The following is a 57,671-nucleotide window of genomic DNA, read 5'->3' on the forward strand; positions in this document are numbered from 1 at the left end:
TCGAGTTTGTTAAACGCATTTCTCGGAGAAAACCGCGCCATAGTCAGCCCGATTTCCGGCACAACCCGCGACGCGATCGACACCTTAGTAGAACGCAACGATAAAACCTACCGCCTGATCGACACAGCCGGAATTCGCAAAAAGAAAAACGTCGAATACGGCGCAGAATTTTTCGGGATCAACCGCGCTTTCAAAGCCATCCGCCGGGCAAACGTAATACTGTTAGTAATTGACGCAATTGACGGCGTTACAGATCAAGACCAAAAATTAGCCGATCGCATCAGCCAAGAAGGTCGCGCCTGCATCATAGTCGTCAACAAATGGGATGCTGTAGAAAAAGACTCCGACACCATCTACGAGTACGAAAGAGAAGTAAGAACCCGACTTTATTTCCTCGACTGGGCCGAAATGATTTTTGTTAGCGCCATGACTGGGCAGCGAGTTGAAAAAATCATTGAATTAGTAGACAAAGCATCCGACGAACACAAGCGCCGCGTCACTACCGCCGTGATTAACGAAGTCATAGAAGAAGCCACAACCTGGCACTCAGCCCCAGTTACCCGCCAAGGAAAACAAGGCAAAATCTATTACGGTACTCAAGTGCGATCGCAGCCACCGACAATCGCCCTATTTGTCAATGATCCCAAACGCTTCACCGAAAATTACCGCCGCTACATGGAAAGCCAATTCCGCAAACATCTAGGCTTTACCGGTACACCAATGCGGCTACTTTGGAGAGGCAAAAAAGTTCGTGCCACAGAAATGAGCACCACAAACAGAGCACTGCGCGTCAAGTAATTTTCGATTTTAGATTCAATAAAAAACGCAATTTAACGACCAAAGCAAATTGCGTTTTTTTCTATTCTCTTCCTTCTCTTTTTTCTAGGCGTTTTTCGCGTCTTCGCGGTTCAATAAATTAGTATTATTAATAATCGACAATCTAAAATCTAAAATCTAAAATCCTAAGATGGACTTACTTCGATCGCTCCCCATAGGACTTTACCTAGAACAACCAGTAACCTGGCTTCACAGGCTAGACTCCCGCGTAAAATTAGCTTGGTTGATGACATTTCTGATTGCACCAATACTCGCCAATCCCATCTGGCGGTTGATGCTAGTAGGAATGTTAATCTTACTGACACTAACAGCAGCAATTCCCTTGCGCGTGTGGAAACAGCAAATGGGAATGCTGCTGCTATTCTGCCTATTAGTATTTTGCCTCAGCGCGATCGCCCCCGACGGACTCCCCGCAGAACACCAGCCCCGCATCCCCGCCGACGAATTAACCTTTTCCCAACAGCAGGCCACCCTTCCAGCCCCTCAAAAGCCCAAACCCTGGTACCAATCTTTTAACTTAGGCTCAAACTCCCCAATCCCCAATAATCCCAAAGCCCAAAGCCCAAATCAACTCCCCCAACCCACAAACTACCGTTACGTTGTATTCAAACAAGGCCCGATTAAAATCACCCGCAAATCCCTAGATTTAGCTATCAACGTCAGCACCCTATTTTTCACAGTAATTTACAGCACCAACCTCTACCTTCTCACCACAGCCAGCGAAGAAATTACCGCCGCGATTGAAAACTTAATGCAGCCTCTGCGCCGCTTGAACTGGCCTGTTACCGAAATAGCCTTAACATTAACTTTATCTTTGCGGTTCATTCCCCTAGTATTGGAAGAAATACAAAATTTAGTACGATCGGTCAGAACCCGAGCGATAAACTGGAAAAAACTCGGATTTCGCAGCGCAGCTCAAGTGTGGTTGATGATAGCGGAGCGGCTGTTAGAAAACTTGCTCCTGCGAGCTGAACAAATTGCCAGCGCCATGAAAGTTCGCGGCTTCACCAGTCCCGATCGACACCGTGTAGAATGGCACCAATTGCAATTGAAAATCCGAGATTGGATCGCCCTCGGATGCTTGATCGTCCTCTGGAGCGCCCGCTTCGTTTGGGGTTGGGACAGTTGACAGTTGACAGTTGACAGTTGACAGCTTGCCCGCTCGCAAAGGAGAAGGGTTGACAGTTGACAGTTGCATAGTACCGAAATCAAACCATTTATGCTTGACGGGTATCGGCCACCTATCCAAGCAAAACTGATACCAGTTTCCAACAAAAATGCAACTGTAGGTGGACTCCAAACCCATATCCAGTCAGTCATCCCCAAATCTAAAATCTAAAATCTAAAATCTAAAATCTAAAATCTAAAATCGTATGAGATGCTCCCACGCCTCAGTCCTGCTAAAGTAATGGAGATAAATATTTAGAGAACCAAGACCTTGAACATCTATCTTGGGACAGATATCGTATATGTTCCGCGCATTCAAGCCGCATTAGACCGGTTTGGCGATCGCTTCCTCGAAAAAGTTTACACGCCCGCCGAACAAAGGGATTGCGGGCAACTAAATTCTCAACAAAGCAGTATTAAAGGTAAAATGAATCGAGTTTCCTGCAACCAGCTAGCGGGGCGCTGGGCAGCAAAAGAAGCCGTTGTCAAAGCTCTAGGCACGGGATGGCGGGGAATACGGTATGCAGATGTGGAGATTCGGCGCTCCGAAAACGGTGCTCCTAACGTGCAACTGCACGGAACCGCAGCAGCACAAGCCTCTGTTTGGGGAAATTGCCAGTGGCAATTGAGCCTCAGCCACGACGGAGACTATTGCACGGCTACGGCGATCGCCCTTTGTAGCCCCCCGTCAAACAACGCCGTCGGGCGATCGAGTGAAACTAAAATCTAAAATCTAAATCTTTAATCTAAAATTGATCGATTGTGAGCGTGAATGACTACCGAAACTTACCTGAATCATCCAAACTTTGGCCTCCTCTTCAGGGTATCCCAGGTTGAAGACAGCCAAGAATTATTTACCACCCTATACGCCCAGCGCCTGTTTTTTTTAGTGACAAACGGCCCAGGCGGGCTGAGATTTGAACCAATCAGTCGCTCCGACGCTCGCCTCATGGTCGAAATTCGCCTGCGAACCCTGCGTCGCAGCGGTCAATATCAGGAGTACGACCAATTGCAGACCATTCACCAGCGCACATTTCAATAACGAAAATCAGTAATTTGGTAATTGGTAACTGTCTTAATTTTCCTTCCCTCCCGTCAAGAGCGTTGAGCACCCATGACTATAGCCTCTCGAATTAACAGCATTCGCCAACACTTGCCGGACTCAGTGCGGTTAATTGCCGTTACCAAACAGGTACCGACTGATGCTATCCGCGAAGCATACGACGCCGGTATCCGGGATTTTGGCGAGAGTAAGGTTCAAGAGGCTGCCGAAAAACAAAGCCAACTGCAAGATTTACCGGATATCAACTGGCACTTGATCGGCCACTTGCAAGCCAACAAAGCCGCCAAGGCCCTAGAGCATTTCCAGTGGATTCACTCTCTCGACAATTTAAAACTCGCTCAGCGACTTTCGCGCTTGGCGGGGGAAATGTCCTGCTCCCCCCAAGTCTGCCTGCAAGTCAAAATGTTGCCCGACCCGGACAAATACGGCTGGAGCGTTCCAGAACTGCTGGCCGACCTTCCACAACTCAGCAAATGTCAGCATATCAAAATTCAAGGTTTGATGACAATTCCTCCGCTGGGATTAGATGACTCCCAAATCCTAGAATTATTTAACAGCACTCACGAACTTGCACAGAAAATCCAGCAGCAAAATTTGCCCTGCATTCAAATGCAGCAGCTATCGATGGGGATGTCGGGGGATTATCATTTGGCAATTCAAGCAGGTGCTACTATGGTACGGCTAGGACAAACCTTATTTGGCTCTAGGAGGGGATAAATAATTGAAATCTTCTAATAAAGACAATTTAGGTTAAATATAGAGTAGTCAGCCGCCCGCGACTAACGCGCAACGCGAGTATAGTCGGGGCAGCCAAGTCGTGAAGGAGCGTGAATCATGAATATTTTTTCTAAACTGCGAGATTTTGTAGGCATCAACAATGAGCCTGAGTACGATGACGTTTACGACGAAACGGAAGGGGAGCGCTATCAGAACTTCTACCAAGCGCCTGAACCGAACCCCGCTGCCGTCGCAGCAGCAGAAGAAGAACGTCGTCAAAATCGTAGAATGCGGGAGCGGTCAGTAGTAGGATCGACAGGTATGGATGTCGTTGCACCAACCGGCGGAGTAGGGTCAGTAATGAATAACGTGATAGGAATGCCTGGAGCTATGAACGGGATTTCGGAAGTAGTAGTAATGGAGCCGCGCACTTTTGAAGAGATGCCGGCAGCAATTCGAGCCCTTAAGGAACGGAAGTCTGTGGTTTTGAACCTCACGGTGATGGACCCAGACCAAGCGCAAAGAGCTGTGGACTTTGTGGCGGGCGGTACTTATGCCCTTGACGGTCATCAAGAGCGAATTGGTGAAAGTATTTTCTTGTTTACGCCTAGCTGCGTGCAGGTGAGAACTCAGTCTGGTGTGGTTCATGAAGTTCCTCCTGCTCAAGGACGCCCTCGTCCTGCTGCTCCTGCACCAACAGTCTGGCCGGCAGAACAAGCTCCAATCGCTCAGTAGTCAGTAGTTAGTAGTCAGTTGACAGTGGTGAGTAGTCAGTAGTCAGTAGTCAGTAGTTAGTAGTCAGTAGTCAATAGTTAACAACTAATAACTGTGGAATAAACACTGCGGATTAATAACATTAGCTAACAACTAAGTAACCAATGACAACTGACAACTGACAACTCAAAAGTGACAACTCAAAAGTGACAAGTGACAACTGACTAATGACTAACATAAAATTTGGTACGATCGGCGGCGGGGTAATGGGAGAGGCTCTCTTATCCCGCTTAATTGCACAAAAAGTTTATTTGCCTTCTGAAATATTGGTGAGCGACCCACAACTTCAACGTCGCCAATTTTTGACGGAAACCTACGGGATTGGAACAACAGCCAGCAATCTAGAAGTTGCTGCCGCTACAGAAGTGCTGTTTTTGGCGATTAAACCGCAAGTTTTTGATACGGTAGCTTTGGAGTTAGCGGTGGCGGCCGATCGCAAACAGGGAAATAATGGAGAAACGGCTAATTCCCACCCAGAAGCGCTGGTAGTGTCGATTTTGGCAGGAGTGCCACTCAGCAAGCTCGAACCAGCTTTTCCCGGCCGGGGAGTGCTGCGGGTGATGCCGAATACTCCAGCCACGGTAGGAGCGGGAATGAGCGCGATCGCCCCGGGAAAACTTGTTCAACCGGCTGATTTAGAATTGGTAAAGCGCATCTTTCAGGCCGTAGGAGAAGTGGTAGAAGTACCTGAGAGTATGCTGGATGCGGTGACAGGGCTTTCCGGTTCCGGGCCTGGTTATGTAGCAGTTTTAATTGAAGCATTGACAGATGGCGGAGTTTGTGCTGGGCTGCCACGGGCGATCGCCTCTCAATTAGCTTTGCAAACAGTATTCGGTACGGCAAAGCTATTGCAAGAAACGGGAATGCACCCAGCAGAATTGAAAGATCGAGTTACGAGTCCCGGCGGCACAACTATTGCGGGAATTGCTAAATTAGAGAGTAACGGCTTTCGTTCTGCACTAATCGAAGCAGTGAAAGCAGCTTGTTTGCGTTCTCAAGAATTGGGCAAATAAGTCAGGAATAACGCACAGAAACAATCATAAACGAGTTCAATCGCACTTTAAACCTGCCGCTTTTGCCGTCCGATATTTGACGGGAACAAAAGCTACACCAAACTGTTCTTTTCGACATTTGACAATATGCACTAACTCCGGTTGAAAATTTTGGCGATCGCCATTCGCATCAAACTCAATAGTTCCGGTTGCTCCTGTGGCGCTAAAATTCGGACTCGCAATAGTTTTCTGCATCCCTTCGCGACTGGGTTGCGGTTGGTTTTCTATTGCTTTAATTAGCGTCCGAGTTGCATCGTAGGTTAAAGCTGTGCGGTGGTTGACATTTCCTCCCCAAAGCTTTCGAGCATTATCGGCAAATGTGCGGTTGGGAGCAGCTAAGGGATGCCAAGAGGATGATGTCACCAGTTTCTCAAAAGACTGTAACTGGGAAGCGGTTTCTAAGGTTTTCTGGCTATAGATTCCCCCGGTTCCCACTACCCAATTGCGATCGCCATTGGCTTTAATAAGTGCCATCGCATTTTTTACTGCATCCGGGACATGACTCGTAGTTAAGACGATCGCGGTTTTCTCACTGCGTTCGACTTCTTGTAATGCTAGTTCAACATTGAAATTTTTCTTACACAAATCGAATTCAGTGATGCTGAAAATATTTCCTCCTGCTTGTCTAAACTGTTTTCTGAATTCTTCCCACAATGAAGAAGTAGCTTGAATCTCAGGACAGTAGAAACCCACCGCTTTTTTCTGACCTGCGTTTTCACTCAGATACTTTTTGAAAGCTTCAGCAGTAATTTGATTTCTAGGCACAGTGCGAAAGAAAAACTTCCGAGGTTTTTCTGTTAATTGTTCAGTTGTACTCCCAGGCGAAATTAAGACCAAGTGATTTTTGTCATAAATATCGACTGTATGCACAGTCATCTTGCTAGTATAGTGACCGACGACACCCAAAATCTCGGTTTGCTTCACGAGTGAAGAGGCCCTAGCTTGTGCCTCTGCTTTCAGATTGGCATCGTCAGCGATAATGACTCTAATACCCTTGCCATTAATGTCTTTACCTGGTAAAAAATCTTGACCTGGAAAGTCGTTATTGCGCTCGGAATTAAAAAGTCCTAGATTGACTTCTGTTTGGGCGTGGGCAATGCCGCGCAGCATTTCTTTAGCCAAATCAGAATTGACAGTACCTCCTTCGGTGTTGCTGATGGGAACGGCAACTGCAATGGTGTAATAATCAGCTTTTTTTGCCTTCAAAAGGGCATTATTTAGGTAAATTAAAGTTTCTGGATCTTTGCGTTCTTCTTCGTTCCACGATTGTTTAAATAAATTAAATGCTGATTGATAGTTGGTCGTAAAAAACTCATTAATTCCCCGTTGTTTTAAGCGAGGACTCGATGTTTTTATCAGGATTTCCTCGCCACAACTCACAGCATCTCCCTGGATTAAAGGACAAGTTTGAGGTGTAAAAATTTTGTGTATTAAAAATGCTGCTAGCCCGAGGCATCCTGCGATCGCGATCGGCAAGCAGACTCTCAATGTATCTTGCCATTGGTGTTTAGGCTTAGGCAGCAGAGGTTGTTGTGAAGGGGGGGCAGGTGAGTGCAACGCTGTTAGCGAGATCAAATCCTGCAACACTTCAGCAACAGATTGGTAGCGATCGTTAAAGTGGTAGCGCACCATCTTATTTAAAACTTTTTTCAGCTTGTCGCTAATTTGTACCATCGGGCGATCGTCAGTTGAGTAGTGCCAGACGAGTTCCCCAGTTTTTTTATCATGAAAAAAGTCTTCAATATCTAACCCTGCGATCGCTTGAATGCCGATGATTCCCGCAGCATAGATATCGCTGTTAAATCTTGGTTGATTTTTCCACTGTTCGGCTGGCATATAACCGTCTGTACCGATGACGCGAGTTTGAGTTATTTGACCGTTCTCGATCGCCAAAGTGCCGATCGCTTTTACTGCCCCAAAGTCAATTAACACAATTTTGCCGTCAAGGTGGCGCCGGATTAAGTTTGACGGTTTCAGATCGCGGTGAATAATACCTTGAGAGTGGACGCAATCTAAAACTGACAAAATATCTTGCAATAAATCAATAACTTCTGACTCCTGAAACTGCCTGAGAGATGCGAGTTCTTTGTTGAGCGGATTTCCTTCGATGTATTCTTGAATTAAGTAAAATTTTCCCTGTTCTTGAAAGCGATCGATTAACTTGGGAATCTGCGGACACTTATCGAGATACTTCAGGGTTTTAGCTTCTTTTTCAAATTGGTGCTGTGCTTCCTCCAACAGCCGCTCATCGTTAGATTCAGGAGGAGGAATTTCCTTGACGACGCACAGGGGATTTTCGGGGCTGCCCAAAGCGTCGTTAGCCGTATAGGTTTTAGCAAACCCTCCCTCACCTAATTTAGCGATAATTCCGTAGCGATCGCGCAGAATATCCCCTGGATTCAGACACATAAGTTTTTTACAATCTCTCGATTCGCTGCACTCGTTGATGTTGATTTTACCATCGGGCGGGGACGGGTTTATATAGCTTACTCACCAGTATGTAATGCCACCGTATAGCGACGGTTCATGTACTTCCCAGAGGGCGGCTAACGCAAGAAAATTGAATCAACGAGTTCAATCGCAATTTAAACCTGCCTCTGCCGCTGTCGGATACTTGACGGGAACAAAAGCGAGGCCGAACGGCTCTTTTGGACACTCTACAATATGTACTAAATCGCTGGGAGGATTTTTGCGATCGCCATTTGTCGGCGAGTTAAACTGAATGGTTCCTGTGGCTCCCCAAGCGCTAAAATCAGGAGATGAAAGCGTTCTTTGCATTCCTTCACGACTGGGTTCCTCCTGCATTTCCAATGCTTTTATGAGTGCGCGCGCTGCATCGTAACCTGAAGCTATACGAGTATTTCCCTCTTCTCCCCACAGCGATCGAGCTTGTTGGGGAAATTCTGGGTTGGGACTGTTTAAGGGATGCCAGCCAACAGAAAAGATGAGTTTTTTAAACAACTTTTGCGGTTGCCCCGATGCCAGTTCTAACATTTGCGGACACATCAGCATCCATGCGCCGACAATCCAATTGCGAGATCCGTTAAGTTTTATTATCTCAAATGCGCTGTCTAGCGTTCTGCTATGATGGGGATCTGGAACTAGCACGATCGCAGTTTCTCCCTTTCTCTGGATTTCCTCGATCGCTCTTGCGGTGTTGAAGTCTTTTTTAAATAAATCGAAATCTTGAATTCTGACTATTGTTCCCCCTAGGCGTCGAAAATAGTTTTTATAACCTTTCACAAAAGATGCGCCGAATGGGCTTCGCGGATTGTATAAAATTGCTACTTGTGTTTGATTTTGTTCTCGGAGGTACTTCGCTAAATCTTTAGCGATTAAACTGCTCGTATATTGAGTGCGAAAGAAAAATTTCCTAGGTTCATGTGTCAGCTCTCCCGTGGCTGCACCCGGAGACATCAAAACGAGATTATTGTTGTTGTAAATATCTACAGCGTGCATCGTCATCTCGCTACTAGCGTGACCGATAACTGCTAAAATATCCGGTCGATCGACCACCGAAATGGCTCTTTGTTTGGCCTCCTCTTCATCGTTCGCATCGTCAGCAATAATTACTTTAAGTTTTTTGCCGTTAATGCCTTTACTCGGTAAAAAACCTCGATCGGGAAAGTCCGGAGCGTTAGAATTGGACACTCTCAAATTAACTTCTGTTTGCGCTTGAGCCACTCCGCGCAGATATTCTTTCGCCTGCTCGCCAAGCTGAGAAAAACTGTCGGGGTTTCTCCGACAAACGGAAAGGACGACAGCAATTGTGTAATAAGGAGCGTTGCTGACTTCCAGAAAAGCATTGTTCAGGTAAATTAAAGTTTCTGGGTCTTTGCCGTCTTCGTTGTGCCATGATTCTTTGAAGGTATTAAAAGCTTGCTCTGAATTTGAAGCTGCAAATTCTTTAACTCCTTTTTGCTTGAGCCAAGGTTGAGAACTTGTAAATAGAATTTTTTCTCCGGCACTTAAACCATCTCGGAGGTTTGGGGGGGAAGGTGTTTTGCTGTCACGGGCGATCGAATATTCCACTCCCACCTGCGTCGCAGTCTCAATCGGCGGTGAGGGCGATACCACCACTGATCGCAAATGCTGTAACACTTCAGCAGCCGATTGATAGCGATCGTTAAAGTGGTAGCGCACCATCTTGTTTAAAATTTTTTCCAGTTTGCTGTTAATTTTTATCATCGGGCGATCGTGGGTGGAGTAGTGCCAGACGAGTTCCCCAGTTTTTTTATGATTTAAAAAGTCTTGAATATCTAAACCTGCGATCGCTTGAATGCCGATGATTCCCACAGCATAGATATCGCTGTTAAATCTGGGCTGATTTGTCAACTGTTCGGCCGGCATATAACCGTCTGTACCGATGACGCGAGTTTGAGTTATTTGACCGCCCTGAATCGCCAAAGTGCCGATCGCTTTTACTGCCCCAAAGTCAACTAACACAATTTTGCCATCAAGCTTGCGTCGGATTAAGTTTGACGGTTTAATATCGCGGTGAATAATCCCTCGCTCGTGGACAAAAGCTAAAACGGACAAAATATCCTGCAATAAATCGATAACTTCTGACTCGTTAAACTGCTTACCTGAAATTAGTTCTTGGTTGAGCGGATTTCCTGCGATGTATTCTTGAATTAAGTAAAATTTTCCCTTTTCCAGAAAGCGATCGATTAACTTGGGAATCTGCGGACACTTATCGAGATACTTCAGGGTTTTAGCTTCTTTTTCAAATTGCTGTTGTGCTTCCTCCAACAGCCGCCCATCGTTCGATTCAGGAGGCGGAATTTCCTTGACGACGCACAGGGGATTTTCATGGCTGCCCAAAGCGTCGTTAGCCGTATACGTTCTGGCAAATCCTCCCTGCCCTAATTGACCGATAATTTGGTAGCGATCGCGCAGAATATCCCCTGCATTCAGACACATAAATTGTTCCCTTCCCTCGACTCGCTGCACCCGTTGGTGTCGATCGTACCACAAATATGATTTTTATGAACTCAAAGTTATGACTTTTATGAACTCAAAGTTATGAATATATGAATTGATTTTGAGAGTGGATTATTTAATAATCTTGGCATCTGAGATTTTAGGGAGAAAATATTTTATGGCTTTACAAAGAGACCCCGCAGGAGTGCCTCGCTTAGTTGGCGACAATACATCGGAATCAGTTGATTTATTCATCGATAATTCCCGATTCGGAGGTGTAACTAATTTCCCTTCAGGAGTAGGGATGCTCGGAGGTGACGATACAGTGGTCGGCTCAACAGCTAATGATTTGATCTTTGGCAATGAGGGCGAAGATATTATCACAGGGGATTTTGGTAACGACTCTTTATTGGGGGGAAAAGGGAAAGACCTAATAGGTGGAGAGGACGGAAATGACTCTCTAAACGGAGGTCAAGATGGAGATATGCTTTTGGGTTTGGGTGGAAATGATATTTTATTGGGCGGTAAAGGCAATGATTTTTTAGTAAGCGGTAACGGAAATGACACTCTAGTGGGAGGTGTGGGTCGAGACTTCTTAGCAGGTTTTGATGATAATAATTCTCTCAAACTCGGGGGCAGCAACTTGTACGTCCTCCAAGCAGAACCCGGAGTTACAGATGTCAATAATACCGATCTCATTGTAAGTTTCAGACCTGCTTTCGATAAAATTGGATTAGCAGACGGTTTGACGGTTAACGATGTAGTTTTGGAAAGCTTGACAAATGCGCCCATTACAATACAAGCGGAAGTGCCGCAAGCTCTGGGTTCTTTTCTTCCGCCCGATCTATTAGGCTCCACATCTATCGTGACTTCAGGAACTCTCATCAAAGTCAAGAATTCCGGAGATTTAATAGGTTTTGTTGAGAGTGTAACGCCCGCTCAACTGCAAAACAGTATTATCTCTGCTCAGGGATTCTAAGCTGTAGAATGCGCTGCCATGCCTCCTGCAAAAGCTTAAATCGAAGATTGGACATAGAAATAGTAATCTGCAACCAGCGGTACAACAATACTAATTATCACTCGCTAGCTGCTGTTTCCAATTTCTCTCCAATCCTCGGTTCAGTACCGTTCAAAAGCCGCTGAATATTGCTCCGGTGCCGCACAATTACAAACACACCGCCAGCAAGGCCAAACAATACATAAGCTAGGGGCTGATGTAAAGCAAACATCAATCCCGCAACGCTAATTGCCCCGATAATCGAACTTAAAGAAACAATTCGCGACACTGCAAACACGATTCCAAAAATTCCGAAAGTTCCCAAACCTACTGGCCAGTACAAACCAAGCAAAACTCCCAAACTCGTAGCCACAGATTTACCGCCGGTAAACCCCAGCCAGATTGATTTGCTGTGGCCCAAAACAGCAGAGAAACCCGCCAAAGTTGCCATCCAAGGGATGACAGTTGCAGTATTTTCTAAACCTGCGGCGGTTGCTAGCTGGCTGGTAAAAGTGAGAGAGTAAATGTAGCGGATTAGGACGATCGCACTTACCCCCTTCAACACGTCAACCAGCAACACCCCCAACCCAGGCCACTTACCCAAAGTCCTCAGTACGTTAGTCGCACCAGTCGAACCCGAACCAACCTCTCGAATATCAATTCCTAGCATCCATTTCCCCAAGGCGTAACCAGTAGGAATCGATCCCAGCAGATAAGCTGCTATTAGCAATGTGCCATTTAAAATTATCCAGCTAGCCATTTTTTAATTTGAGATTTCGTGTACTTTTAAATTTTGCAACCTTTCCCCTAGCATAATTAGCAATTAGCAATTACTAATTAGCAATTACCAATTACCAATTACCAATTACCCATCAAAAATCCTTAGCAGCCATCAAAGTTTGCGGATCGGCAGCAAAGGCCAGCCATAGCGGAAATTGCAGGATTGACAAACTAATTAAATCCTCAGTTTCATCAATGACAATTAGCGGCAATTTGCCATCTTTCACCAGTCGATCGGCTTTTTGAGCCAAAGCTTCCGCAGACTCAAACATAATAATCCCCCGTTCTGGGCCAAAATCGCTGCGAGTAATGCCCAAACAGTCCTGCAAACCCCGGCGCCACTCTCCCAAACGTTCGGGACTGTTAGCGAGCACCAAAGTCCGCACCCGTCCACCGTACACGCTTCTGAGTACAGAAATAATTGTCGAAGTAATCAAGATATTTTGCAAGCGCGAGCCCATAGTCCGCAAAGCACCCCTTCCTCCTTGGGTGAAAAACCAGTTAGAAACTCGTTCCGCGTGGATGGGTTCAAAAGTGCGGCGAAGTTGCCAAGGCGGGCCGTAGTAGTCGGGGACAGTGCGATATTGGTCGAGGGTGCGGCGAATTTGTTTGGCTTGTTCTTGAAATCCCTGTTCGGCAAATTTGGGATTTACCGATGCTGAGGATTGAGACTCATCAGCAGGAATTTGCTTGGGTGTCTCTTGCACTGGTGGCGTCAAATCTAAGAGTTCGGCGGTAGCGGCCAAATCCTGCAAACTGCCTACTAAATAGTCTTTGAAACCCTGGACTCGAATTGCTAAATCTTGGGAAACGCCGGCAAAAGTGGTTCGCATTTCCTTTTGAATTCGATCGCGCCGGCGTTCGAGTTTTTCTACTTCGATTTGTAGCGCTTGTTTGCGCTGATCTAATTGAATCAAGCCGTCTTGTACCAAACGCCCGATCGATGATTGAGCCTCGCCCAACGCTTCTATAGCATTGGCTTTGTCGGCTTCCAAGGCTGCAATTTTTTCTGTCAAAGCTTGTTCTTGCTGCTGCAATTCTTTGACTCTCTGTGCCAACTGTTCGGTAACATTTTCTGGGATGTCCGTTACCGTTTCTGGGGTTGCTGTTGGCTGGGAGTCTGTGGGAAGCTCGATTTGAGCGATCGGACTTTCTGATTCGCCATCGTCGGTGTTGGGCGCAATTTGGGAGATTGCGCCTGCTTCGTCCACGAATTGGGCGATTTCGGCATCTTCCTCGCTCAGCGGTGGGTCTGTTTCTGGCGGGAGTTGGGCTGGCAGCTCATTTTCGTCGATCCACAAATCTCGTGTTTGAGATAGAAGTTGGTACTCCGTCTCATTCACGGGTAAATCGACTTCGCCGTCACCGCTTGGGGCGGCTGGTTGTGGTTGCGGTTCTTGGGTTGGAGATTCGTCTGAATTCATGGGAAATTTTGTTCGGCGTGGGGCACGGAAAAGTTAAAAATTTAAAATTAACAACTTTTTTAGTCTTGACGGGGACAGCGCTGTTCTAAGCAGGCCTGTAGCATTTTACGATCGAACAGAACCGGCAGAAAGTGAATGCTGTTAATTTCTTTGAAATAGAACAAAATCGGCACAGCGGGCCAAAATATCCGCCAATTTTGCCATTCTCGGTAAGGAAAGCGGCGGATTAAGTTGGACGATCGATAAATGTCCAAATCGGTTGGGGTGAATTGCAGCCGGAGGGTGGCGGTTTGGTACATCAGAAACAAGCCGAACAGCGAAAGTGGCAAACTCACCCACTTTTGCACGAACAGCAGCGGTAGGGCCGCCAGTACCAGGACTAAGGGAATCGCATAACTCGGAGCGAGTTCGATCGTACTTGTCGGCGCAGTCGAAGAGGCAGTGGTATTCACGGGTTTAAATCAAGGGTAGTAAACGAATGTTGCCGATTATTCATATTTTATCTGTTTCCTAGCTTACAAGCCTTTGAGTACGCTAGAGCCCGTCCCCTGAAACATCAGCCAAGTCATGAAAAAGTTCACAATAAAAATAGCCAGTAAAGCCGTCACCACCGCCGTAGTAGTCGATTGACCAACGCCTTTTGCCCCGCCTGTGGTGGTCAAACCCCAGCTAGTGCCGATTACAGCAATCAAGCCACCGAATACAAAAGCCTTAATTGCCGCGCTGCAAATATCCCACAGACTCAGGAAATTGCGGACTGATTCTAAAAACACACTTTGAGAGATGCCGTACATCGTCGTAGCAATCAGCAGTCCGCCGAGGATGCCGGTGACGAGACACATGATGGTTAAAATTGGCAGCATCAAGCAGCAAGCCAGGACGCGGGGAATTACTAAATAGTCGATCGGGTCTGTTCTGAGCATCAGCAGGGCATCTATTTGTTCTGTTACCTGCATCGTGCCGATTTCCGCTGCAAAAGCCGAACCTACCCGTCCCGTCACGATGACGGCTGTTAAGACGGGGCCGAGCTCGCGAGTCAAAGACAAAGCCAAAACGCCACCGACGACATTGCCGGCCCCGAGGTTAATAAATTCCCTCGCTACCTGAATAGTAAATACCATGCCGACAAAACCCGCAGTCAGCAAAGCAATCAGCAGAGATTCCGGGCCGACTGCTGCCATTTGGTCGATCGTGTTGCGACGGTGAATTTTGCCCTTCAGCAAGTGCAGCATGACTTGGCCGCCCAATAAAATTGCTGCCAGCAACCGCTGACTCCACAAACTGAGGCTCGATGGTGTAGTGGTGCTCAAGGGGATTTCGAGTGTAGAACAACTGCAAAAAATGAAATCTATCTACAAATCTTAAACAAGTTTTTTCTATAACATTTAAGATTTCTGACAGAACCGGCCACTGAGGGCGATCGCTGCCTATCGTAGAAAAGGACAAGTTTTGTTTGCTTGCACCTTTCGGCAGTTTAGCTGAATTTACTGACTCTTATGAGCATTTTTCCCAATTTTCTTCGCTCTGTACTGTTGACCAGCCTGTTGAGCTTTGTCGCTCCCGTATTGTTAATCGGCGCGGGATTGACTAGCTTTTCGCTGATCGGCTTCGTGCCTGCTCTCCAAGGAGTTGGTCGTTCTGGAGAAGACATGATTTTGCAGTTCTTAGCTACTTTCGGCAGCGGCTGTCCCCTCCAGGGTTTTTTCGTCATCGGTCTAACTTTTGGTTTGGTGGGTGCTTTGTTTGATACCTACGCTTCTTATCAGCATTCGCGGTGGAGTTAATTTTGTTTCGTTATATGTCGAATTTAAGATTTTAGGTTGGGAATTCTAAATTAAATCTAAAATCTCAAATTGTTGGGTTCCGATCCGATCGAATACCGCCACCTGCAATGACTTCCCCCACAAAGGGATAGTTGCTAGCAGACAGGAGTGGTGGAGAGCAGAAAATTTTAGACCAAAGTTAAAATTTCCCGAGTCATGTGTGGAGTCAATCTCAAATCTCAACTCTCCAACCTCAAATCGGCTGACTTCGCCCAAAAACGGATACTTGAAATTTTAGACTCTTGGTCAAACTTCCAGATTCATCTGTGGAGTCAATCTCAAATCTCAACTCTCCAACCGACTCCCTCAACATTATTGCTCGCAAATGTTCGGTAATGCGATCGGCCTTTTTGCGGAAAACCGAATCCCCCAGTTTCTGGAGCTGGAATATATTAAATACAGGTTGAGTCAAGTGTTTCTCAACCCTAAAAACTTCAGATAGTCGAGGTATTAGTTATGGCACTTATTCGTTGGGAACCTTTGCGGGAAATGGACTCCTTGCAACGAGAAATGAATCGGTTGTTTGATAGCTTGACACCGGCAACCGATCGCGCATCTAACGGTGTTGCTTTTGTACCCCCCGCCGAACTCGATGAAACTCCCGAAGCCATCCACCTTAAATTAGAAGTTCCGGGCATGGAAGCTAAGGATTTGGACGTACAAGTAACCGCAGAAGCTGTTGCTATCAGTGGCGAACGCCGCCTGGAAACTAAGAGTGAAGATAAAGGCATGACTCGCTCTGAGTTCCGCTACGGTTCGTTCCGCCGGGTGATTCCCCTACCCGCACGGGTTCAAAATGACAGCGTAGAAGCTGAGTACAAAAATGGAGTTTTGCACCTGAATTTGCCCAAAGCGGAAGCAGAAAAGAACCGCGTGGTGAAAGTGCAAATCGGCGGCTAATAATTGTTTCCTACTTTAGTTAGTTTTAGTTAATTAGTAGGGGGCGCAAGGCACCCCCTATTTCTTTTGGGAATTGATAATTGGTTATTGGGAATTGAAAATTGGGTCTAAAAGCCTTGGGCATTGCGAGTTTGAGTAATGATTCTTCCTTTTTCTTCCTTCCTCCTTCCTTCTTCTTTCTTCCATCCATCCATCCGTTACATCCTCAGAAAGCGAATCCGTTGCCGAACTTTCTTCATCCCCTTATCCAACCGTGCTAAACTCCAATAAGCAATGGTTGGTAAGGAGACTTGCGTGCCGAGTCAGGGAGTTGGAGGAAATGGAATTGCATCTGAGTTTGGAGACTTAACTGGGATGACTCGCCAAGAAGTCGATGACTTTTTGCGCGGACTGGGTGCTAAGGTAAAAAGTTCTTCAGGAAATTATGTTGAATACAAATTTTCTGACAGGTCAAAAGTCATAATCCGCACTAATAGTGAAGTTGTTCGCCTGCCAGCACCGCGATATGGCTCAGATGGTAGAAGAATAAACTGGGGTTTGCGTCTTGACAAAGATGGTAGCGTACTCCAAACACGCGATGAATTTGGCAATCAGATTCCGGATACGCACATTCCTGGAGAAAAAGTGAGTAATTAATATGCCTGATGACTACAACTTGCTTAATTTAGGTGGACTTACATCCCTCGTGAAAAATGTAAATGTGTCTTTGTGGGGGAATGAAGTATTACTGGAATGTATCTACGATCCTACAGGCGATCGATTGCCTTACTCTTTAGTTTTTCAAGACTGCCGAGAAATTATTTGGGAGGTTCATGATGAAGAGGAAGTAAAAGAACCATTAGCTGATTTGATTGGTTTTCATTTGGGTGAAAAGGCGCACCGGAAAGCAGCTTTGATTCATACCGATATTTTTGAAATTTCAATTTTGTACGGCAGTTTTAGCATTCACAAGGGAGACAACCTAAATGCTGAAGTAGCAGATTTAGAAACAGAGGTTGTGGTATCACAATCGCCAGCACTCTTGTAGCAATTTAAAAGTACCGCACGGTTAAAGGGCCAAGCGGTTAGTAATATTATGTCTGGTAAAATAACTATTACATTCCTGGACGAACTCCGACTCCTCGAAACTGGGTTTCGATTTCGCTCAACCAGCAGTTTTTTTACCTAATGTGCGGGTTTTAACGAAGTATTTTCGTAAAAAACCCGGTTTCTGGGCTCCCATGCGTAAGTCCTATATTATTAGGTTTGTAGTGAGGACTGAAGTCCTCAGCAAAAATCTGAGGATCGAAGTCCTCACTAGAAAATCATTACCAATTTTTCAAAAAAGACAGTAGGTATTGTTGCCAGCCTCAGTTTAGGATACTTAAGAGAACATTTTTTGCAAATGAGGTAAAACACAATGCCTGATATTGTTGACATTGCCGTAGGTGCGGGTTCGTTTCAAACCCTGGTAACGGCGGTGCAAGTAGCTAATTTAGTAGATGCGCTCAAAAGTCCGGGCCCTTTCACTGTCTTTGCACCCACTGACGATGCTTTTGCGAAATTGCCGCCGGGAACTATCACAACCCTAGTACAGAACGTTCCCCAACTGACCAGGATTTTGATGTTTCACGTCGTATCGGGGAAGTTTATGAAGGCTGATTTGGCAAAAGTCGGTTTTGTTACTTCCTTAGAAGGTTCGCCGATTAAAATTGATTGTTCTGACGGTTTTGAGGTGAAAAATGCTACAGTTGTCGCTGCGGATATCGAAGCAGACAATGGCGTCATCCACGTCATTGATAACGTGATTTTAATGGGATAATTTCGCCGTCTAATCTCCCTGCGGGAGCCAAGCAGGTGCTTTGCGGTGCCGCTTTGCTCCCGATCGCACGCTTTTTTTTTATCGGTTGAAGGTAATTTCAATATAAAAAAGTTGTTTTTTCGGCGGAGGTATTTTAAGATGATTGTTTGAAAAAGTTTAAAAATCAATAATTATAATATAAGCAAACCAGTTTGGTGAGCACTATGCAAATCCTAGCCGCCAGCCTCAAAGCAAAAGTCCGCCAGCGTACCTTGGAACTGCAAGTTCTCAACGAACTTACTGCAAAAGTTCAAGCCGCTCTCAGTGTTGAGGAAATTTGGTCTGCGTGTCTGGCACATCTCGATCGCCTCATTCCCACACAGGCGATCGCCCTTTTGACGCTACCGGACGATCAAATATATCTGGAACACTTACAGCCGTTAAGTGCTAGCACCAAAGCCGAAATGGAAGGGCGCTTGCAAGCTGCTCGCGCTGAATGGCTTGCTGGCAATCGGGACTGGGCGCACAGCATCACTCAGCCACCAATTGCTCAGTTTCAGTCGGTCTTGATGGCACCAGCCAACCTGGATGAAAGTGAAGAATTGTTGGGAGTATTTTTCATTGGTGCAGAGCAAGCAACTGCTTTTAATTTGGAACACCTTTGTTTGCTCCACACTGTAGCTCAAATTTGTGCAAAACAGTTAGTAACTTTAGCACGTCAAACGACCAGTGCCAAGGATAGATTTCAAAATAATTTTGCTCTGGATTCGGAAAGTCAAGAACTATTGTTGCGGGCTGTAATGGACGAGGCTCCGGACAGAGTGTTTGCGAAAGATAGAAACTTTAGATACATTTTTTTCAATCAAAGTTTTGCTGAATATTTGGGGAAAAGTGTTGAGGAAATTATCGGTAAAGATGATATTGAATTAGGGTTTCCAGCCGAATTAGTATTTGGCGATCGCAACCGCCAAATTAGGGGCATCCGCGAGGAAGATCGAGCTGTGCTGGCTGGGGAGAGGGTTCGCAATCCCTACCAGGCGATCGTCTTTGAAGGTGGCAAACAGCACGTCTTTGATACGCAAAAAGTGCCACTGTGCGATGCAGAGGGTAATATATTTGGGGTTTTAGGTTTTTCTAGAGAGATTGGTCAATTGCAGGCCACAGATGAAGCTAGGAATCAAAGCCAAGCCAAACTGCAAAAAATTACTGCTAGCGTACCCGGTACGGTATATCAAATTGACTTGCATCCAGACGGCTCGATGGCTTTCTCGTTTGTGAGCGCGGGCTGCCGAGAATTGTATGAAATAGAACCAGAGGCTGCTCAGCAGGATTTTAATGTAATTGTTGACATGATTCATCCCGAAGATCGAGATGATTTTCTCAACTCAGTGACGCTTTCTGCTGAAAATTTGCAGCCTTGGCGGTGGGAAGGAAGAATTGTCACTCCGTCAGGAAAACTTAAATGGGTGCAAGGAGCTTCCCAGCCCGAATTTCAAGCATCGGGGGAGATTGTTTACTACGGCTTGTTCACGGATATTAGCGGCCGGAAACAAGCTGAACGGAAGCTGCAACTTTATCAACAAATCTTTTTGAAATCCAACGATGCGATCGCGATCCTAGACCCCGAAGGCTATTACTTAGAAACAAATCAAGCTCACACGGCTTTGCTGGGTCACAGCGCGTCAAAATTGTGGGGAAAAACGCCTGCCACTCACATGGGTGAACAGGCATTTATGTCTGTGCTGCAAAGCTTGGCAGAAACAGGGAGTTACCGAGGCGAAATGACCTGTATTAAGGCTATGCAAGCAGGAACAGTTGAGGTGGAGGTTTCGGCTTTTGCGGTTTTAAATGATGCTGGGGATGTAGTTTGCTACGTAAATGTCAAAAGAGACATAACCGAACGCAAGCGAGCGGAGGAAAAACTAAAGCTTTACCGAGAAATATTTTTAAACTCCAATGATGCGATCGTCATTATCGATGCTGACGGGTTTTTCCTCGAACAAAATCTTGCTCACCAAACGCTTTTAGAATACACAGACGCGGAATTAGAAGCAGAAGCTTCGCCGCTGCTTGCGGGGGAGCGCTTTTCGGCAATTGCCCAAAGTTTAGCGAAAACAGGAACTTTTCGGGGCGAAATTACTAACTGCACTAAAAAAGGCCAGACGCTGGCGATCGACGTTGCAGCATACTCTGTGATTAACAACGCCGACGATGTAATTTGTCATGTCTGCGTCAAGCGCGACATTACCGAACGCAAAAAAGGAGAAGAAGAACGGCAAAAATTTGTGTCGCTGATTGAAAACAGCAGCGATTTTATTGGTATGGCTACCCTGAAAGGCCAAACACTGTTTGTCAACGAAGCCGGACGAAAACTGGTGGGTGTAGAGAATCTTTCGGCAGTGCTTTATACGGAGATATGGGATTATATTGGGCCTTATTTTCAACAGAAATTCAGTCAAGAGATTTTACCAACAATTATCAGTCATGGTCAGTGGCAAGGCGAAGGTCAAATGCAGCACTTGGGCAACGGACAACCCATAGATGTTGTGATGAATGCTTTTCTGGTCAAGCACCCTCAAACCACCGAACCGCTGTGCTTTGCTGCGGTAATTCGCGATGTCACCGAACGCAAGCAAGCTGAGAGAATGCTGCGCGAACAAGCAGAACAAGAACGGCTGGTTTCGGCGATCGCCCAGCGAGTCCGCCAGTCTCTCAACCTGACTCAAACTCTGAGCACTGCTGTACACGAAGTGCGACAGTTGCTGGCAACTGATCGCACGGTAATTTATCGTTTTGAGTCCGAGGAAACAGCGCTGGTTGTTGTGGAATCTGTAGGGGATGATTGGATGCCCCTGCTGGGCAGAAAAGTTCAAAGAACATCCTTTGGGGAAAGTTATGTATGGCTGTACAGTGCAGAAACAATTCAAGCAATGGCAGATATTTATACGGCCAATTTGAGCGAGGAACACCGAGATTTACTTGCTAGTTTACAGGTAAGGGCTAATTTAGTTGTACCAATTTTTATAGGCGATGAAAGTCAGGGGTTGGCAGCAGAATATTCGCCGGAAACTCGAATTGAACTGCCGGGAAGGAGTTTGGAAACGAGTCAAAATCGGTTGTGGGGATTGCTGATTGCCCATCAGTGTAGCGCTCCGCGTGTTTGGACTGATTCTGAGATGGATTTGCTGGGAAGGTTGAGCGTACAATTGGCGATCGCCATTCAGCAATCTACTCTTTTTGAACAAGCGCAGCAGGCCCGAGAAGCAGCCCTAGAAGCGTCTCGAATGAAGTCGCTATTTTTAGCAAATATGAGTCACGAAATCCGTACTCCGATGAATGGAGTCATGGGGATGACTGAGTTGCTGCTGAAAACGAATCTTACTTCCGAACAGCTTGACTTTGTACAGACGCTGAAACTCAGCGGTCAAAATTTACTCTCCATCATTAATGATATTTTGGATCTCTCCAAACTGGAAGCAGGAGAAATGCGCTTAGAAATACTAGAATTTAACCTGAGTATCTGTATGAATGAAGTGCTGGATTTGTTGGCCACTCCCGCACAAGAAAAAGGTATAGAAGTGGTGGCGCTGATTGACAGCGACGTGCCGGTGCAAATTAAAGGTGATGCAGCGCGGTTGCGGCAAATACTCACTAATTTGATCAACAATGCTATTAAGTTTACAGAAGCAGGAGAAGTTGTAATTGAGGTAGCTAATGCTAGTAATTCGGGGTTATTAGCCGCCAGCGAAAATCAGAAAATTTTAGACAATATCGAACCGTTAAAAACAGAAAACAATGACTCTCTGCTCCTGCTGTTTAAAGTCACAGATACAGGGATTGGGATTGCTCCCGAAGACAAAAAAAAGCTGTTTCAATCTTTTACTCAAGTTGATGCCTCTACGACAAGAAAATATGGTGGCACAGGTTTGGGGCTGGCTATTTCCAAGGAGTTGGTGGAGTTAATGGGTGGGCAAATTGGTGTGGAAAGTACCCCTGGCCAAGGCTCGACTTTTTGGTTTACTGTGCCGACAGTTAATGAAAATTTAACTGCTGTCGGGACAGCGTGCGAAGTGAATTTTGAAACGGTGCTGGCCGGGCGAAAAATGTTAGTTGCCAGCGACAAGCCGACAGTGCGAAAAGTGCTAGTGAGAATGGCTGTTTTGTGGGGAATGGAGGTTGAGGAGGTTGAGAACGGTTGGATGACGATCGCATCTATGTACAAAGCTGTCAGCCTTAATTCCCCTTACGATATCGTTTTGGTTGATATTCAGTTGCCGGAAATGGTGGCGGGGAGTCTCGAACGCTTGAGGATTTCTGAGCCTGCAATGCAGCAGACAAAGTGGGTGGTGCTGACTTCAATGACTCAGCTTGCAGAGGCGAAACGCTTGGTAGATAGCGGTTTTAGCGGGTATCTAACTAAACCTGTGAAAGCTCACCGACTATTTGATTGCTTGGCGAATGCGATCGCCCCGATGACGCTGATTGATGAGCCACTGCCAAATTCAACGTCCAATCGAGCCTCAGCTATTGACAACCGGGACTTAGCAAGTTTAAAGATTTTGTTAGTTGAAGATACTCCAATCAATCAAAAAGTTGGTCTGAATCAACTCAGAGTTTTGGGATGCGCGGCGGATGTGGCCAATAACGGTGCAGAGGCGGTATCTATGGTTGCTCTGAAAAAATATGACATTGTGTTGATGGACTGTCAGATGCCGGTTTTGGACGGTTACGAAGCAACGCTGCAATTGCGCCGCCTAGAAGCGGCAGATGTTGCTGCTGGGAAGATGCAGCCGCATCAAAAGACGGTGGTGATTGCGATGACGGCGAATGCTTTGAAGGGCGATCGGGAAAAGTGTCTGGCGGCGGGCATGGACGATTATATTAGCAAACCTATTGCGATTGAAAAGTTAAAATCGGTACTAGAAAATTGGTCCGCCAAGCTAAAAATTGAAACTCCCAAGTTTAAGGGCGAGGAACTTCAAAATTCTGAGCCAGATATCGAATCGCTAGTCGATATGGCACGTCTGCACGAAATTTCGGGCGCTGATTTAGAGTTTGAGCGGGAAATACTGCAAGCTTTTGTGGTGGATACAGGTAGTTATTTAGAAGCTGCTAAGGAGGCGATTGCTTCGGGAGATATGGAGACACTCGCCCGCCACGCTCATCAAATTAAAGGTGTCAGCGCTACGGCGGCGGTGCGGTTAATGCCCGACATGGCAGATCAGCTTCAAAGTCGGGCTGAATCTAATGATTTGGAGGGGGCTACAAAAATCATCGCTGAATTAGAAATAATTCTGGCGGGGGTTGAAAAGTTGGTGGCTAGTGAGTAATCAATCAATTTTGTTTTGAACCGGGCTCTCCAGCCCGATCGCGGACGGCTCTTGGCAGCCCCACGATCGCTCGCGTGTAAAGATTTTTAATCTTTTATCAAGATATTTATCTCAATGTGACGGAATTGGGAACTCTTATAACATCTTGTGTGTTGTAGCTTGTGACACTACTTTATTAAGTTATTCTGGTCAAATATAAAATAATCATTAAGCCGATCGACATAAGGGTGCTTTTCGTCTATCGGCTTGAGACACCAAGACCAGCTTTTCGCTATGCCCGCCCATTAAGTGCGTATTTACGCTCAACGAGGTTTTATGACTCCAGTCATGTTACGCCAACTCTGGTCATTAATTGAGACCACCCAAGCTACTCTGTTAGTAAATTTAGACGATGCGACCTTGGTACAGTGGCTGCTAAAGCAGTTAAAAACGAACTCTGCGCTTAATGGCAAAGAAGCAGATGTGTTGGACGAATACATCCAGTCTCGGCTTTCCCTAATCCGCGATTTAGCTGAGCAGCGGCTCGCACCAGAGCTACTGTGAGCGGATTCAATCAAAATCGGATAAATATTCCAGGGAAGGGCGATGAGCCCTTGCGCTGGGCAGAAATAGCAGAAAAGAAACCGGGTTTCAAGGATAAATCTTAGGTTTGACGACCAGACCTCCAGCCGGAAACCGGGTTTCCAACTCTGGGCTCCCAGTTTGCTCAAAAAAAAACAGGCGGGTAGTCGGTGCAGTTGCAGCAGTGCAGCACCGGATGCAGAACGGCTAATTTGAAGCCGGAGGCTTTTGTAGATCGCCGATCGCCACAGTTCTCGACAGCTACAAGGTAGGATTGTCAGGAAAGCGTTCTACTAAAATCTATGCGTAAATGGGGATTTCTGCTACTAGCAAGTGTGTTATTTGTGGCACCGTTGGCGTCTTGTAGGGATCGATCGGCACAAACCGGACAAACAACAGCAACAACTACTGCAGGTGGCAACTCGCAACAAGGTTCCAGCCGGATAGATACAATTGTCAGCCGCGGCAAACTGATTTGTGGCGTCAGCGGCGAACTGCCGGGTTTTAGCTTTGTAGACGAAAAAGGCAAATATTCGGGACTGGATGTGGATGTGTGCAGGGCTGTGGCGGCGGCAATATTTGACGACCCCGAAAAAGTCGAGTACCGAAAGCTCAACGCTAAAGATAGATTTACAGTTTTGCAGGCCGGAGAAATCGACATTCTCAGCCGCAATACCACCTACACGGCCAGCCGCGACACCACTACCGGACTGGAATTTGCCCCGGTGATCTTTTATGACTCTCAAAGCATCATGGTCAAAAAAGACAGCGGCATCAAAAGTTTAAAAGATTTTGCGGGCAAATCTATCTGCGTCCAGACAGGTACGAGCACCGAACAAAATTTGTCCGACCAAATGCGAAAATTAGGAGTTAAATACACTCCTGTGGTGTTTGAAGATGTGAATGCTGTCTTTGCTACCTATCAAGAAGGTCGCTGTCAAGGTGTTACTGCCGATCGATCCCAGCTAGTCTCGAAGCGGACAACTCTGCCGAATTCCGAAAATAATGTTGTTTTGCCGATCGTGATGTCAAAAGAACCGTTAGCCCCAGCGGTGAAAAGCGGCGATCCTAAATGGGCTGACGCGGTGAGATGGGTCGTTTTTGCTGCGATTGAAGCTGAAGATTTGGGAATTAATTCAGGAAATGTAGACCAAATTGTTGCAAGCACTACAGACCCGAACATCAAACGTTTGCTAGGAACAGAAGGAGATTTAGGTAAAGGCTTGGGACTCCCGAACAACTACGCAGTCCGCGTTGTGAAGAAAGTGGGGAATTACGGGGAAATGTACGATCGCAACCTCGGCCCCAAAAGTACACTCAAGTTAGAACGGGGTCAAAACAGACTCTGGAAAGATGGCGGTTTGCTTTACTCGCCGCCGTTCCGCTAATTTTAGTTAACTGTTAACTGTTGACCGTTGACTGTTAACAGTTAACCAACAAGATATTTTAGACAGCAAGGTACTCCGCGCTTACCCGACTTTTAAGGTGCTTGTTAGGCGCACCCTAAAAGATATTTTAGGCAGGCTAAAGTTAGGTAGAGTGCGCTCTACATTAAATAAACAGTTATGAACCCAGAACCTCAACCGGGTAAATCGCAAAAATTGCCCACATTTAAAGATATATCAAAACTGCTGCGGGACGATCGCTTCTGGAAAATAGCCGGACAGGCGATCGCCCTAATTCTAGTAATAGCTATTATCGCCATTTTCTGGGATAATCTCAGTGCAAATTACTCGCAACTGGGAATTGAATTTGGATTTGACTTTCTCAATTCCCAAGCATCATTTGACATCGGCGAAAGCGTGATTCCCTACAGTCCCGAAAACAGTTACAGACAAGCTTATTTGGTCGGTTTAATCAACTCGCTGCGGGTAATGGGTCTGGGGATTGTTTTCGCAACAATTGCGGGTTTGACGGTGGGAATTGCCCGCCTTTCAGACAATTGGTTGCTGCGGAATTTGGCTGGTTTGTACGTAGAAATTTTGCGAAATACGCCGTTATTGCTGCAATTATTTTTCTGGTATTTTGCAGTTTTCATTTCCCTGCCAAAACTGGAAGACAATCAGCAGTTACGCGGGCCGATTTACTTGACAAATCGTGGCATTGCTGTACCTTGGCCTGTGGTTTTGCCCGGTTTCGAGATTTGGGTGATTTTGCTAACAGTCGGAGTTTTGGCGGCGGCGGGGCTGTGGATGTGGCGGGCGCGGGTGATGTTGGAAGAAGCTAAGCCGGGAAGACAGTTGTTTTGGGCTTTAGGTGCGATCGGGCTGAGTGCAATCTTAGCTTTTATTATCACCAAAAATCTGCCTTTTCGGCTAGATTTCCCCCGCCTGACACCAGAATTGCAACTGGAAGGAGGATTAAAATTAACTCCTGAATTTGCCGCCTTGGTGACAGGACTCAGCTTGTATACTGGCAGTTACATTGCAGAAATTGTCCGGGCCGGAATTCAGTCAGTATCGAAAGGCCAGTGGGAAGCGGGAAAGTCTTTGGGGCTGAAGTCTGGAACAATGATGCGGATGGTAATTTTGCCACAAGCTTTGCGGGTGATTGTGCCCCCTTTAACCAGTCAGTATCTGAATTTAGCTAAGAATTCTAGTTTAGCGGTTGCGGTTGCTTATCCGGACGTTTATTTTGTGGTGGGCTCTCCGACCTTGAATCAGACCGGTCGGGCGATCGAAGCAATGTTAATTATCATGGTAACATACCTAACAATTAGTTTGATAGTTTCTCTGTTCATGAATTGGTACAATAAAACCGTACAAATCAAGGAGAGGTAAAGAGTTAAGATTTGAGATATAACCACAGCGGTTAAAGGAAATAAAAAATGGTATACAGTAATTTTAGTTTGTATGGTCTCCTCAAAAGATTTGAATTAAAATATTCGGAAACCGCCGATTTATTTGGCAAACAACCTAACTTAGACGGCAGCCAATTACTAGCAAAAATTCTCAAGCGTAACGTACCGTTAGCCCTGGCAAGGAACACGGAAAAATTCCGTGCGGAAATGATTACAGCACCAATTTTAATCGAACTGAGAGAACAATTACAAAATACAATGAGCTTGTTTTCCGGTATTGACTTTAATTTTGACTCCGAAAGAGGCTTAAACGGCGGGGTTGCGATTTTTGGAGAGGTATTTTAGCCAGTGCAATTAATAATTAATAATTAATAACCAACAAATAAAATGGAAATAATACCTGTATTACCGCCCCCAGCCACCGAATCGCCTACCCCTTGGAATTGGGCGCGCAAAAACTTATTTAGTACCTGGTACAACAGCCTTCTGACAGTAGTTTGCCTAATTATCGCCTTCCAAACTATTAAAGGAATTATCGTTTGGGCAACAACAAAAGCTCAGTGGCGCGTTTTAGAAGCTAATTTGCCACTATTTTTCGCCGGCAGATTTCCCCGCGAATCCTACTGGCGGCTGTGGATAGTATCAGCCATAATTGCCTTGTTGGGAGGATTAACTTGGGGAAACATTCAGCGGCCAGAACGTCTTTGGAATCCGCCTTTACTAATTATACTCGGTGCTGCGGTTGTGGGTGCGGTCATTTCGCCGATCGACCTAACCTCTCGCCTCTACCTCTTAGGAACTATTATCGCAGCCGCCGCCAGCTATGTCCTCGGAAGGCAAATTAACCCAAAAATCATGGGCTGGATGCCAGCAGTTTGGGCTCTTTCCTTCCCCATAATTTTGTGGTTAATTAAAGGCGGGTTGGGTTTGACAGAAGTGTCAACAAATGATTGGGGCGGTTTAGTGCTGACACTGTTTTTAGCAGTTATTAGTATTGTGCTTTCCTTTCCTTTGGGAGTATTGCTAGCACTCGGCAGACAAAGTTCTTTGCCAGTTGTGAGACTGTTATCAACATTATACATTGAAATTATTCGCGGTTTACCACTAATTGGCATTTTGTTTTTAGGTCAAGTGATGCTGCAACTCTTCTTGCCACCAGAATATCCGAAATTAGATAGAGTGATTAGAGCCATAGCTGGATTAACCTTATTTAGTGCGGCCTACTTGGCAGAAAACGTGCGTGGTGGCTTGCAGGCCGTGCCCAGGGGACAAATAGAAGCAGCGAGGTCGATCGGACTCAATACACCCCTACTCACAATTCTCATTGTACTGCCTCAAGCTTTGCGAATAGTCATTCCTGCGATCGGCGGTCAATTCATCGGATTATTCATGGATACATCCCTGCTATCTCTATTCGGAATGTTAGAATTAATCGGAATATCCCGCGCAGTTTTAGCAAATCCATCCTATATCGGCAGGTACGCCGAAGTTTACATATTCGTAGGCATCATTTATTGGATATTTTGCTACTCAATGTCCTTAGCCAGCCGCAAAATAGAGCGAACATTAGGAGTAGGCGAAAGGTAAAAAAATATCTGCGTTCATCCGCGTTAATCAGCGGTTAAAAAATAAAAAAATATTATGGAAAGTCAACTAACAGCCCCAGAACAAGTAATCGTAGCAGAAAACGTCCACAAATGGTACGGACAATTTCACGTACTGCGCGGCGTCAGCATGACCGTAAACCGAGGTGAAGTGGTTGTCGTGATGGGACCCTCTGGCTCGGGAAAATCGACGTTTATTCGCACATTCAACGCATTAGAAGAATACCAACAAGGTAAAATTACGATCGACGGAATCGAACTTTCCCACGACTTACGCAACATCGAGACAATTCGCCGCGAAGTAGGAATGGTGTTTCAGCAATTTAACCTGTTTCCCCACTTATCAGTTTTGCAAAACGTCATGCTAGCGCCAGTATGGGTGCGCCGCTGGCCCAAGAAAAAAGCCGAAGAAGTTGCAATGCAACTGTTAGAAAGAGTTGGAATTTTGGAACAAGCAAAAAAATATCCCGGACAGTTGTCTGGAGGACAGCAGCAGCGGGTCGCTATTGCACGTTCTCTAGCCATGCAGCCTAAAATCATGCTGTTTGATGAACCGACATCAGCATTAGACCCGGAAATGGTGCGGGAAGTGTTAGATGTAATGCGAAATTTGGCTCAAACAGGAATTACAATGGTAGTGGTGACTCACGAAGTCGGGTTTGCGCGCGAAGTTGCCGATCGCATTGTGTTGATGGATGGCGGTGTTTTAGTGGAAGAAGCCCAACCAGAAGAGTTTTTTCAGAACCCGAAGGAAGAACGCACGCGCAAGTTTTTATCTCAGATACTGTAACTGATTTTCCAGTTTAATCTGTGGGTTTGGCGACGGTCGCAGCAGTCAAAATCGACCTAATTAAGGTAAAATAAAAGAGTGTACAATCAGTCTCTATTTTGCTGAGATAGCTTGCAATGCCATCCACAAAAACTCTGCCGTTAGTTAAAGACTCCGAACGCCTAGAAAGTCGCCTCAAAGAAATTCCGGCGGTTCCTGGTGTATATTTAATGCGCGATGAGAGCGATCGCATCCTTTACATCGGCAAATCCAAAAAACTCCGAAACCGCGTCCGTTCCTACTTCCGCGAAAGCCAAAATCTTAGTCCCCGCATCGCGATGATGGTGCAGCAAGTGCGCGAAATTGAATTCATCGCCACCGACACAGAAGCGGAAGCTTTAGCATTAGAAGCAAACCTCGTAAAACAGCACCAACCTTACTTTAATGTCCTCCTCAAAGATGATAAGAAATATCCTTATTTGTGCATAACTTGGTCTGAGGAATACCCGCGCATTTTTATCACCCGCAAGCGCCGCGCAGGTAGTGCAAAAGACCGCTATTACGGCCCTTACGTCGATACAGGGGCGCTGCGGAGTACGCTACATTTAATTAAGCGAATTTTCCCGCTGCGGCAGCGCCCTCAACCGCTGTTTAAAGACCGTCCCTGTTTGAACTACGACATCGGGCGCTGCGTTGGAGTTTGTCAAGGGTTAACTTCGCCGGAAGAATATCGAAAAATCATCCAAAAAGTAGCGATGATTTTCCAGGGAAGGACTGAGGAATTGCTCAATATTTTGCAGCCCCAAATGGAAGAGGCAGCCGAAGATTTAAACTTTGAAACGGCGGCGCGCCTTCGCGATCAGATTAAGGGTTTGCAGTCTTTGAGTGCGGGTCAAAAAGTGTCTTTGCCCGACGATACGGTTTCCAGGGATGCGATCGCACTTGCGGCCGATAGTCAGCACGCTTGCGTTCAATTGTTCCAAATTCGGGCCGGTCAATTGGTCGGAAGATTGGGATTTATGGCGGAAATACCCTCCCAACCTCCCCTTGCAAAGGGGGATCAAGAGTTATCTCAACTTTCTCTTTCCTCCCCCCCTTGGCAAGAGGGGGAACGAGGGGGGGTAGAGGCCGGAGCGATTTTACAGCGGGTGTTGGAAGAACACTATCAAAATGTCGAATCCGTAGAAATTCCCAGCGAAATTTCAGTGCAGTACGAATTGCCAGAAGCGGAAATATTAGCAGATTGGTTGAGCAACCGTAAGGGGCGCAAAGTTACGATTTTGACGCCGCAGCGGCAAACTAAGGCTGAGTTGATTGAGATGGTGGAACGCAATGCTGAGTATGAATTGGCAAGAATCCAAAGATTGAGCGATCGCAATTCTCAAGCAATGCAAGATTTAGCAGAAATTCTCGATTTGCCAGAAGTTCCTCGCCGTATTGAAGGTTACGATATTTCTCACATTCAAGGTTCTGACGCCGTAGCTTCCCGCGTCGTATTTATTGACGGTGTGCCCGCCAATCAACACTACCGCCATTACAAAATTAAAAATCCTGAAATAAAATCGGGTCATTCTGATGATTTTGCTAGTTTAGCAGAAGTTCTCGGTCGCCGATTCCGAGGATTGAAGGAAGAAGGAAGAGGGAAGATGGAAGATGGGTTTAGCGACTTAGAAGAACCGGAAGAAATCAGCAATTTATCATCGGTTTCTCATACTATTTCAGACAAACCCGACTTAATTATGATAGATGGCGGCAAAGGTCAACTGTCAGCAGTTGTGGCAGTTTTGCGGGAGATGAATTTGCTAGAAGAGTTGCGCGTTGTCAGTTTGGCAAAGCAGCGAGAGGAGATATTTTTGCCGGGGGAATCTTTGCCGCTGCAAACTAATTCTGAGCAGCCTGGGGTACAATTATTGCGCCGGGTGCGGGATGAGGCGCACAGATTTGCTGTAAGTTTTCACCGCGATCGAAGAAGCGAGAGAATGAAGCGATCGCGCCTTGATGAAATTCCCGGATTGGGACACCACCGACAAAAACAATTGTTAGCACATTTTCGGTCGATCGACTACCTCCGTTTAGCGACTCCTGAACAGTTGGCAGAAGTTTCTGGGATTGGCCCGCGTCTGGCGCAGCAAATTTACGATTATTTCCACCCGTAAAGTCTTACGCAGCATGGGAGACGGGGATTTTTGGGGCGAGGGGGCGATCGGGCCGCAAGTCCTATTCAGCCACTGTGAGGGAGGTATTCAAAAATTTTGCACAGGCCTATTGCAATCCCCAGAGACTTGTGGTATATTTAGTTTCTGTGCGCGGGCATAGTTTAGTGGTAAAACTTTAGCCTTCCAAGCTAACTATGCGGGTTCGATTCCCGCTGCCCGCTTGCGCCTACAAAAACCTCAAACCAACGATAAATCAACGGTTTGAGGTTTTTTATTGTCCAGAATACGGCTGAGTCGGGGATCAAAGTGACTATCAAATGACTAGGAAATGACTACGAAATGACTATCAAATGATTTTTTTGGATACAATTTGGAGACAATGTGACTAGAATTTGACTAGAAATATCCAGCCGATAGTTAATAGCGGTAAGGTGCGCGGCCCAAGAGCACCCTACATAATTAGGTTCTGTGTAAGCCCTGTATCTGGAAGAATAAGTGGTTAACATAGAGTGCCCTGATTTGACAAGATTGCCGATCGAACTCAGCTTGAGTTATGACTGATTCGGAGTCGCATCAGTCACAAGGAGGGCCCGTGAAATATTTTTCAGTAGTAATGTATTTGCTGCGGGAACGGCAACAGTTTCTCGAAGAAATTCGCCAAGGTGTCAAGCTCAAATCTAAAATTTTCGGTTTGTTGATTTCTAGTACCCTATTTTTTGGCATTTACGGAGCCATATTAGGTGCATCTAGTACGTGGATGCAATGTCTGGTTTCAGCAATTAAGTTGCCAGCACTTTACCTACTGACGCTGATTATCTGCTTTCCCACACTATACTTTTTTAATGTAATGTTTGGTTCAAAACGTACTTTTGAGCAGTATTTGACATTGTTGATGACAGCGATGGCGATGATTAGCGTTTTGTTGTTTGGATTTGCACCTGTCAGTCTGTTTTTTCTCATCAGCAGTACCAATTACAATTTTTATCTGTTGCTGAATGTTGCTATCATGGCAATCACAGGATTTTTGGGAGTAAGTTTCATTTATCAAGGAATGCACTTTCTTTCAGAACAAGATGCGGAAGGCAAAGACATCAGGCTAAATATTTTGCGCTTCTGGTTGGGACTTTATGCGTTTGTTGGCAGTCAATTGGGATGGACGCTAAGACCGTTTTTTGGCGCACCGGGACAAGCTTTTCAACTGTTCCGAAACCGAGACAGCAATTTTTATATGAGTCTGTGGCAATCAATTATGTCTCTGGGAGGATCGTAATTAATCCCAATTTAAGGAGATTTTAAAGAGTGATACAAGCGGATTTGGAACAGTTAAAAATTCCTGAGAAGGAGTTGGAGGATTTGAGCGGAATAGCTTTGAGCGACGGTTTTGCAGCGGATTTTTACCGACCTGCGGCACTCCGGGACCGCAAAAAGCTGTTTTCTCTTTTGTTGAATGAGTTACTGATATTTTGTGTGACATTAGTTGTTTCGCTGCCTGTTGCTTTACTGGCTAATAAACATAATGTTGGTTCATTTAGCGATGCTGAAATATTTGTCCGGGTTTTACAAATAACTTTGGGTTTGTCGCTGGCGATTACTGTTGCTTGGAATGTCTATAAATGGGTTAAGGCCAAGCCTCTGGCAACGCTGGCGGGTCTGCTGGATGAAGTTGAGAAGTATCATGAGGTAATTCAGGCTTTAGATATTATCGATCGCCTAACGGATGCTGGCAATTTACAAGCCAATTTAATTAACCGAGGAGATGCAATTGAAGCATTAAAAATTACTAGAGAAAGTTTAGTCGGTGCTTTGAAAACCGAGAGGATTCTCAGGGAAAATCAGAAATTTATCGGTCGCCGTTACGAGCTATTTGCTAATATTGAAAGTAATTTAGCTGCTTTGATGGCGTTGGAGGTGAGCGATCGGGCGACTGAATACGGCCGATTGCTGAATGAAGCTTTGGAAATTGGGATGAGCGTACACAAAGAGGTAAGAAAGTTGCAAAATGGACGTTAGAGTTGTTGCAGAGTTCCTGGTTTGTTGTAAAAGTAGTAACTGAGATCTTGCACCATGCTCAAGAACAGGCAGGATGCCTGTTCCACAAAAATTAAATTTTCTTGTGGGGTGGGCATCCTGCCCCCCCCTGAAAGGCTTATTGAAAATGGTGCAATATAGAAATTACTACAAATTTTATTCGCACCGGGAATTTCAATCATCAAAAATATCCAACTGTTCGCCCTCCGACTCTTTTCTACCATTTTTTTTAACACCTTTCCGCAGCCCGATCGCAATTTTGCTATGTTTCTCAATCTGCTTCATCACCTGTCTCGCCCTGTCAATCACCGACGGCGGCAAACCTGCCAATCTCCCCGCTTCAATTCCGTAAGATTTGTCCGCACCTCCCGCCTGAACTTGGTGCAAAAATACGATTTGATCCGGCAATTCTTTCACTGTAACCTGATAATTTGCGACATTATCTAAAATAGAAGCTAACTCATTCAATTCGTGATAGTGAGTCGCAAAAATTGTCCGCGCCCGAATCTCAGTTGCTAAATATTCTGCGACAGACCAAGCAATCGAAAGTCCGTCAAACGTCGCCGTTCCCCTGCCAATTTCATCTAGCAAAACCAATGATTGCGGCGTCGCGTGATTGAGAATATTTGCAGTTTCGTTCATTTCCACCATAAACGTAGATTGACCGGTTGCCAAATCATCTACTGCGCCGACGCGGGTAAAAATGCGATCGCAAATTCCCAAACTCGCAGCTTTCGCCGGCACATAACTGCCCATCTGCGCCATTAACTGGATCAAACCCACCTGCCGCAAGTAGCAGCTTTTCCCGCTAGCATTCGGCCCGGTTAAAATAATTAAATCTGGGCGGTTTAGCGATTCTTCCCGACCCAAAAAAGCAGAATTAGGTACAAAAAATCCCGGCGGCAAAGACTTTTCCACCACAGGATGACAACCTTCAATAATTTTAATTTCCCGACTTTCTGTCATAGTCGGGCGGCAGTAATTCTGGTAAACTGCTACTTCTGCCAAACCGCACAAAACATCCGCCGCCGCCACCGCGCGGGAAACGTTGCGAATAATTTCGGCGTGTTCTCCTACCTCCGATCGCACTTTAGCAAAAATATCGTATTCCAATTGATTTAAATCTTCGCGCGCCGTCAGAATTCGCACTTCCCTTTCTTTTAATTCTTCAGTGCTATAACGTTCTTCATTGGTAAGAGTTTGCTTGCGGGTGTAGTCCTTCGGCACTTGGTCTACTTTCGATTTAGTAATGCTGATGTAATAGCCGAAAGCTTTATTGTAACCGACTTTTAAATTAGAAATTCCGGTGCGTTTTCTCTCAGTTGCTTCTAAATTGGCAATCCATTCTTGGTCGGCTGATGCAGTGTGGCGCATTTCATCTAGCATGGGATTGATTCCCGAGCGAATCAAACCTCCTTCTTTTAAATGAATCGGTGGTTCATCAACTAAATGAGCGTGAATTTTAGTTGCTAATTCTTCTAAAATTGGCGGTACATTTTGCAGCGCTTTCAAATAGGGCGATCGCCCTTGACCTGCGATCGAGGCTAATTCCGGCAGTTTTCCCAGAGAATCAGCTAAAGCGACCAAATCCCGCGCGCTAGCTGTTCCAGAACCGGCGCGGCCTGTAAGTCTTTCGATGTCGTAAATTTGGCGCAGCAACTGCTGAAAATCTTGGCGCAGACCGTTATTTTCTACTAATTCTTGAATCGTGTCATGTCTGGCGCCAATGCCTTTAATGCTGAGCAAAGGTTGCAGCACCCAGCGGCGCAAAGCGCGGCCTCCCATTGCGGTGCTGGTTTTATCTATCGCCCACAGCAGCGAACCGTGAAAAACCCCATCTCTCACCGTTTGAGTAATTTCGAGATTGCGGCGCGTTTGGTAGTCGAGTATGAGAAAATCGGTGAGAGTGTAAGTGTGCAATCTTTGCAAAGAAACTGCTTTTTCCTTTTGAGTCTCTTCGATATATTGCAGCAAACCACCAGCGGCGCGCACTGCGAGGGGCAAATGGCCGCATCCCATACCTTCAAGCGATCGCACTTTGAACTTTTGCAGGATTCTCTGTTTTGCTTCGGACAAACTAAACGGTATTTGCGATCGCAAAGAATAGCAAAATGAATTAGGCAAACAATCGGGCAAATGCTCGGATTTCTCTCCGGGCCTCAACATAGTCACCAAATCCGGCGCATTAGTCGGCACCAAGACTTCCGAAGGCTGCAAACGCAGCAATTCTAAGGTTAATTGTTCTAAACTGTCTGCTTGGGTAGTGACAAATTCTCCAGTAGAAATATCTGTATAAGCCAGTCCCCAATGTTCCCCAGCGATGACGACTGCTGCTAAAAAATTATTTTGTCTGGGTTTGAGCATTCCGTCATCAGTCAAAGTTCCGGGAGTGAGAATGCGGGTAATTTCTCGCTTGACTTGGCGGCCTTCTTTAGCAGCAATCGAGGCATCTTCAACTTGGTCGCAAACTACCACAGCATAGCCTTTTTCTACTAACATTGAAGTGTAGCGATCGAGGGCGTGGTGCGGCACTCCTGTCATCGGCACTCTCCCGATTTCCTTGCCGCTTTCTTTGCTAGTACAAACAAGTTCTAATTCCCGCGAAATCGTAACTGCATCTTGGAAAAAACACTCAAAGAAATCTCCGACTCGAAACAATAAAAGTGCGTGGGGATACTGTTCTTTCACTTCCACATACCGCTGCATCATCGGCGTCAGCTTGGTGAATTCTAGTAGGCGGTGGTCGGCATTGCGGATGTTGGGTTGATTGGGGTCTGTTGGGGTAGATGCAGTGTAAGGCATAAAAGGCGATCGATAAATTTTAATCTTTAACAACTTTAGCGCAAGCTCGGCTTTTAGCTCTAACTAATATACAATATTTGACGATTAATCCTCCTTAAGCAGGGTGCGTGATTCTCAATATTGGCGAAGAGTGTTGAGCTATACAAAAGTCACGCACCCTACTTAATAATCGATAAACCCGCTTTTAGTTGAGAAGTTTTAGGTCGCTAGTTATCTAATGTGAGCCAGGACACCGCTTTAGTGAGATTAAGCGCGAAAATTTTATTAATTGTGAGAGGGGAGCGCTCGCCGATCGACAAAAACAACCTCATCCATCTCGTTATTAGCTGTTCTAGCCGATGTTGAAGGAAGACCGAAGTTGCAATCTTCCGCAAGGATTTTAGCAATTAACAACGTCCTAACCGTCGGGCATGGTTGCTATAACTGTTGGCGGTTAACAGAAGAATGTAAAATTTCCCGCACTTTAGGGGCATAAACTTTACATTTTTGGTATTGAAAACAGCCGGAAGATAGATTTATAAATTATACCTTGGATAGAGAGAATATATATTTTATATGCTTAAAATTAAAAACATCCAAGCGAGTAATTTATCAGCTTAGTAAACGTAAGATTTAAAATCAAAAATTTGCTAGCTAGTAGTTAACTAGAGGAAAAAAATAATGAAAGCTCTTTGCTGGCACGGAGCAAATGATGTGCGAGTTGATAATGTACCAGACCCAACAATTATCAATCCGCGCGATGCGATAGTTAAAATAACGTCTACAGCAATCTGCGGCTCAGATTTGCACCTCTACAACGGCTTGATCCCGACAATGCAATCGGGCGACATCATGGGCCACGAATTCATGGGGGAAGTAGTCGAACTCGGCAGCGAAGTCAAGAACTTAAAAAAGGGCGATCGCATCGTCATTCCTTTTACTATTTCTTGCGGTAGTTGCTTCTTTTGCAACCGCGATTTGTGGTCGCTGTGCGACAACTCCAACCCCAATGCAGGATTGGCTGAAAAACTCTACGGTCATTCGCCGGCAGGACTGTTTGGCTTCTCGCATTTAACGGGCGGCTATGCAGGAGGTCAAGCAGAATACGCGCGGGTTCCGTTTGCAGATGTCGGCCCTTTAAAAATTCCCGACGGACTTTCGGACGAACAAGTATTGTTCCTCACCGATATCTTTCCTACCGGTTACATGGCTGCAGAAAACTGCAACATTCAGCCGGGGGATACTGTAGCTGTTTGGGGATGCGGGCCGGTCGGACAATTTGCGATCAGAAGCGCGTTTATGCTGGGGGCAGAGCGAGTAATTGCGATCGACCGCGTACCGGAACGCTTGCAAATGGCGGCCGCGGCCAAAGCTGAAATCATCAACTACGAAGAAATGGACGCCGGGGAAGCCGTCACCGAAATGACGGGGGGACGCGGGCCCGACTCTTGCATCGACGCTGTGGGAATGGAAGCCCACGGCACCGGTCTCGACGCTTTGTACGACAAAGCCAAGCAAGCCGTGCGGTTGGAGAGCGATCGACCCACCGCCCTGCGACAAGTGATAGTAGCTTGCCGCAAAGGTGGTACAGTCTCAATTCCCGGCGTTTACGGTGGCTTCGTAGACAAAGTACCCCTAGGTGCAGCTTTCAACAAAGGCTTGACCCTGAAAATGGGACAGACGCACGTTCACCGCTATTTGCGGCCGTTGCTCGATCGCGTTCAAAAAGGCGAAATTGACCCGTCCTTTGTAATTACGCACCGAATGAAATTGGATGAAGCGCCCCACGCTTACGAGATTTTCCTCAACAAAAAAGACAACTGCATCAAAGTTGTCCTCAAACCATAACTCGCATTTACCCTTCACGGAAAAACTATGCTTTTACAAGAAAAAGAATCAGGCGACTTGATTGAAATCCTCGATGTAGATGCTTTACTCAGCCCTACAAAACAAGAAGTGCCGGGAAAAAATCAAGCTGGTCAAGAAGAGCAAGAGACAGCTACTTTTCCCAAGAGTAATTTAGTCTTTCCTTCCGGTGAATCTCTACCGCGCTGTTGGACTGAGGAAAATTATCAAACTCATTGATTCAACTGATTCTCCCCATTCCGCTTAACAAGGGCGGGACTCGAAGCTAGGGGGATGGACACAGCACACAGGTGTCCGCTAAACCGGAAAAACCGCTCTCCGATAGGGGTTAACACCCCTGCATGAGGGCGGTTTTGACGTGTTTTTTGACATCCGGAGGACACAGCGCTGTGTTTGTTTAAATAGAATGTACGATCGACCAAATTTAATGCAGAGTCTTTAGTTCGCGGGCGCGAAAAACCGCATTAAACTAAAGTGATAAAGATAACCGGGCTTGATTTAATTTCTTTATGACTAAAAGCTGATTCCCCTCGATCGTTGGCAGCGTTACAAATAATGAAACTTGTTCAAAACACCCTGGGAGGAATTCCCCATGTTTTACCATAAGAAGCCACTACAGTATTACAAAAGACCAGAAAAGCCAGATGCCGTTTACGCCAAGAAAATACAAGAACTAATTGGCGGTACATTTGGCGAAATGACCGTGATGATGCAGTATCTATTTCAAGGTTGGAACTGCCGAGGCCCAGCTAAATATCGCGATATGTTGCTTGATGTCGGTACAGAAGAAATCGGGCATATCGAGATGCTAGCAACTATGATTGCTCACTTGTTAGATAAAGCTCCTGTCTCTATGCAAGAAGAAGGTTTCAAGGATGCTGTGGTGGGTGCTGTGATGGGGGGAAACAGCCCGCGAGATGCGATCGCCGCCAGCATGAATCCGCAGCACGCAATTGTATCTGGCTTGGGCGCACTTCCTAGCGACAGCGTAGGGTATCCCTGGAACGGCCGTTATATCGTTGCTAGCGGCAATCTTTTAGCAGATTTTCGCTCGAATTTGCACGCCGAATCGCAAGGAAGATTGCAGGCTGTGCGGATGTATGAAATGTCAGACGACCCGGGCGTGAAAGACACCCTGAGTTTTATGATCGCCCGCGACACGATGCACCAAAATTTGTGGCTGGCGGCGATCGAAGATTTAGAAAGTTCGGGAATGGAAACAACCCCCGTTCCGAGTTCCTTCCCGCAGGAGTTGGAAAAATCAGAATTTGCTTATCAGTTTTGGAATCATTCTGAAGGTTCCGAAAGTAGCGAGGGACGCTGGGCGAAAGGCAAATCAATGGACGGCAAAGGCGAGTTTGAATATGTAGCCAATCCCCAACCGTTAGGCCCTGAACCAGTACCACCGCCGCCCGAACCAAAATTGCACGGCACCGGCATGAAATAGGCAATCAAAAAGTTAATAGTAAGCTGACCAGTCCCCGATTGATTAATTAATTAAGTAATTAAGGACTAAAGTGCTTACTCCTCACCTAACAAAAACTAAAGTTTTTACTACTAACCCCATGTTTGTAGTAAGAACTTTAATCGATAATTGGCTCATTAATTAGTGAAGGAGTTCAGTCCTTACTACAAACCAGGTTTTGATAAGAAGTCTAATAACTAACCACAAATAAGTTATGCAATTGCAAGCAGTAATTCTCGATATTGACGGTACTCTCACGCTCAGCAATGACGCCCACGCTCAAGCTTGGGTAGAGGCATTTGCGGCTTACGGCTACGAAGTGCCGTTCGAGAAAATTCGCCCGCTAATTGGCATGGGAGGCGACAAAGTTATACCCAAAATGGTATCAGGACTTTCCGACGAAGAAGGGGACGGGAAAAAGATTGCACAGCGGCGCAAAGAACTGATTATTAACCGCTTTGCCCCCGAGCTTTCTCCAACCCCCGGTTCGCGGGATTTGCTGTTAAAAATGCAGCAAGAAGGATTGCGGCTAATTATTGCTACTTCAGCTACCAATGAAGAACTTTCCGGTTTGCTGAAAGCTGCACAAGTTGACGATTTATTGGATCAAGATCAAGCGGCGACATCGAGTGATGCGGAAGCTTCTAAGCCGGAACCGGATATTGTGGAAGCTGCTTTGAGCAAATTGCAGATGGAAGCGAGTCAGACGGTGATGTTAGCTGATACTCCTTACGATATCGAAGCTGCGGGCAAGTGCGGGGTGCCAGTAATTGCTTTTAGGTGCGGAGGTTTCGATGATGCTTCGCTAGCAAATGCTGCGGCAATTTACGATCACCCTGCTGATTTGTTGGCGCATTATGACGATTCTATTTTAGGGAAAAAGGAATTGGTAGCGCGTTGATGAAATAGGAGCACTAGCGGGTGGATTGCCACTATTAAGCCCGATCGCTCACAATCCACTCTACCTGATGGGCTTCTGTGATGTCGGGAATATCCAGTCGGGCAGCTAATTTGCGAATGACTGCTTCCGGTACTGTTGCTGTGCGCGATCGATTCCGCTGCAATATTTCTTCTAGAGGTACTTCCAGATAAACAATGTGAATTCGCGCTTGATAAGCAGCAAAAAAATTAATTAATTGCTGCCGCATTTGTTTAGTTGTATTCGTGGCGTTCCACACAAAAGAACGCCCCTCATTTATGTATTCGCGCGCTCTTTGTTTGGCTGCTGTCACCACATTCCCAGGTGTTTCGTTGGGAGGCACATTCATCTCTTTTCGCAGTGCATCCAGCGAGATTACTGGCAAATCTGGGAGATTTTTCCGAATCCAATAATCTTTACCGCTTCCTGGCAAGCCAGACATCAAAATTACTTCGCATTTAGTGTCGTCAAATGCTTCGTAATCCGGGTTGCCGTTCTCTTTGCGGAAGTAGATAAATCGGCTGTGTGCTGATGGGAATTGTCGGGGAGAATCCAAGCAATTATTTTCTTGACAAAACTCCCGAAATAGTTCTATTTTATCCAGCAGTTCTTGTCTGTCGTCGCACTGTCGGCCGCGCACGTCTGCTTCGGCTAAAAGTGCGAGGAAATCGCAGCGGACAACTTGACTGACTTTAATTACAGACTGCTGCGGGTTGGGTTTGTCGATCAGCCAGATGGGTAAACTGCCGAATTGGACGATCGCCACCACTGTTTCGCGAATCTCAAACTGCACGGGCGGCTCGAATTGAGATAAAATTTGTCTGACCATTCTCGCACCTTGGCGGGCGTGACCTTTTGAGCTAATTCTGCCGTCGGCTTCTATTTTTGTAAAGGCTGGTTTGGCGACATCGTGCAGCAAAGCGGCCGCAAAAAGTATCGATCGTTCTTTTTCGGGTAATTGCCGCCAATTCGGGGATGAGATTAATGCTTCGCAGACCATTTTGGTATGAATTAAAACGTCTCCTTCGGCGTGATAAATCGGGTCTTGCTGACATCCTTTTAAGTTTTGAATCCAATCGAAATGATTTTGAATGCTGTCCCAATCCAGGAACCAATGGGGCGGTTGGGGACAAAAGGGAAAAGTCCAAGTTGCCGAGGGCGATAACAGTGCATTCATAAATTCACCTGCTGGTTAACTAAAATTAAATAAATCTGCACCGGGACGCAGAATATTGGGTATAATTGGGCGATTTAGCCAATGTCCTTCGGCATTTTTAATAGCCGTCAAAAAGCTGGCACGCACGTATTTATAACGCGCCTTTACTATGCCATCTTCTTCGACTTTAATGTACAGACCCTCCATGCGATCGCTCTTGTCAGTCTCTTTCAAACACCGTTCTTCATCTAATCCCAATTCCCCGCAGTACGAACGCAATCGCTCCAAATGTCCAGGTTGAATAAAATTAGACTTGTCCATAAACGGCATCATTTGCTTGGGAGATTTCACCACTCCCGAAAACAACACAGGAACTGACACTAACGGCAGTCCGCTTAACAACTTGCGGCGGGATTCTGTACTCAAAAATTGATTGGTTTCTAAGTCGAGCACGTCGTATTCCATAAAATAGTGCGGCAAAAAATCATAAAAAACAGTGTGTTTGGCATACAGCCATTCACCGTAAAGAATGTAGCGATTTCCCAGCACTTCTCCCAGCACACCGCTGAGACTGAAAGCCCACTGTTTGAATAAGTTAAAATGTTTTTCCCTTGGCCCGCCGGTGAGATAGTGGCCGCGACTTTGCAGCAGCATTTGTCCATCTGGTGCGAAGCTGATGCCTGTATTAGCGCCGTCTACCTTTTCTTCTATAATTATAGGGCGATCGCTCAAGGCGCTAAATGGCACGCTGTCGAGGTCTTCATCACCTGGTTGGAAACGCGAACCTTCGATGTGATAAGTTCTAGGATATTTAACAATTTTGAGCATCAGCCCATCCATTTTAGATTTGAGATTTCAGAGGCAACCCCATCCATTTTAGATTGTAATTTTAGATTTTAGACTTTAGAGGCGACCGAATATATTTAACCATTATAATGGAATGAGCACAAAGGAGCGTGTAAGTTGAAAAATCAAAATTTTCCGAGCATATCATCAGCACTCGCTGGGATTCTATTAGTAGGCGCGCTACTCATCGCCTTAAACTCTTTTGTCGTCATCAATCCAGGTGAAGCAGGGGTGGTTAGCGTTTTAGGAAAAGCCACAGATGGAGCATTGTTAGAGGGGTTTCACCTCAGACCCCCGCTAATATCCAAGGTAGATGTGTACGATGTAACAGTGCAAAAATTTGAAGTTCCCGCCCAGAGTGCTACTAAAGACCTTCAGGATTTAAATGCTAGTTTTGCGATCAACTTTCGCCTCGATCCTGAGAAAATAGTGGAGATCAGAAGGACTCAAGGAACTTTGGAGAATATAGTCTCAAAAATTATTGCTCCTCAGACGCAAGAAGCATTTAAAACAGCCGCTGCACTGAGAACCGCCGAACAATCTATTACTCAAAGAAGTGAACTGAAGCGAGACTTTGATACTGCGCTGAAGGACAGGCTATCAAAGTATGATGTAATCGTACTCGATACGAGCGTGGTTAACATTCGATTCTCCACAGATTTTGCAAAAGCGGTTGAGGAGAAACAGGTTGCTGAACAGCGGGCGCAAAGAGCTGTTTATGTGGCTCAGGAAGCAGAACAACAGGCTCAAGCTGACATTAACCGCGCTCAAGGTAGGGCTGAAGCTCAAAGGCTTTTGGCTGAAACTTTGAAGGCTCAAGGCGGCGATTTAGTGCTGCAAAAAGAGGCAATCGAAGCTTGGAGAAGCGGCGGGGCTCAGATGCCAAAAGTGCTGGTTATGGGCGCAGGTTCGAGTCGCGTTCCTTTCATTTTTAATATGAGCGATATTCAGGAAGAACCCGATCCCCCGCAAGTGACCAACAATTAAAATATGACTGAGGGTAACAAACCCACTGTCTCCGAAAATATTGGCTTTGCTAACCAGAAATCTCGCAATAAACCGAGTTTCCTCAGAAAGCGCACATAAGTCCTATGAGAGTTGCGGGAATATGCTACACTTCTGAAAGCCACAATATAACGACAGTTTGAAACCTGTCGTTATAAAAGCGAAGTCCGCAATTAAAACGCAGGCAACACACTCATTTTAGGAAGCCAGGAGAAATCATGACCCGCGCTATTATGGAAACCGACAAAGGCACAATCAATTTGGAATTGTTCGATGCGGATGCGCCTAACACAGTGAAGAATTTTGTTGACTTGGCGGAAAAAGGTTTTTACGATGGATTGTCCTTTCACCGAGTCATTCCTAACTTTATGATTCAAGGTGGTTGTCCCAAAGGCAATGGAACGGGCGGCCCGGGCTACAAAATCAAGTGCGAAATTAACTCCAACAAACATTTGGCAGGAACTTTATCGATGGCTCACGCAGGCCGCGATACGGGTGGCAGCCAATTCTTTATTTGCCATTCTCCCCAGTCTCATCTAGATGGAGTTCACACAACTTTTGGCAAAACTGAGGATATGTCTGTCGTCAATGCTATCCGCCAAGGTGACAAGATTATTTCGCTCAAAATTGAGCATTAATTTCCAGTAATTAGTTTTGTTGGCAATAAGGAATAAAGTCCTTATTGCCAACAAAAGTTGTGAAAGTTAAGAGTTTTAAAATCTACAATTTATGACTGTTATCAATGATTCTGCTGTGGCGGCTGAGTTAACTGAACTATATTTAAAATACGAAAAAGCTCTTTGTACGAACGATATTGAAACTCTCGATAATTTGTTCTGGGATGCGCCGGAAGTCGTGCGGTTTGGGGTGACGGAGAACCTGTACGGGAGCGATGAGGTGAGGGCTTTTCGCAAAGGGCGATCGCCTGTAAATGTCGATCGAGAAATGTTCAACCTCAAAATCGTGACTTTCGATGCAGACACGGCGGCGGTGACGCTGGAATTCCGCCGTGTAATGGATGGAGTGGTGCGGCTGGGGCGGCAGAGTCAGATGTGGCGCAAGTTTCCTCAAGGGTGGAAGATTGTTTCCGCTCACGTTTCTTTATTGCCGGTGTAGATGTTATGTCATTTCCCTTGAATTGCCTGTAATGAAATTCTATCGCTCAGGCTGGGGGGGTTTATAGATATTATGGATGTGAATTACAGATTGTTTGTCAAACCCGCCCCTACCAGTATTGTGGTTAATTTACCTGAGAGGATATTAAAGCTAAGAAAACAATATATTCAAATGTAAAATTAGTATTTAAATTTGATTATTGTTGAGCCTTTCAATTCGGCATATATTCTTTTTTTTATTTACTATTAGTACCTCTGATTTTTTCCCGCTCCTCTCCCCTAATACAGTTCATATTTGAGCAAAGTACACGGAATCGAGCCATTGAAAACAGGAATTCGCCGCGATGTCCTGAGTCCCACCTTTTTACCCAACTCCTTATTTCCAGTCAAAATAAACGCATTCCAACCTTTAAAACGATTCTTGAAAATATCCCCCAACATCTTGTACAAATCTCCCAATTCGCTAGCATCTCCGAGCCGCTCTCCGTAAGGAGGATTACAAATCAGAACGCCTCTGTCTGCTGGTGCTTCCAACTGAGATAACTCCGTTTGAGCAAACTGAATCTTACCGGAAATACCCGCTTGCTGCGCGTTCGTGCGAGCTTGGGTTAGCATATCGGAATCGCGATCGCACCCTGCAATCACCTCTTTAAGTTCCGGTAACTCACTATTTTCCGCTTCCGCCCACAATTTATCCCACAAAGGTTCGTCAAAATCCCGCCAAGTCATAAATCCAAATTTTTCTCGAAACAATCCCGGTGCAATATTCAAGGCCTTTAAAGTCGCTTCCAAAGGCAAAGTTCCAGAACCGCACATCGGGTCTAAAAACGGCAAATCAGGCGTCCATTCTGCCATCTCCAACAAAGCGGCAGCTAGGGTTTCTTTGAGGGGAGCAAGCCCCATCGCCGGTCGATATCCCCGACGGTGCAAACTGCCTCCAGAACTGTCTAAACTTAAAATAGCTCTATCTTGATGAATGTGAATGTTAATTAGCAAATCGGGATGCTCTACATCGACATTAGAACGCTTGTTAAATTGAAGGCGCTGTTGGTCGGCGATCGCATTTTTGACCTGCAAAGCTGTATAGTGAGTGTGGTTCAACTTTTCGTTGCCGCCGGTGCAGTTTACTGCTAAAGTATTTTCGGGATATAAGTATTCGTCCCAAGGGATTTTCTGCACTTCGCGGTAGAGCATATCCGAGTTGTAACACCGGAATTCGGCGATCGGCATTAGCACTCGAAAAATTGTTCTCGACCACAGATTGACGCGGTACAATAAAGCGCGATCGCCCGCAAAATAAACCCCAGTAAAATCAGGCTTGACATCCTGGGCCCCTAAACGTTCTAATTCTTGGGCGGCAATAGTTTCTAAACCGCGCGCAACTGTAGCAAAATATTGATTCATTGATAATTGGTAATTGGTAATTGCTTTTTCTCGATCGCTCTAAATTAGATAGTAGGTGGTTTAAATCCTAACTCTCACAAACAATACTCTACCTTAAGCTAGATGCCTCGGTAAAAAAAATACTAATTTTCCGAACAGTTTTGTCAACAGGTGATCGCCCGAACCCGCACCCGATCGACCTTACCGACACAAAAACCCACCTCATGCGGGTGGGTTTCCGCGCACCTCACCCTTGCAAGTCACAAACTGTCAGTAATACTCGTGAAATTAAAAGCTTTCACGCGCACTCCGGGCACGACACTACCGCCGTAACGCTTCACCGCACTAACTGCATCCACATCGCGCAACATATCAGGTAAAACTTGATTGAAACGCAGGTTTTTAATCGGGTAAGCAATTTTGCCATCCTCAATCCAAAAAGTACCGTCGCGAGTCATCCCCGTTACTTCCAATGTTTTCGGATTAACGTAGCGCACGTACCAAGCTCGACTGACAAAAATTCCTCGCTCGGTTTGAGCAATTAAATCTGCTAAACTTTGGTCGGAACCTGTCATCACGATCGGGTAATAAGCACCTTTTGCCTCTTTGCCTTTTTGTGCTGCCCAGTAGCGGGAATAAGACAAACTTTGAGGGACGCCATCTTTGATGATTTCCAAATAGTTATTGCTCAATCCGTCGCCGAAAAAAGTATTCGATCGCAGCAAAGGATGAGCCGGATCGCGCTGCACTTGTATTAACGGGCTGAAAAGTTGTTCCCCCGCGCGGTTTCCCGCTGGTTTTCCCTCTGCATCGGCGATCGACATAAACGATCGCCCCTCATCCGCCGCCCTCGCATCCAGCCCCCAAATCACCCACGGTAGCAAGCCCGCAAAAGCAGCGCCGTCAAGGATTACCGGATAAACGCCCGGAGTGATGGGGCGCGGGTTGCGAGATGCAATCGCCCGATCGAGCACTTGTTCTGCTAATTGAGCGATCGGCAATTCGTTGATACTCCAAGCAGTGCTCTGAGCCCAACTAGAACCGTCTTCAACGCGAGCCGTAAAGCTGAAATCCGCCTCTGTAGACTGGTTGCAGGCGCGGAGTCCGGTTGACGAGGCGATCGCGTACAGCGACGCATCAGTGCTCAAAGTGCCCGAACCATGAGCGCCCCCCTGGGAGGATCTCGCGCAAGCTTGCTGCACCATTTCGGCCCGCGCTAGAGGCGATACAGTTGCCGTTGCTGTGTCGAAGGCGGGCGATCGCAAATCGTAGGTTTGAGGCGGCAGCAGCGGCATCCATTCGGGGTCTGCCGGCGCAATTCGGGCCAATTCTTCTGATCGCTTGACTGCAGAGGCGATCGCATCTTCATCAAATTCTGTAACAGCAGCAGAGGCGCTTTTGTTGCCAAAATAGCTAGTAATGCTCAGGCTAAATACAGTTTTGCTAATATTTTGACTAATTTGATTTTCCGAGAAGCGGGAAAGAGATTCTTCCCCAGTAGAGAGACTGACAAATACTTCCTCTGCTTTGGATAGTTTGACTGTTTTTTCTACTACAGATAAGGCTTGGTCTTCACTTAAAAGTGCGGGCGATGTTGTTACAATCATGATTGGTAATTAGGCATTGCGAATTGGGCATTGCGAATTGGGCATTGCGAATTGGGCATTGTTAGCAATTAACTAATAACTAAGAACCGATGCCCCGTGTCCTATGTCCTATTACCCAATTTGAATATTTCTCACTCGCACCGGTACACAAGCGTGAGTCATCTGAGCAACCTGCATCGGCTCGCCCTTTCCGCATATATTAGTACCGCACTGAACCAGCTCCGAAGCCGGCCCGATCGCATCTATTTGATTCCAGAAATCAGTGCTCATCGCCTGATAAGTTACATCCTTCAACATACCGACAACTTTACCTTTTTCCACCTTCCAAAAAGCATCACCGCCGAATTGAAAATTGCGTCGCTGTTGGTCGATAGAAAAACTACCAACACCGTCAATTAAAATCCCATCTTCAGTATCAGCAATCATCTCGGCCAAAGTAGCAGTATGGCTGCCGCCATCCGGGCCCGGCTCCAATCCCAAATTGGGAATTCTCACCATCGGCACGCTCGACCAACTGTCAGCGCAAGCAGAACCGTTGCTGCTAGCGCGTCCGAGGCGATAAGCCGTCTCTCTGTCAGTGAGATAATCAACTAAAATTCCATCCTTGACAACGTACCAATCTTGTGATTTTACGCCCTCATCATCGTAACCCATTGTACCGCGGCCGCCCGGTTGAGTGCGATCGCACTTAAAATTCACCCACGGTGCAGCGTATTGCAGTTTATTTAACTTATCAGTAGTAGCAAAGCTCGTGCCAGCAAAATTAGATTCGTAGCCGTAAACCCGGTCTAATTCAGTTGGATGTCCTACAGATTCGTGGATGGTCAAATACAAATTTGTCGGCTTGAGAATCAGGGATTTGCAAATACCAGCAGGGATTTTGGGAGCGTGGACTTTCTCAATAGCTTCGGCGGCAACTCTTTCGACTTGACTCAACAAATCATCGGGATTAATATGTTCGTAACCGATATTCAGCGGCGGGCGTTCGTAACTGCGACTTTGGGCATCGCCGCCCGCAATTGCCGTACAGCCAAAACCCGGATAGCTGCGGTAGATTGTTTGTTCGATTAGCGAGCCTTCTGTAGAAGCAAAAACCTTGTCTTCGCGGCTGGACTGCAAAAAAGAAGAAGCTTTTTTGATGCCTTGTGCGCCGTGTGCTAGTAGCTTATCGTTGATAGTTAGCAGCAGTTCCGCTTTATCAGCAACCGGTACCGAAAAAGGGTCAATGAGGATCGGAGTAATGTAGGTATCGACATATTTTTCGACAGGCACTAACCGCACGGGTTCCTTCTGAGTCAAGCGACTGCCTTTAGCGATTTCTACAGCCAAAGCGACTATTCTTGCAACCTCTGCCGGCGTTTTGCTGTGACTGGCGGCAAACCCCCAAGCGCCGTCGAGAAGCACCCGCACGCCAAAACCAGAACTTACATTATCTGACAAATTGCTTAAAGATCGATCGCGCGCGTAAAGATTCTGCCTTCGGTAACTGCCAAAACGTACATCACCGTACTCGCAACCTGTTTTCCGAATCAAATCTACAGCCAAATTTGCTAACTCGTTAGCAGAGATTTTTGCAGTTAATTGCACCATAGTTATTCGTCATTCGTCGTTAGTTGTTAATTATTATAGCGCTTTTCAATTTTTTGAACCATTTTCAACAAGCCTTCTATGGGCGGGCAGGATGCCCACCCAACAATAAATTCACTCTTTGTGGAACCGGCATCTTGCCTGTTATTAAAAATAGTACAAAGAGTGAGTTTAATGGCGGGCAGGATACCCACCCCACAATAAATTCACTCTTTGTGGAACCGGCATCTTGCCTGTTGTTTATCATTGGGCAATATCTCAGTTTAATCTCACTCCATCTCCTGCAAAACCCCGGTTAAAATTTCCACAAGCCGATCGATATGTTCCTTCTCAATAATCAGCGGTGGCGACAAAGCAATAATATCACCCGTCGTGCGAATTAGCAGCCCTTTTTCATAGCACTGCAAGAAACAATCAAAAGCCCGTTTTCCCGGCTTCCCAGCAATAGATTCCAACTCAATACCCGCTACCATTCCTAGATTGCGAACATCAATTACGTGCCGCACTCCCTTCAAAGAATGCACCGCATCTTCCCAGTAACCAGCCATCTTATCGGCTCGTTCAAACAGCCTTTCTTCCTCATAAATATCCAGCGTCGCCAGAGCAGCCGCACAAGCCAGAGGATGACCCGAATAAGTATAACCGTGAAAAAGCTCGATCGCATTTTCAGGAGCATTCATAAAAGCATCGTAAATCCCTTCTTTCACAAACACCGCCCCCATCGGCACCGTACCGTTAGTTATCCCTTTCGCCGCCGTCACAATATCGGGAACAACCCCAAAATATTCCGTAGCAAAACTAGAGCCTAGTCGCCCGAATCCGGTAATTACCTCATCAAAAATCAGCAGAATTCCGTACTTGTCGCAAATCGCCCGCAGCCTCTCCAAATAACCTTTCGGCGGAATCAAAACACCTGTAGAACCAGCCACCGGTTCGACAATTACGGCTGCAATATTAGACGCATCGTGCAAAGCGACAATCCGCTCCAATTCATCCGCCAAATGCGCTCCCCATTCCGGTTGTTTGCGGCTGAAAGCATTGTGTTCGAGATTGTGAGTGTGAGGCAAATGATCGACTCCCGTCAGCAAACTGCCAAAAAACTTGCGGTTTGTACCGATACCGCCGACAGAAATTCCCCCAAAACCAACGCCGTGATAGCCGCGTTCCCTACCGATCAATCTTTGGCGAGTTCCTTCACCTTTCACCCGGTGATAAGCAATCGCAATCTTCAAAGCAGTTTCTACAGATTCCGAACCAGAATTAGTAAAGAAAACGCGATCGAAATTGCCCGGAATCATCTTTACCAAACGTTCCGCTAATTCAAAAGCACCTGGATGTCCCATCTGAAAAGCCGGAGAGTAATCCAAACGCAAAACCTGCTGTTTAACTGCTTCGGCAATTTTCTCGCGGGCGTGTCCTGCATTCACGCACCAGAGCCCCGCAGTACCATCTAAAATTGAGCGGTTATCATCGCTTGTAAAGTGCATATCTTTTGCCGAAACCAATATTCGCGGATTGGCTTTAAACTGTCGGTTGGCCGTGAAGGGCATCCAGTAAGCGTCCATATTTGTCATCGTTTTTTTATCCTTTTATATTGATGCTTCTGCATCCAAACTATAACTGGCTCCCGATCGCCGAGCGCCAGACGCTTATTATAATTTTACAAAACACCTCTCTCCCTCTTTCTATCTTTTCTATCTCCTCTGCGCCCTCTGCGCCCTCTGCGGTTAGTAAAAAAAATATCATTCACAAATGAAATAAAATCACTGCCGCAATCCTAAATCTTGGCGATGGCTTTCCTAGCGACAGAGATATCAGATAAAAAACCCGGTTCATTAATTAACATAAAAAAACCGGGTTTTTAAGGAACCTTAAAACTTGATGTTTAATGACAAAAACTAGCTAATTAACGATCGCGGGTACAGACTCATGCTGCAACAAACCTGTCAGCATTTTCACAGGCCGCTCCCCGTAGGGCCAGGCGAAAGCATGGCGGAAAGCAGCTTCTTGACACGCTTGCAACTGCCGAAAATCAATGATATCCAAAGTTAACAAATTCTCGTACTCGAAAGGCAGTCGCACGTTGTGCAATCCCGCGTTGTCGGTGCAAATGGCAATATCGACGCCAGCTTCAAAACATCGATCAAACACAACCTTTAATTCGCGCATATCCTGCAACGTCCCCGTTTTGAGATAGGTAGTCGGGCAAACTTCCAAGCATTGACCCCTGCGCGCCAGTTCTGGCAGCAATTCGGGATATTTTAACGGAATTTGAATCCCGTGGCCGATACGCATCAGATAAGGCAGAAGTTCGGGATAACAACCAGAGGTAGTTTCATAGAGGTGGCCGGTAGTTTTAAGGCCGATCGACCTCGCGTACTGGTACAATCCGACAAACTCCTCCAAACGCTCGCCAATACAATCATCGCCGCCAGCTATATCGATCGCACAAACATATTCTCCCATCCCGGCCGCCAAATCTACGATCGCCCGATTCACTTCATAAGGCAAACGCGAGTGCATACACAAAATTTGGCTGGTAACAATCGGACAATCGCTAATTTGACTTGCCTTGCCCACAACCTTTACAATTTCTGCCATCAAATCAATGCGTTCTGACTGTTCCAAATGTTCTGGAGTCCGCAAATAAGGCGTATAGCGCAACTCCAAATAAGCCATATTTTCAAACACGTAAGCGCCCCGCATCAACCGATAGATAAAATAAGGCAAAGTCTCAACAGTTTGAACGCTTTCTACCAGCGTGTGCAGTTCCAAATACTCATTGAGAGTATTGCGTGGACGAGTGTAAAATTCCTCAAAATCCGAGTATTTTTGAAATCGATTAACCATCTCAGCATTGTGGCGATCGAAATACCGCCACAGCACCCTAGGAACGACAGAACCACCCAGATGGCGGTGCAACTCAGCGTGTAAAGTCATGGCAAAAAAGCCTCAATTTTCTCGATTGTAACAAAAATTAATTTGACCGAAAGCAATTGGGTCTGTTGCCTCCGGACTCGTCTGTGGAGCGGCTCTCACTAATTTGCCTAGCCGATCGACCTGCGAACCAATGTATCCGTGGCGTAGCCTCTCAAATCTCAAATCCAAAATTTAAAATCTAAAATTGATTGACATTTGGGACGCATTCATAGATAATCGGAGATTGTGTCAACCTGAACTGAACGCGAGAAACCCTTGGCTAACGTAGTTGTGATCGGCGCCCAGTGGGGCGATGAAGGAAAAGGCAAAATTACCGATTTGCTCAGCAAATCCGCAGATATCGTTGTCCGCTACCAAGGGGGCGTCAACGCGGGTCACACCGTGGTAGTTAACGGTCAGACTTTCAAGCTGCACTTAATTCCGTCTGGGATTCTCTACCCTGATAAAGAGTGTATTATCGGCTGCGGTACGGTCATCGACCCTAAAGTTTTAATTGCAGAGTTAGATCAGCTAGAGGCACTGAATATTTCAACGGCCTCGCTGATGATTTCGGAAACTGCTCACGTAACCATGCCCTATCATCGATTAATTGATGTAGCATCGGAAACCCAGCGGGGAAATTATAAAATCGGGACGACGGGACGCGGAATTGGCCCTACTTACGCCGACAAGTCCGAACGCACTGGCATTCGGATGCTCGATTTAATGGACTTGGAAGGGTTGCAAGAACAACTGGAATGGACGATTAATTGTAAAAATGTCCTTCTCGAAAAACTCTACAATTTGCCGCCTTTAAATCCGCAAGATGTAATTGATGAATATCGAGTTTATGCGGAACGTTTGCGACCGCACGTAGTAGATAGTTCCCTGAAAATTTATGAGGGAATTCACAAGCGGAAAAATATTCTGTTTGAAGGCGCGCAAGGCACATTATTAGACTTAGACCACGGCACTTATCCTTACGTTACTTCGAGCAATCCCATCGCTGGTGGGGCTTGTGTGGGAACCGGAGTCGGCCCAACAGCGATCGATCGCGTAATTGGCGTAGCAAAAGCTTATACAACCCGCGTCGGAGAAGGCCCCTTTCCTACCGAAATGGTAGATGGAATAGGCGCAATTTTGGGCGAGCGAGGTGCAGAATTCGGAACCACAACGGGCAGGAAACGCCGCTGCGGTTGGTTCGATGCGGTAATCGGTCGCTACGCAGTCCGCATCAACGGCCTTGACTGTCTGGCAATTACCAAACTAGATGTTTTGGATGAATTAGAAGAAATTAAAGTTTGCGTTGCTTACGAAATTGACGGCGAACGCTGTGTTGATTTCCCGAAAAGTTCCCGGATATTTACTCGCTGCAAACCTATTTACGAAACCGTTCCCGGTTGGAAACAGTCTACGGAAGAGTGCCGGAATTTGGAAGATTTACCGCCGCAAGCATTGGATTATCTAAAGTTTTTGGCAGACTTGATGGAAGTGCCGATCGCAATTGTTTCTCTCGGTGCCAGCCGCGACCAAACTATTATTGTAGAAGACCCTATTCACGGCCCGAAACGGGCTTTGCTTTCGGCAGACGGCCATCCCGCCAAACCATTTTAGGTTTGAGATTTTAGATTGGGAAATATTGATGGGGAGATTGGGTGAGTTGAAGAGACCGAGATTCGGAGAATAGCCAAATTCCCAATTCCCAATTATTATCAAATATTCAGCGAATTTAATTAACTTCGATCGCTGTAGCATAAATTTGATAAAATGTAAAAACAATCAACAGAAAGTCATAAAATGGAACTCGCAGTAGAATGTCAAAAGCGGGCAGAAGGCAGCAAACCTAACGCCCTCCGCCGCTCTGGATTGATTCCCGCCGTCCTCTACGGCCACAAAGGCTCTGAATCCATTTCCCTTACCATCAAAGCCAAAACAGTTGAAAACCTGCTCAAAAAGCACGTAGTCAACAATACCCTAATTGACCTCAGCATTCCCGACCTCTCTTGGAGCGGAAAAACCTTGCTCCGGGAAGTTCAAGTTCATCCTTGGAAGGGCTATCCTTACCACCTGAGCTTTTTCTCCGTGGCAACTCAAGACAGTCTGGAAGTTGAAGTGTCGCTGAATTTTGTCGGCGAAGCTGTGGGCGTCAAGTTAGAAGGCGGCATCTTGGATACCGTGCTGACGCAACTAGCAGTTAAGTGCAAACCTGACAGCATTCCTGAAGGAATTGATGTAGATATTTCTAATTTAAAGGTTGGGGATGCGCTGCACATTCACGAATTAGTTTTGCCTGCGGGAGTGGTAGCTCTCGGCGAACCAGATCAGGTGGTTGTTACCGTGCTGGGAATTCAAGCAGGTTCTGAAGCAGAAGACGCAGAAGCAGACGCAGACGCAGCAGCTTGATTAGTAATTGCTAATAGTTGTTAACTAATTGTTGAAAAAAAAGGGCGATCGCTTTCTCGCAAAAGGGCGATCGTTTTTTGCTAAAAAGGCTATTCTCCTTTGGGTTCGATCGCACATCTTGCACCCTTCTCAAAAACAGGCTTTCCGGCCTGTTCCACAAAAAGTGAATTTGTTGTGTTGTGGGGTGGGCTTCTAGCCCGCCCGTAAAAAGCCTATAGAAAAGGGTGCAATCTCCCTTGCCCAGTCCACAAGAAAGCCTCCCACAAGCAAGAACCGGCCGTGTTTACTTTGCTTTACAAAACGGGCGATCGCCAGGAGCTACAAAAGTCGCCACTGGCGCGCAAATCAGCCAGGTTTCTGGCTGATTATTACATATTTAGCAGTCAAATCAAAAAAATCATCGGAAAACTCGGTTTATCGATAGCACCCGAAGTCAAAAAAATTAAGAGTTGGGGGAACAAGTCCGGTAATGTTAGTGTCAAACCCGAGTATAATTGTGAAATGTTTTGACTACCCTATTCAATTCCTGCCTCTGGAGCCGCCGCCCATATGCCATCAACAGTGAATACAGAATCAACAGCGGTTCAATTTAACCAACAGGGAGAAATATACTTATCCCAAGGAAAAGTAGAAGAAGCGATCGCCTCCTGCGAGCAAGCTTTGAAGATTCACCCCAATTTTGCACCGGCTTACAAGACTTTGGGCAACGCGCTGCAAGCTCAAGGCAGGATGGAAGAGGCGCGGCACTGGTACGCTAAAGCGATTGAAATAGAACCGAATTTTGCGGAAGTATATGCGAATTTGGGTAGCCTGGGCGCGCAGCAGCAAAAATGGCAGGAGGCGATCGGATTTTATCAAAAGGCGATCGCGATTAAGCCGAATTTCGCGGGAGTTTACCGGAATTTAGCAAAAGTATTCGGACAAATTAGCAAACCGGAAGAAGCGCAGCAGTGCTGGTATCAAGCATTTAGTTTGGAACCGGAAAAAGTAGCGCCTGGGGAACACTTGAATATGGGCGACGCTTTTTTTCGGCAGGAAAAATTCCCCGAAGCGATCGCTTGTTACGATCGCGCCATAAAATTAAATCCTAATGTGGCGACTGCTTACCAAAATTTGGGCGAAGCGCTCAAAAAACAAGGCAAGTTAGAAGAAGCGACAGCATATTATCGCAAAGCTATTGAACTGAACGCAGCTAATGCGAGAAATGGCAGCGAGGGACAGCAAACTTTAGCGGGTGCCACTGCGAAAAACGGTGCAGTTAAGCAGCAGCCAGCAGCAACCGCAGTTAAGCAGCCAGTGCAGCAGCCAGTGCAGCAGCCAGTTAATTCTACAATTAATATAGAAGATCCAGAAGCATACAAAATACTGGCAGAAGGCTATTTTGCTCAAGGCAAATTGGAACAGGCGATCGCAGCTTGCAAAAAGGCGCTGCAAATTAAGCCGGAAGCGCCGCTTTACAAAATGCTGGGCAACGCCCTGCAAGCTGGTGGCAAAATTGATGAAGCTAAAAGTTGCTATGTCAAAGCAATAGAAATTAACCCAAATTTTGCCGAAGCATACGCTAATTACGGCAGCATTTGCGCGCAGCAAGAACAGTGGCAGCAAGCGGTTTCAGCTTACGAAAAGGCGATCGCCCTGAAACCGGATTTTGCCGGTGCTTTTCGCAATTTTGCAAAACTTTTGACGCAGTTAGGGAAGTCTGAGGCGGCGGCTGAGGCTTGGTATCGAGCATTTGCGATAGACCCCAAATCCGGCACCGCTGAGGAACACGAGAATTTAGCCAAAACTTTGATCGAGCAAGGTAAGGTAGATAAGGGAATTGAGTGTTACCGACGCGCGGTTGAGTTGAACCCAAATGCTGGCGCAGCTTATCATGAATTGGGCGAAATTCTCAGAAATCAAGAACAGTGGGAAGCGGCCGTAGATGCTTACAGTAATGCTATTAGAAATAATCCCGATCTCTCTTGGTCGCACAACAATTTAGCTGAGTCGCTGGTTAAGTTGGAACGGTGGGAAGAAGCTGTAAATGCCTACCGCAAGGCTATAGAATTAAATCCAGATTTTAGCTGGTCTCACAACAATTTAGCAGATGTGTTGCTGAAGTTGGAACGGTGGGAAGAAGCTGTAAATGCTTACCGCAAGGCTATAGAATTAAATCCAGATTTCAGTTGGTCCCACAACTATTTAGCAGATGCGCTGATTAAACTGGGAAGGTGGGAAGAGGCAATTTCGTCTTACGAAAGGTCGATCGAACTCAATCCCGATCATTTTTGGGCGCACAACAATTTAGCAGAAGCGCTGGTGAATTTGGAACGTTGGGATGAGGCAGTTGTTGCCTACCGGCGTGCTAACGAAGTTAATCCGAATTTCTTCTGGTCGCAGAGCAAATTGGGCGACGCGCTGCTAGAAATGGAAAGGTGGGAGGAAGCGATCGATGTTTACCGACGCGCGGCCGAGTTAAATCCAGATTTTCCGTGGACTTATTACAACCTGGCAACGGCTTTTGAGAAGCTGGAACGGTGGGATGAGTCGATCGCCGCTTACCGCCGCGCTGCGGAAATTCAGGCTGATTTGCCGTGGCTTTCGCAAAAGTTGGCTGATGCTTTGAGGATGCGATCGCAGTGGGATTTGAAGGAGGCGATGCGTTTGTACCGGCGCGCGATTCAGGAGAATCGTGATGACGTGCAGTTGTATCACAAGGCGCTGGAGATTGCGCCGAATGATGCTGACCTTTATGTTGAGTTGGCTGATGCTTTGGTGCGTCACAATTGGCCGGATGGGGCGCTCGTCTTTTATCAAATGGCGTTGCAAGTAAATCCCGAATGTGGTGAGGCGCACTTGCAGTTGGGGTGGCTGTTCGCGCAAAAGAATGATACAGATCGGGCTATCGCTTGTTACCGCCACGCTATTGAGGTTCAACCAAATGAGTATAAACCTTACCAATTGTTAGGGGATGCTTTGAGTGCAAAAGGTCAGCGGGAGGAAGCGATGAACTGTTACCGCCGCGCGATCGAGTTAAAACCTGACGATCCATATATCCACAACAATTTAGGAGATATGCTGCGACATCAAGGAGATTTGGAGGGAGCGATCGCTTGTTACCGGCGCGCGATCGAACTTAAGTCAGATTTCTC

At 46.1% G+C, this 57,671-nt stretch carries 47 protein-coding genes and 1 tRNA gene (2 of these 48 cut by a window edge); 34 read left to right on the top strand and 14 right to left on the bottom strand.

What is annotated here, in order from left to right; translation table 11 throughout:
* The 7 genes from der to proC form a co-directional block, all read left to right on the top strand.
* Positions 1-798, top strand: the 3' portion of a protein-coding gene (gene der, locus QUA42_RS04840) for a ribosome biogenesis GTPase Der (protein WP_333135596.1). Its footprint begins 564 nt before the window's first position; only the last 798 of its 1,362 coding nucleotides appear in the window; its start codon lies beyond the left edge, outside the window; it ends in the stop codon at positions 796-798.
* 169 nt (positions 799-967) lie between these two features.
* Complete coding sequence (locus QUA42_RS04845; RefSeq protein WP_333135598.1) at positions 968-1,966, top strand: energy-coupling factor transporter transmembrane protein EcfT; 999 nt, start codon at positions 968-970, stop codon at positions 1,964-1,966.
* A gap of 309 nt (positions 1,967-2,275) precedes the next feature.
* A complete protein-coding gene (acpS, locus tag QUA42_RS04850) occupies positions 2,276-2,734 on the top strand; it encodes a holo-ACP synthase (protein ID WP_333135600.1) in 459 nt (152 codons plus the stop codon).
* Positions 2,735-2,776: 42 nt separating this feature from the next.
* Complete coding sequence (pipX, locus tag QUA42_RS04855) at positions 2,777-3,046, top strand: transcriptional coactivator PipX (protein WP_006634205.1); 270 nt, start codon at positions 2,777-2,779, stop codon at positions 3,044-3,046.
* A gap of 72 nt (positions 3,047-3,118) precedes the next feature.
* The gene (locus QUA42_RS04860; RefSeq protein WP_333135602.1) at positions 3,119-3,784 is read left to right on the top strand and encodes a YggS family pyridoxal phosphate-dependent enzyme; all 666 of its coding nucleotides are present in this window, start codon (positions 3,119-3,121) and stop codon (positions 3,782-3,784) included.
* Between the two features lie 117 nt (positions 3,785-3,901).
* Positions 3,902-4,519: a cell division protein SepF gene (locus tag QUA42_RS04865; protein ID WP_006634207.1), complete on the top strand. Its 618-nt coding sequence runs from the start codon at positions 3,902-3,904 to the stop codon at positions 4,517-4,519.
* Positions 4,520-4,725: 206 nt separating this feature from the next.
* Positions 4,726-5,571 carry a pyrroline-5-carboxylate reductase gene (gene proC, locus QUA42_RS04870; RefSeq protein ID WP_333135604.1) on the top strand — a complete coding sequence of 282 codons (846 nt, stop codon included), beginning with the start codon at positions 4,726-4,728 and terminating at the stop codon, positions 5,569-5,571.
* A gap of 36 nt (positions 5,572-5,607) precedes the next feature.
* On the opposite strand, the gene QUA42_RS04875 is transcribed toward proC, so the two are convergent.
* The gene (locus QUA42_RS04875) at positions 5,608-8,019 is read right to left on the bottom strand and encodes a bifunctional serine/threonine-protein kinase/ABC transporter substrate-binding protein (protein WP_333135606.1); all 2,412 of its coding nucleotides are present in this window, start codon (positions 8,017-8,019) and stop codon (positions 5,608-5,610) included.
* A gap of 165 nt (positions 8,020-8,184) precedes the next feature.
* Positions 8,185-10,587 carry a bifunctional serine/threonine-protein kinase/ABC transporter substrate-binding protein gene (locus QUA42_RS04880; protein WP_333135608.1) on the bottom strand — a complete coding sequence of 801 codons (2,403 nt, stop codon included), beginning with the start codon at positions 10,585-10,587 and terminating at the stop codon, positions 8,185-8,187.
* Between the two features lie 124 nt (positions 10,588-10,711).
* Between QUA42_RS04880 and QUA42_RS04885 the strand changes: the two genes are divergently transcribed.
* Complete coding sequence (locus QUA42_RS04885) at positions 10,712-11,512, top strand: calcium-binding protein (protein ID WP_333135610.1); 801 nt, start codon at positions 10,712-10,714, stop codon at positions 11,510-11,512.
* A 97-nt stretch (positions 11,513-11,609) separates the two neighbouring features.
* On the opposite strand, the gene plsY is transcribed toward QUA42_RS04885, so the two are convergent.
* From plsY to QUA42_RS04905, 4 genes are all read right to left on the bottom strand, one after another.
* The gene (plsY, locus tag QUA42_RS04890; protein WP_333135612.1) at positions 11,610-12,290 is read right to left on the bottom strand and encodes a glycerol-3-phosphate 1-O-acyltransferase PlsY; all 681 of its coding nucleotides are present in this window, start codon (positions 12,288-12,290) and stop codon (positions 11,610-11,612) included.
* 112 nt (positions 12,291-12,402) lie between these two features.
* On the bottom strand, positions 12,403-13,734 hold the full coding sequence (locus QUA42_RS04895; RefSeq protein WP_333135614.1) for a DUF3086 domain-containing protein: 1,332 nt from the start codon (positions 13,732-13,734) through the stop codon (positions 12,403-12,405).
* A 59-nt stretch (positions 13,735-13,793) separates the two neighbouring features.
* Positions 13,794-14,186 carry a DUF3119 family protein gene (locus QUA42_RS04900; protein WP_333135616.1) on the bottom strand — a complete coding sequence of 131 codons (393 nt, stop codon included), beginning with the start codon at positions 14,184-14,186 and terminating at the stop codon, positions 13,794-13,796.
* 63 nt (positions 14,187-14,249) lie between these two features.
* The gene (locus QUA42_RS04905; protein WP_333135618.1) at positions 14,250-15,044 is read right to left on the bottom strand and encodes an MlaE family lipid ABC transporter permease subunit; all 795 of its coding nucleotides are present in this window, start codon (positions 15,042-15,044) and stop codon (positions 14,250-14,252) included.
* 186 nt (positions 15,045-15,230) lie between these two features.
* Here QUA42_RS04905 and QUA42_RS04910 point away from each other — a divergent pair, with 186 nt between their 5' ends.
* From QUA42_RS04910 to QUA42_RS04985, 16 genes are all read left to right on the top strand, one after another.
* A complete protein-coding gene (locus tag QUA42_RS04910) occupies positions 15,231-15,518 on the top strand; it encodes a hypothetical protein (RefSeq protein WP_190656534.1) in 288 nt (95 codons plus the stop codon).
* 495 nt (positions 15,519-16,013) lie between these two features.
* Positions 16,014-16,457: an Hsp20/alpha crystallin family protein gene (locus QUA42_RS04915; protein ID WP_333036736.1), complete on the top strand. Its 444-nt coding sequence runs from the start codon at positions 16,014-16,016 to the stop codon at positions 16,455-16,457.
* A gap of 273 nt (positions 16,458-16,730) precedes the next feature.
* Positions 16,731-17,093 carry a hypothetical protein gene (locus QUA42_RS04920; RefSeq protein ID WP_333135621.1) on the top strand — a complete coding sequence of 121 codons (363 nt, stop codon included), beginning with the start codon at positions 16,731-16,733 and terminating at the stop codon, positions 17,091-17,093.
* A 1-nt stretch (position 17,094) separates the two neighbouring features.
* Complete coding sequence (locus tag QUA42_RS04925; protein WP_333135623.1) at positions 17,095-17,484, top strand: hypothetical protein; 390 nt, start codon at positions 17,095-17,097, stop codon at positions 17,482-17,484.
* 372 nt (positions 17,485-17,856) lie between these two features.
* On the top strand, positions 17,857-18,258 hold the full coding sequence (locus QUA42_RS04930; protein WP_333058034.1) for a fasciclin domain-containing protein: 402 nt from the start codon (positions 17,857-17,859) through the stop codon (positions 18,256-18,258).
* A gap of 203 nt (positions 18,259-18,461) precedes the next feature.
* Entirely contained in the window at positions 18,462-23,567 is a 5,106-nt protein-coding gene (locus QUA42_RS04935; protein ID WP_333135625.1) for a PAS domain S-box protein, read from the top strand.
* A 315-nt stretch (positions 23,568-23,882) separates the two neighbouring features.
* Positions 23,883-24,110 carry a hypothetical protein gene (locus QUA42_RS04940; RefSeq protein ID WP_190656515.1) on the top strand — a complete coding sequence of 76 codons (228 nt, stop codon included), beginning with the start codon at positions 23,883-23,885 and terminating at the stop codon, positions 24,108-24,110.
* Positions 24,111-24,430: 320 nt separating this feature from the next.
* Positions 24,431-25,516, top strand: coding sequence for an amino acid ABC transporter substrate-binding protein (locus QUA42_RS04945; protein ID WP_333135626.1), 1,086 nt, complete (start codon positions 24,431-24,433; stop codon positions 25,514-25,516).
* A gap of 177 nt (positions 25,517-25,693) precedes the next feature.
* The gene (locus QUA42_RS04950; RefSeq protein WP_333135628.1) at positions 25,694-26,908 is read left to right on the top strand and encodes an ABC transporter permease subunit; all 1,215 of its coding nucleotides are present in this window, start codon (positions 25,694-25,696) and stop codon (positions 26,906-26,908) included.
* A gap of 47 nt (positions 26,909-26,955) precedes the next feature.
* Entirely contained in the window at positions 26,956-27,273 is a 318-nt protein-coding gene (locus tag QUA42_RS04955; RefSeq protein WP_333135630.1) for a hypothetical protein, read from the top strand.
* Positions 27,274-27,315: 42 nt separating this feature from the next.
* Positions 27,316-28,515 carry an amino acid ABC transporter permease gene (locus QUA42_RS04960; RefSeq protein ID WP_333135632.1) on the top strand — a complete coding sequence of 400 codons (1,200 nt, stop codon included), beginning with the start codon at positions 27,316-27,318 and terminating at the stop codon, positions 28,513-28,515.
* Between the two features lie 54 nt (positions 28,516-28,569).
* The gene (locus tag QUA42_RS04965; RefSeq protein ID WP_333135634.1) at positions 28,570-29,322 is read left to right on the top strand and encodes an amino acid ABC transporter ATP-binding protein; all 753 of its coding nucleotides are present in this window, start codon (positions 28,570-28,572) and stop codon (positions 29,320-29,322) included.
* Between the two features lie 116 nt (positions 29,323-29,438).
* Positions 29,439-31,457, top strand: coding sequence for an excinuclease ABC subunit UvrC (gene uvrC, locus QUA42_RS04970; RefSeq protein WP_333135636.1), 2,019 nt, complete (start codon positions 29,439-29,441; stop codon positions 31,455-31,457).
* 150 nt (positions 31,458-31,607) lie between these two features.
* Positions 31,608-31,678: transfer RNA gene (locus QUA42_RS04975), tRNA-Gly, on the top strand.
* A gap of 371 nt (positions 31,679-32,049) precedes the next feature.
* A complete protein-coding gene (locus QUA42_RS04980; RefSeq protein WP_333135638.1) occupies positions 32,050-32,727 on the top strand; it encodes an actin-binding WH2 domain-containing protein in 678 nt (225 codons plus the stop codon).
* 29 nt (positions 32,728-32,756) lie between these two features.
* Positions 32,757-33,467, top strand: a complete 711-nt coding sequence (locus tag QUA42_RS04985) for a hypothetical protein (protein WP_333135640.1) — start codon at positions 32,757-32,759, stop codon at positions 33,465-33,467.
* Positions 33,468-33,659: 192 nt separating this feature from the next.
* Here QUA42_RS04985 and mutS read toward each other — a convergent pair whose 3' ends face one another.
* The gene (mutS, locus tag QUA42_RS04990) at positions 33,660-36,287 is read right to left on the bottom strand and encodes a DNA mismatch repair protein MutS (protein WP_333135642.1); all 2,628 of its coding nucleotides are present in this window, start codon (positions 36,285-36,287) and stop codon (positions 33,660-33,662) included.
* A 660-nt stretch (positions 36,288-36,947) separates the two neighbouring features.
* Between mutS and QUA42_RS04995 the strand changes: the two genes are divergently transcribed.
* The 4 genes from QUA42_RS04995 (at position 36,948) to QUA42_RS05010 (ending at position 40,498) form a co-directional block, all read left to right on the top strand.
* Entirely contained in the window at positions 36,948-38,114 is a 1,167-nt protein-coding gene (locus tag QUA42_RS04995) for a zinc-dependent alcohol dehydrogenase (RefSeq protein ID WP_333135644.1), read from the top strand.
* Positions 38,115-38,141: 27 nt separating this feature from the next.
* On the top strand, positions 38,142-38,351 hold the full coding sequence (locus tag QUA42_RS05000; RefSeq protein WP_333135646.1) for an acetyltransferase: 210 nt from the start codon (positions 38,142-38,144) through the stop codon (positions 38,349-38,351).
* A gap of 373 nt (positions 38,352-38,724) precedes the next feature.
* The gene (locus QUA42_RS05005; protein ID WP_332960413.1) at positions 38,725-39,579 is read left to right on the top strand and encodes a manganese catalase family protein; all 855 of its coding nucleotides are present in this window, start codon (positions 38,725-38,727) and stop codon (positions 39,577-39,579) included.
* A 232-nt stretch (positions 39,580-39,811) separates the two neighbouring features.
* Positions 39,812-40,498 (top strand): HAD family hydrolase, encoded by a 687-nt coding sequence (locus tag QUA42_RS05010; RefSeq protein ID WP_333135648.1) that lies wholly within the window; start codon positions 39,812-39,814, stop codon positions 40,496-40,498.
* 34 nt (positions 40,499-40,532) lie between these two features.
* Here the strand turns inward: QUA42_RS05010 and QUA42_RS05015 are convergent, their stop codons facing one another.
* Positions 40,533-41,693 (bottom strand): AAA family ATPase, encoded by a 1,161-nt coding sequence (locus tag QUA42_RS05015; protein WP_333135651.1) that lies wholly within the window; start codon positions 41,691-41,693, stop codon positions 40,533-40,535.
* A 15-nt stretch (positions 41,694-41,708) separates the two neighbouring features.
* A complete protein-coding gene (locus QUA42_RS05020) occupies positions 41,709-42,500 on the bottom strand; it encodes an RNA ligase family protein (RefSeq protein ID WP_333135653.1) in 792 nt (263 codons plus the stop codon).
* 135 nt (positions 42,501-42,635) lie between these two features.
* Between QUA42_RS05020 and QUA42_RS05025 the strand changes: the two genes are divergently transcribed.
* The 3 genes from QUA42_RS05025 (at position 42,636) to hpxZ (ending at position 44,639) form a co-directional block, all read left to right on the top strand.
* Positions 42,636-43,505 carry a prohibitin family protein gene (locus tag QUA42_RS05025; protein WP_333135655.1) on the top strand — a complete coding sequence of 290 codons (870 nt, stop codon included), beginning with the start codon at positions 42,636-42,638 and terminating at the stop codon, positions 43,503-43,505.
* Between the two features lie 236 nt (positions 43,506-43,741).
* Positions 43,742-44,161, top strand: coding sequence for a peptidylprolyl isomerase (locus tag QUA42_RS05030; protein WP_190732048.1), 420 nt, complete (start codon positions 43,742-43,744; stop codon positions 44,159-44,161).
* 91 nt (positions 44,162-44,252) lie between these two features.
* Positions 44,253-44,639 carry an oxalurate catabolism protein HpxZ gene (gene hpxZ, locus QUA42_RS05035; protein WP_333135657.1) on the top strand — a complete coding sequence of 129 codons (387 nt, stop codon included), beginning with the start codon at positions 44,253-44,255 and terminating at the stop codon, positions 44,637-44,639.
* Between the two features lie 278 nt (positions 44,640-44,917).
* Here the strand turns inward: hpxZ and QUA42_RS05040 are convergent, their stop codons facing one another.
* The 5 genes from QUA42_RS05040 to QUA42_RS05060 form a co-directional block, all read right to left on the bottom strand.
* Positions 44,918-46,042, bottom strand: coding sequence for a THUMP domain-containing protein (locus QUA42_RS05040; protein ID WP_333135659.1), 1,125 nt, complete (start codon positions 46,040-46,042; stop codon positions 44,918-44,920).
* 239 nt (positions 46,043-46,281) lie between these two features.
* On the bottom strand, positions 46,282-47,628 hold the full coding sequence (locus QUA42_RS05045) for a TldD/PmbA family protein (protein WP_333135660.1): 1,347 nt from the start codon (positions 47,626-47,628) through the stop codon (positions 46,282-46,284).
* A gap of 111 nt (positions 47,629-47,739) precedes the next feature.
* Entirely contained in the window at positions 47,740-49,218 is a 1,479-nt protein-coding gene (locus QUA42_RS05050; protein WP_333135662.1) for a TldD/PmbA family protein, read from the bottom strand.
* Between the two features lie 266 nt (positions 49,219-49,484).
* Entirely contained in the window at positions 49,485-50,789 is a 1,305-nt protein-coding gene (locus tag QUA42_RS05055; RefSeq protein ID WP_333135664.1) for an aspartate aminotransferase family protein, read from the bottom strand.
* A gap of 328 nt (positions 50,790-51,117) precedes the next feature.
* Positions 51,118-52,155 (bottom strand): adenosine deaminase, encoded by a 1,038-nt coding sequence (locus QUA42_RS05060; protein WP_333135666.1) that lies wholly within the window; start codon positions 52,153-52,155, stop codon positions 51,118-51,120.
* A 255-nt stretch (positions 52,156-52,410) separates the two neighbouring features.
* On the opposite strand from QUA42_RS05060, the gene QUA42_RS05065 reads away from it, so the two are divergent.
* The 3 genes from QUA42_RS05065 to QUA42_RS05075 all read left to right on the top strand — a co-directional run.
* Positions 52,411-53,748, top strand: a complete 1,338-nt coding sequence (locus QUA42_RS05065; RefSeq protein ID WP_333135668.1) for an adenylosuccinate synthase — start codon at positions 52,411-52,413, stop codon at positions 53,746-53,748.
* A gap of 183 nt (positions 53,749-53,931) precedes the next feature.
* The gene (locus QUA42_RS05070) at positions 53,932-54,537 is read left to right on the top strand and encodes a 50S ribosomal protein L25/general stress protein Ctc (protein WP_333135671.1); all 606 of its coding nucleotides are present in this window, start codon (positions 53,932-53,934) and stop codon (positions 54,535-54,537) included.
* Positions 54,538-55,098: 561 nt separating this feature from the next.
* Positions 55,099-57,671, top strand: partial view of a tetratricopeptide repeat protein gene (locus QUA42_RS05075; RefSeq protein ID WP_333135672.1) — the 5' portion only. The gene runs 106 nt beyond the window's last position; only the first 2,573 of its 2,679 coding nucleotides appear in the window; the start codon lies at positions 55,099-55,101; its stop codon lies off the right edge, out of view.

The organism is Microcoleus sp. Pol11C2, assembly GCF_036701505.1.
Lineage (GTDB): Bacteria > Cyanobacteriota > Cyanobacteriia > Cyanobacteriales > Microcoleaceae > Microcoleus.

Excerpts from the sequence above, each read along its gene's own strand:
- QUA42_RS04845 (WP_333135598.1), top strand. The coding sequence starts at position 968 with ATGGACTTACTTCGATCGCTCCCCATAGGACTTTACCTAGAACAACCA.
- pipX (WP_006634205.1), top strand. The coding sequence starts at position 2,777 with ATGACTACCGAAACTTACCTGAATCATCCAAACTTTGGCCTCCTCTTC.
- QUA42_RS04860 (WP_333135602.1), top strand. The coding sequence starts at position 3,119 with ATGACTATAGCCTCTCGAATTAACAGCATTCGCCAACACTTGCCGGAC.
- QUA42_RS04865 (WP_006634207.1), top strand. The coding sequence starts at position 3,902 with ATGAATATTTTTTCTAAACTGCGAGATTTTGTAGGCATCAACAATGAG.
- proC (WP_333135604.1), top strand. The coding sequence starts at position 4,726 with ATGACTAACATAAAATTTGGTACGATCGGCGGCGGGGTAATGGGAGAG.
- QUA42_RS04875 (WP_333135606.1), bottom strand. The coding sequence starts at position 8,019 with ATGTGTCTGAATCCAGGGGATATTCTGCGCGATCGCTACGGAATTATC.
- QUA42_RS04885 (WP_333135610.1), top strand. The coding sequence starts at position 10,712 with ATGGCTTTACAAAGAGACCCCGCAGGAGTGCCTCGCTTAGTTGGCGAC.
- plsY (WP_333135612.1), bottom strand. The coding sequence starts at position 12,290 with ATGGCTAGCTGGATAATTTTAAATGGCACATTGCTAATAGCAGCTTAT.
- QUA42_RS04895 (WP_333135614.1), bottom strand. The coding sequence starts at position 13,734 with ATGAATTCAGACGAATCTCCAACCCAAGAACCGCAACCACAACCAGCC.
- QUA42_RS04910 (WP_190656534.1), top strand. The coding sequence starts at position 15,231 with ATGAGCATTTTTCCCAATTTTCTTCGCTCTGTACTGTTGACCAGCCTG.
- QUA42_RS04915 (WP_333036736.1), top strand. The coding sequence starts at position 16,014 with ATGGCACTTATTCGTTGGGAACCTTTGCGGGAAATGGACTCCTTGCAA.
- QUA42_RS04920 (WP_333135621.1), top strand. The coding sequence starts at position 16,731 with ATGGTTGGTAAGGAGACTTGCGTGCCGAGTCAGGGAGTTGGAGGAAAT.
- QUA42_RS04925 (WP_333135623.1), top strand. The coding sequence starts at position 17,095 with ATGCCTGATGACTACAACTTGCTTAATTTAGGTGGACTTACATCCCTC.
- QUA42_RS04930 (WP_333058034.1), top strand. The coding sequence starts at position 17,857 with ATGCCTGATATTGTTGACATTGCCGTAGGTGCGGGTTCGTTTCAAACC.
- QUA42_RS04935 (WP_333135625.1), top strand. The coding sequence starts at position 18,462 with ATGCAAATCCTAGCCGCCAGCCTCAAAGCAAAAGTCCGCCAGCGTACC.
- QUA42_RS04940 (WP_190656515.1), top strand. The coding sequence starts at position 23,883 with ATGACTCCAGTCATGTTACGCCAACTCTGGTCATTAATTGAGACCACC.
- QUA42_RS04945 (WP_333135626.1), top strand. The coding sequence starts at position 24,431 with ATGCGTAAATGGGGATTTCTGCTACTAGCAAGTGTGTTATTTGTGGCA.
- QUA42_RS04950 (WP_333135628.1), top strand. The coding sequence starts at position 25,694 with ATGAACCCAGAACCTCAACCGGGTAAATCGCAAAAATTGCCCACATTT.
- QUA42_RS04955 (WP_333135630.1), top strand. The coding sequence starts at position 26,956 with ATGGTATACAGTAATTTTAGTTTGTATGGTCTCCTCAAAAGATTTGAA.
- QUA42_RS04960 (WP_333135632.1), top strand. The coding sequence starts at position 27,316 with ATGGAAATAATACCTGTATTACCGCCCCCAGCCACCGAATCGCCTACC.
- QUA42_RS04965 (WP_333135634.1), top strand. The coding sequence starts at position 28,570 with ATGGAAAGTCAACTAACAGCCCCAGAACAAGTAATCGTAGCAGAAAAC.
- uvrC (WP_333135636.1), top strand. The coding sequence starts at position 29,439 with ATGCCATCCACAAAAACTCTGCCGTTAGTTAAAGACTCCGAACGCCTA.
- mutS (WP_333135642.1), bottom strand. The coding sequence starts at position 36,287 with ATGCCTTACACTGCATCTACCCCAACAGACCCCAATCAACCCAACATC.
- QUA42_RS04995 (WP_333135644.1), top strand. The coding sequence starts at position 36,948 with ATGAAAGCTCTTTGCTGGCACGGAGCAAATGATGTGCGAGTTGATAAT.
- QUA42_RS05000 (WP_333135646.1), top strand. The coding sequence starts at position 38,142 with ATGCTTTTACAAGAAAAAGAATCAGGCGACTTGATTGAAATCCTCGAT.
- QUA42_RS05005 (WP_332960413.1), top strand. The coding sequence starts at position 38,725 with ATGTTTTACCATAAGAAGCCACTACAGTATTACAAAAGACCAGAAAAG.
- QUA42_RS05010 (WP_333135648.1), top strand. The coding sequence starts at position 39,812 with ATGCAATTGCAAGCAGTAATTCTCGATATTGACGGTACTCTCACGCTC.
- QUA42_RS05015 (WP_333135651.1), bottom strand. The coding sequence starts at position 41,693 with ATGAATGCACTGTTATCGCCCTCGGCAACTTGGACTTTTCCCTTTTGT.
- QUA42_RS05020 (WP_333135653.1), bottom strand. The coding sequence starts at position 42,500 with ATGCTCAAAATTGTTAAATATCCTAGAACTTATCACATCGAAGGTTCG.
- QUA42_RS05030 (WP_190732048.1), top strand. The coding sequence starts at position 43,742 with ATGACCCGCGCTATTATGGAAACCGACAAAGGCACAATCAATTTGGAA.
- hpxZ (WP_333135657.1), top strand. The coding sequence starts at position 44,253 with ATGACTGTTATCAATGATTCTGCTGTGGCGGCTGAGTTAACTGAACTA.
- QUA42_RS05040 (WP_333135659.1), bottom strand. The coding sequence starts at position 46,042 with ATGAATCAATATTTTGCTACAGTTGCGCGCGGTTTAGAAACTATTGCC.
- QUA42_RS05045 (WP_333135660.1), bottom strand. The coding sequence starts at position 47,628 with ATGATTGTAACAACATCGCCCGCACTTTTAAGTGAAGACCAAGCCTTA.
- QUA42_RS05050 (WP_333135662.1), bottom strand. The coding sequence starts at position 49,218 with ATGGTGCAATTAACTGCAAAAATCTCTGCTAACGAGTTAGCAAATTTG.
- QUA42_RS05055 (WP_333135664.1), bottom strand. The coding sequence starts at position 50,789 with ATGACAAATATGGACGCTTACTGGATGCCCTTCACGGCCAACCGACAG.
- QUA42_RS05060 (WP_333135666.1), bottom strand. The coding sequence starts at position 52,155 with ATGACTTTACACGCTGAGTTGCACCGCCATCTGGGTGGTTCTGTCGTT.
- QUA42_RS05070 (WP_333135671.1), top strand. The coding sequence starts at position 53,932 with ATGGAACTCGCAGTAGAATGTCAAAAGCGGGCAGAAGGCAGCAAACCT.